The organism is Sphingorhabdus sp. EL138 (assembly GCF_945862485.1).
GTDB lineage: Bacteria > Pseudomonadota > Alphaproteobacteria > Sphingomonadales > Sphingomonadaceae > Sphingorhabdus_B.
In genome coordinates this window covers 1-40915 of record NZ_CAMAYF010000019.1, presented here as the reverse complement: position 1 = coordinate 40915, position 40915 = coordinate 1, and the positions used below count along the sequence as shown (strand labels likewise).

27 protein-coding genes are annotated in these 40915 nt (G+C 54.2%); 11 read left to right on the top strand and 16 right to left on the bottom strand.

From position 1 onward, the window contains the following. Nucleotides 1-154 (bottom strand): NAD(P)-binding protein (locus tag Q0O33_RS08270; protein WP_295498166.1); only part of this gene is annotated, 154 nt, incomplete at its 3' end. Nucleotides 155-620: 466 nt separating this feature from the next. Between Q0O33_RS08270 and ccmC the strand changes: the two genes are divergently transcribed. The 7 genes from ccmC to Q0O33_RS08240 are packed head-to-tail and all read left to right on the top strand — an operon-like array spanning nucleotide 621 to nucleotide 5442. Then, a complete protein-coding gene (gene ccmC, locus Q0O33_RS08265; RefSeq protein ID WP_295498159.1) occupies nucleotides 621-1337 on the top strand; it encodes a heme ABC transporter permease CcmC in 717 nt (238 codons plus the stop codon). Continuing rightward, complete coding sequence (gene ccmD / locus Q0O33_RS10725; RefSeq protein WP_333567840.1) at nucleotides 1337-1468, top strand: heme exporter protein CcmD; 132 nt, start codon at nucleotides 1337-1339, stop codon at nucleotides 1466-1468. The genes ccmC and ccmD overlap by 1 nt, the downstream gene beginning before the upstream one ends. After that, nucleotides 1465-1914: a cytochrome c maturation protein CcmE gene (gene ccmE, locus Q0O33_RS08260; RefSeq protein WP_295498155.1), complete on the top strand. Its 450-nt coding sequence runs from the start codon at nucleotides 1465-1467 to the stop codon at nucleotides 1912-1914. Before ccmD ends, ccmE begins: the two co-directional genes overlap by 4 nt. 27 nt (nucleotides 1915-1941) lie before the next feature. Continuing rightward, on the top strand, nucleotides 1942-3873 hold the full coding sequence (locus Q0O33_RS08255; RefSeq protein WP_295498152.1) for a heme lyase CcmF/NrfE family subunit: 1932 nt from the start codon (nucleotides 1942-1944) through the stop codon (nucleotides 3871-3873). Further along, entirely contained in the window at nucleotides 3870-4400 is a 531-nt protein-coding gene (locus Q0O33_RS08250) for a redoxin family protein (RefSeq protein WP_295498149.1), read from the top strand. The genes Q0O33_RS08255 and Q0O33_RS08250 overlap by 4 nt, the downstream gene beginning before the upstream one ends. Continuing rightward, entirely contained in the window at nucleotides 4397-4798 is a 402-nt protein-coding gene (locus Q0O33_RS08245) for a cytochrome c-type biogenesis protein (protein ID WP_295498146.1), read from the top strand. Before Q0O33_RS08250 ends, Q0O33_RS08245 begins: the two co-directional genes overlap by 4 nt. After that, the gene (locus Q0O33_RS08240; RefSeq protein WP_295498143.1) at nucleotides 4795-5442 is read left to right on the top strand and encodes a tetratricopeptide repeat protein; all 648 of its coding nucleotides are present in this window, start codon (nucleotides 4795-4797) and stop codon (nucleotides 5440-5442) included. Before Q0O33_RS08245 ends, Q0O33_RS08240 begins: the two co-directional genes overlap by 4 nt. 345 nt (nucleotides 5443-5787) lie before the next feature. On the opposite strand, the gene Q0O33_RS08235 is transcribed toward Q0O33_RS08240, so the two are convergent. From Q0O33_RS08235 to Q0O33_RS08210, 6 genes are all read right to left on the bottom strand, one after another. Continuing rightward, entirely contained in the window at nucleotides 5788-10821 is a 5034-nt protein-coding gene (locus Q0O33_RS08235) for an MBG domain-containing protein (RefSeq protein WP_295498140.1), read from the bottom strand. 11 nt (nucleotides 10822-10832) lie between these two features. Next, nucleotides 10833-12539, bottom strand: coding sequence for a ShlB/FhaC/HecB family hemolysin secretion/activation protein (locus tag Q0O33_RS08230; protein WP_295498137.1), 1707 nt, complete (start codon nucleotides 12537-12539; stop codon nucleotides 10833-10835). Next, nucleotides 12529-14493: an adenylate/guanylate cyclase domain-containing protein gene (locus Q0O33_RS08225; protein ID WP_295498133.1), complete on the bottom strand. Its 1965-nt coding sequence runs from the start codon at nucleotides 14491-14493 to the stop codon at nucleotides 12529-12531. The genes Q0O33_RS08230 and Q0O33_RS08225 overlap by 11 nt, the downstream gene beginning before the upstream one ends. Continuing rightward, nucleotides 14490-15251, bottom strand: a complete 762-nt coding sequence (locus Q0O33_RS08220; protein ID WP_295498131.1) for a hypothetical protein — start codon at nucleotides 15249-15251, stop codon at nucleotides 14490-14492. Before Q0O33_RS08220 ends, Q0O33_RS08225 begins: the two co-directional genes overlap by 4 nt. Further along, on the bottom strand, nucleotides 15248-18154 hold the full coding sequence (locus Q0O33_RS08215) for a CHAT domain-containing tetratricopeptide repeat protein (RefSeq protein ID WP_295498128.1): 2907 nt from the start codon (nucleotides 18152-18154) through the stop codon (nucleotides 15248-15250). Before Q0O33_RS08215 ends, Q0O33_RS08220 begins: the two co-directional genes overlap by 4 nt. A gap of 376 nt (nucleotides 18155-18530) precedes the next feature. Continuing rightward, nucleotides 18531-19313, bottom strand: a complete 783-nt coding sequence (locus Q0O33_RS08210) for a tetratricopeptide repeat protein (RefSeq protein WP_295498125.1) — start codon at nucleotides 19311-19313, stop codon at nucleotides 18531-18533. Nucleotides 19314-19656: 343 nt separating this feature from the next. Here Q0O33_RS08210 and Q0O33_RS08205 point away from each other — a divergent pair, with 343 nt between their 5' ends. Genes Q0O33_RS08205 through Q0O33_RS08190 form a run of 4 tightly spaced genes read left to right on the top strand, consistent with a single transcriptional unit; the run spans nucleotide 19657 to nucleotide 25656 of the window. Continuing rightward, nucleotides 19657-22107: a cyclic nucleotide-binding domain-containing protein gene (locus Q0O33_RS08205; RefSeq protein ID WP_295498122.1), complete on the top strand. Its 2451-nt coding sequence runs from the start codon at nucleotides 19657-19659 to the stop codon at nucleotides 22105-22107. Then, a complete protein-coding gene (locus Q0O33_RS08200; RefSeq protein ID WP_295498119.1) occupies nucleotides 22107-22982 on the top strand; it encodes a hypothetical protein in 876 nt (291 codons plus the stop codon). The genes Q0O33_RS08205 and Q0O33_RS08200 overlap by 1 nt, the downstream gene beginning before the upstream one ends. A gap of 7 nt (nucleotides 22983-22989) precedes the next feature. Beyond that, complete coding sequence (locus tag Q0O33_RS08195; protein ID WP_295498116.1) at nucleotides 22990-24789, top strand: cytochrome c3 family protein; 1800 nt, start codon at nucleotides 22990-22992, stop codon at nucleotides 24787-24789. Between the two features lie 18 nt (nucleotides 24790-24807). Then, nucleotides 24808-25656 carry a phosphodiesterase gene (locus tag Q0O33_RS08190; protein ID WP_295498114.1) on the top strand — a complete coding sequence of 283 codons (849 nt, stop codon included), beginning with the start codon at nucleotides 24808-24810 and terminating at the stop codon, nucleotides 25654-25656. Here the strand turns inward: Q0O33_RS08190 and Q0O33_RS08185 are convergent. The 9 genes from Q0O33_RS08185 to Q0O33_RS08145 all read right to left on the bottom strand — a co-directional run. Further along, a complete protein-coding gene (locus Q0O33_RS08185; RefSeq protein WP_295498163.1) occupies nucleotides 25649-29701 on the bottom strand; it encodes a multiheme c-type cytochrome in 4053 nt (1350 codons plus the stop codon). The two genes, Q0O33_RS08190 and Q0O33_RS08185, sit on opposite strands and share 8 nt — an antisense overlap. Next, nucleotides 29701-31608 (bottom strand): hypothetical protein, encoded by a 1908-nt coding sequence (locus Q0O33_RS08180; protein ID WP_295498111.1) that lies wholly within the window; start codon nucleotides 31606-31608, stop codon nucleotides 29701-29703. The genes Q0O33_RS08185 and Q0O33_RS08180 overlap by 1 nt, the downstream gene beginning before the upstream one ends. Beyond that, on the bottom strand, nucleotides 31605-33587 hold the full coding sequence (locus Q0O33_RS08175; protein WP_295498108.1) for a heme-binding protein: 1983 nt from the start codon (nucleotides 33585-33587) through the stop codon (nucleotides 31605-31607). Before Q0O33_RS08175 ends, Q0O33_RS08180 begins: the two co-directional genes overlap by 4 nt. A gap of 2 nt (nucleotides 33588-33589) precedes the next feature. Next, a complete protein-coding gene (locus tag Q0O33_RS08170; protein ID WP_295498161.1) occupies nucleotides 33590-34903 on the bottom strand; it encodes a multiheme c-type cytochrome in 1314 nt (437 codons plus the stop codon). 210 nt (nucleotides 34904-35113) lie between these two features. After that, on the bottom strand, nucleotides 35114-36469 hold the full coding sequence (gdhA, locus tag Q0O33_RS08165; protein ID WP_295498106.1) for an NADP-specific glutamate dehydrogenase: 1356 nt from the start codon (nucleotides 36467-36469) through the stop codon (nucleotides 35114-35116). Between the two features lie 83 nt (nucleotides 36470-36552). Next, entirely contained in the window at nucleotides 36553-37989 is a 1437-nt protein-coding gene (locus tag Q0O33_RS08160) for an aldehyde dehydrogenase family protein (protein ID WP_295498104.1), read from the bottom strand. Further along, nucleotides 37986-39635: an acetolactate synthase large subunit gene (locus Q0O33_RS08155; RefSeq protein ID WP_295498101.1), complete on the bottom strand. Its 1650-nt coding sequence runs from the start codon at nucleotides 39633-39635 to the stop codon at nucleotides 37986-37988. Before Q0O33_RS08155 ends, Q0O33_RS08160 begins: the two co-directional genes overlap by 4 nt. A gap of 461 nt (nucleotides 39636-40096) precedes the next feature. Continuing rightward, the gene (locus Q0O33_RS08150) at nucleotides 40097-40612 is read right to left on the bottom strand and encodes a Pycsar system effector family protein (RefSeq protein ID WP_295498100.1); all 516 of its coding nucleotides are present in this window, start codon (nucleotides 40610-40612) and stop codon (nucleotides 40097-40099) included. 111 nt (nucleotides 40613-40723) lie between these two features. Beyond that, a partial coding sequence (locus Q0O33_RS08145) for a tetratricopeptide repeat protein (protein WP_295498097.1) occupies nucleotides 40724-40915 on the bottom strand: 192 nt, incomplete at its 5' end.

The following is a 40915-nucleotide window of genomic DNA, read 5'->3' as shown; positions in this document are numbered from 1 at the left end:
ACACAAATCCATCGACCTTGCGCACATATGCGCGACCGCCGGGTGCATCCAACGCCTCAACTATTTCCGTATCAAAGCCGAGGCTTTGTAATCGTATGGCGCATGATATGCCGCCGATACCCGCACCAATAACAACTGCTTTACGTCGCGACATTTTTTAGACCATCCTTAGTTGCTTTATAGCTAGTGTCTAAAGCTGCTTGGAACAACCTAGATGTTATCCTAGGTGCTAACATACTAATGATGAAAGCCGCGCATAGTCTCGGGCAGCATGCGCCGCCGGGTTGCACGCCGAATGTCCTCCACGACACGCTCGGCAGAGGCCTTCAGTTGGCCAGCGTGTTTTGGTCTCATCTTAGTTCCTTCGTCACTACGATGAAACCAAAACACTCCTTAAATCACAACATCAAATCTGTGCCGTTGGTGCTGACGAGGAACAACAGACATAAACCGCCGCATTAATGCCATGGCTAAGCGGTTGGCAGCTATGTGGGTTGGAGGCGAATCGGTCGGCAAAAAACCGGCGAAAGTTGCAGACAATATGGCACAAAAACTTATTGGCAGATGGCACCGAATTCGTTGGCTTAACGCTTTTGTAATGCTAGAGGCTTTGCTTAATCATGCATCGCTTCGCCAATCCTGCCCGATTCCTGCGCATTGCCAAGCCGCTTACGCCCGCATTGTTCTGGCCGGGGCTTTTGCTCACACTCATGGCTTGCATATGGGGTTTGTTTTTTATCCCGACCGAACGGTTGATGGGTGATACCGTCAAAATCCTCTTTGTACATGTTCCCGCCGCGTGGCTTGGTATGGGCGGATGGACGGGCATCGCGATTGCCAGCATCGTGCAATTGGTATGGCGGCACCCGTTGGCGGGCGTTGCGGCTCGCGCTATCGCCGTTCCCGGTGCGACCTTCGCGGCAATCTGCCTTATTACAGGTTCTATCTGGGGGCGGCCAACATGGGGCACTTGGTGGGTCTGGGATGGTCGATTGACGTCCATGCTGGTGCTCTTTTTCCTATATCTGGGATATATCGCGCTTTCTAATGCTTCAAGCGAGAAGGGTGACACGAGCCGCGTGGCGGCTGTCTTTGGCGTTATTGGGGCGGTCAACATTCCGATCATCAACCGTTCGGTTATCTGGTGGGAAAGCCAACATCAAAGGGCGAGTATTACGCTGGGCGGATCGTCGATCGATTCGGCTTATCTGGCGCCCTTGTTTGTCGCCGTCGCGGGCTTTAGTCTGCTGTTTGGCGCACTCGTATTGATGCGGATGCGCGCGGCACTGGCGGCGATGCGTATTGAGGCGCGGATGCGTCGGATGGCGCAAGGCTAATGTCGCACGCGCCTTTCATCATTGCGTCATTCGCGGTCACGGGCGTCGGGATGATTTGGCTCGTCGTTTCCAGCTATCTTTCCATGCGCCGGGCCGAAGCTTCGGCAGACGCACTTAGGGAACGGTCATGAAGCCCAAACATCAACGTTTGTTTTTGGCCCTGATTGCTGTTGTTGCGTTGGGTGGCGCTGGCCTAATCGCCGCGTCAGCCTTGCGCGAAGAGGCCTCCTATTTCTACACGCCCACAACCTTGGCCGCCGCTAATGTCGAGCCCGGAAAGGCGATCCGCTTAGGCGGCATGGTGCAAAAGGGGTCTATCGTGCGTGGCGGCGACGGCGTATCAATAACGTTCATTGTGCAGGACCAAGAACGCAGTCAGAAGGTCGCTTATCGCGGGATTACCCCTGACCTGTTTGTCGAAGGCTCTGGCGTCGTTGCCGATGGCCACCTTCGGCCTGACCGCGTGTTTGTCGCCGAAAGTTTGCTGGCGAAGCATGACGAAAACTACGTGCCCAAGGAATTGGCGGACATTGATATTAACGCGGCCGCCTATACGAAGGACACGCTTGCACCATGACGACATTGGCAAAATGAGGGCTTTTACATGATTGCAGAAGCCGGATTAGCGGCGCTTTGGCTTGCGGCGTCGATGGCGCTTATTCAGTTCATTGCTGGGTTAACGTTGTTGCGCGCGGGCACTGGGCTGCTGGTGCCACTTATAAAGCCTGCTGCGTATGTGCAGGGTGCCTTGTGTACCTTTGCGTTTTTCGCACTTATGTGGTTGTTTTATGTTACTGATTTGTCCGTGCTTTTGGTCGCAAACAACAGCCATATTGATAAGCCGCTCATTTTCAAACTCGCTGGCACTTGGGGTAATCATGAAGGCTCAATGCTTTTATGGGTAACGATATTGTCTGTTTCCGGCTCTGCGATTGCATTTCTGGAAAAACGTATTGAGGCAAAGACGCTTTCCGCCACCTTGGCCGTGCAAGGTTTTCTTGCACTTGGTTTTTTTGCGTTTTTGCTGTTTTCCTCAAACCCCTTTGAACGTCTTGTTCCTGCGCCGATAGCGGGTGCTGGCCTCAACCCGTTACTTCAGGACGTGGGCCTCGCGTTCCACCCGCCAACATTATATTTCGGCTATGTGGGCCTTTCGATCGCATTCTCTTTCGCAGTTGGCGCATTGCTGACCAATCAGGTCGGGCCAGCCTTCGCCCGCGCTATGCGGCCATGGGTGTTGGGCGCATGGATTTTCCTGACTATTGGTATCGCTGCAGGAAGCTACTGGGCTTATTATGAGTTGGGCTGGGGTGGCTGGTGGTTTTGGGATCCAGTTGAAAACGCGTCGTTGATGCCTTGGCTCGCGGCGACTGCTCTGCTACATTCGGTCAGTGTTCTTGCCTCGCGTAATGCGTTGCGTGCTTGGACTATCATGCTTGCCTTGGTGGCCTTTGCGATGTCGATGGCAGGCACGTTCCTTGTGCGCTCTGGCATATTAACAAGCGTTCATGCCTTTGCCGTCGACCCGGAACGTGGCTCGTTCATTCTTGCGCTGATGCTTCTTTACACGGGCCTTGCATTTGTCATTTTTGCGTTGCGTATCGGGACAGTCAAGCAGGGTGAACCTTTCCAACTGCTCAGCCGTGAAGGTGGAATTGTCGCAAATAATATATTCCTCAGTGTCATTTTGGCGGTTGTGTTGATTGGAACGCTCTACCCACTTGCGGCAGAGGCAGTGGGCGACAAGATATCCGTTGGTCCGCCATATTTTAACAAGGCGACGGTTCCGGTTGCAGTCCTTTTGATGCTCGCTTTGTTGGTGGGACCCCTTTTGCGGTGGCGTCGCGATGATCTGGGCCGTCTCAAATATTGGTTTATTGGTGCGGCGGCCATTCTGTTGTTGAGTTGTCTTGCGATATGGAAATTTGCCTCAGAAATCGGGATATTCCCGCTTTTGGGTATCGCATTGTCCATCGCCCTCGCAGTAGCGGCATGGATGCCCCTTAGGGGTCGCAAGCTGCTGCGAACGCCTGGACCGGTATTTGGCATGGTCATCGCGCATTTTGGTTTAGCTGTCAGTGTATTTGGCATGGCAGCGGAATCAGGCTTTTCGTCTGAAACCCTCACTGCGCTCGCACCTGGCGAAAGCGCGAAGGTCGCTGGTTGGGAAGTTAAGCTTAACGACGTCAACCCCGTCGCCGGTGACAATTGGGTTGCGGTAGAAGGCGATATGGTAGCTGCAAAAAATGGCAATGAATTCGTGCTTCATCCGCAATCACGCCACTTCTTCACGCCTCCAATGCAGACGAGCGAGGCGGCGTTGCTGACCCGATGGAATGGCCAATTATATGCCGTTATTGCCCAGCCCGACCAAGAGGGTGATGGCCGCTGGCAGGTGCGTTTATGGTGGAAACCGTTCGTGATGTTCATTTGGTTCGGTGCATTATTGATTGCGCTCGGCGGCGCTATTGCGCTTCTGGGTCGCATGTTCCGTCGGACCAAAAAACCAGCTAGAAACGCGTGGCAAGCCGAATGAACCGGTCATGGCTTTTATGGGCACCGCTTGCAGTCACGGCATGCATTGGCGGGCTAGCGGCTTACGGTCTGGTCGTGCCGAAAGACGAGCAAGTCCGTTCGGCGATGATTGGACAAAAGCTTCCTGAATTTGCTTTGCCCCCCGCGACACAGGGCGTGTTGCCATTATCAAACACAGATATGGGTGATGGGAAGCCACGGCTGCTCAACATTTTTGCCAGCTGGTGCATCCCTTGCAAAGCCGAAGCGCCGCAGCTTGAGGCGTTAGAAGCCTCTGGGGTCGAGATTGACGGGATCGCTATTCGCGATCGTCCAGAAGATGTCGCTGCTTTTTTGGACGAATTTGGCAATCCCTATCGCCGCATTGGGGGCGATAGCGAAATGTCGGTCCAGCTTACACTGGGGTCGTCGGGTGTACCTGAAACTTATGTAATCGCCGCCGATGGCACGATATTGTTCCAGCATATCGGAGACATCCGCACAGAGCATGTTCCGATGCTCATCGAAAAATTGAAGGCGACTAGATGAAAATATTCGTCCCTATTTTGCTGATGTTAGCGGCACCCGCTTTTGCCCAAGGCAGCGGGCCAACGCCTGCCTTGGCAAACCGTCAGCTTCCCGATCCCGCGAAAGAGGCGGAGGCCATGCGCCTGATGCATAGTTTGCGCTGTATCCAGTGCCAAGGCCAGTCCATCGCCGACAGCGACGCATCGATGGCTGCAACGATGCGTGCCGAAGTGCGCCAACAAATTGTCGCCGGACGAAAGCCCGAGGCTATCCGTGTCTGGATGATCGAACGTTATGGCGAGTGGGTTAGCTTTGAACCCGATTTCAAGGGCGCTGGGCTATTGCTCTGGCTTACACCACTTATCTTGCTCTTTGTGTCGTTTTGGCTAGCGCGCGGGCTGTTTCGGAGGCGGACATGAACGGTTGGATTGTACTTGGCCTCTTGTCCGTCCTCAGCCTGTCAGTGCTGACCTGGTTTGTGCGTTCGTCAAAGGGGCTTTGGCAAATTGCCGCTGCCGCCGTGTTATTGGGCATGACGGGCTATGCTCTGCAGGGGCGCCCATCAGCACCATCTTCACCCGCCAAGTCCCTAGCGGCTAGTGAGGTCGGTGCAACGCAGCTTATCGATATCCGCGCTGACATGGACCAAAGTTTCGGTGGCGCAAAACGCTGGTTAGTCACTGCCGATTCATTTGCCAAGCAAGGGGATTATGCATCAGCCGCATCCTATATTCAGTCGGGACTTCGCAGTGACCCGAAAAATCCGGATCTTTGGTCTGCGCTTGGACTACAGCTGATGCTGGCGAGTGAAGGGCAGATGTCCCCTCCGGCGCAGTTGGCCTTCGACAAAGCGCGCGCCATCCAGCCTAAGCACCCCGCGCCATATTATTTCGCAGGCCTTGCCCGCATGATTAGCGGTGACCTAAATGGTGGTGTTCTCTTGTGGGAAAAAACCCTTACGCTCGCGACACCAGATGCGAAATGGAAAGTTAACATTGAGACGCAATTAAAAGCTGCAAAAGCGTTGCAGGTAGAATCCGCGCAAACGCAGCAAAAATCTTAATAACTAACTGAAAAAATTATATTTTATAAACCTTCGATGTAACTCTGCTTTGTTGTGAAGGGGGCGGGAGGTCAATCCCGTTGACTAGACCAGACCTCTTTTAATGTTGCAGTTGGGGTTAAGGCCGGGGAACCAAGATAGTTGGGCTGCAAGTAAACGATTTTGGCGATAGTAACCAAAATTGTAATGACAGCCATGCGGCAAAGGCCGGCTGAGCCTTGTTTTTTGGTCGACGATGATGGCTGACAACAGCAGGAAAGCCGAAGCCTTACTTTACTTCCTTTGATCAACCTCCAAACCGCTGGAGCAGAGTGGACTGCGCCTTTTTATCGCCGTGGGCGAACCCTACATCGCAAGTCCGAGCATCGAATAACGAGGGGTGCCTGCGCTCTTAAGAGCGGGGGGCGGTGTCACGCGCGTTGTGAGGAAAATTTCGGGACTTAGCTGTTGAAGGGCGCCTTTCGCTTGCGAGACGGCTGCAGTGATTTCAGTCGGCCCAGACGCCAACTGCAAGATAGGATCGCTTTTATCCACGGGGTCGGCCGGCGTGGGATCTGGTTGGGTGGCAACCGGGGAAGGCGGGCTGCTCTCGACCCGTTGGGCTGCAACCGCCACGACGACCACTGGAGGGGGGGCGCTGGCAATTGCGACGGGCGCTTCTACTGTTGGAGGGGCAGGCTGACTGGGGGCAGGAGGTGAAGCGGCGGCGGGGGCTGGCGCGGGGGTCGCGGCTGGCGCTGGAGCTGGCGCTGGTGCGTCGGCGGCTGGCGCTGGAGCTGGTGCGTCGGCGGCTGGAGCTGGAGCTGGTGCGTCGGCGGCTGGCGCTGGTGCCGGCCCGGCAGTTGGTGCCGGCGCGGCAGTTGGAGCTGGCGCGGCAGTTGGTGCTGGTGCTGGTGCTGCAGCCGGTGCTGGCGCTGCAACCGGCGTCGGAGCAGCAACTGGTGTTGGCGCCTTTGGCGCTGCGACTGGCGTTGGAGCGGCAACTGGTGTTGGCGCCTTTGGCACGGTAATGCTGCTGGTCACTGCGGCTACAACCGAGGCGACCGACTGGGTGATGACGAGATCGGCGCCGGTGTAATTGATGACATAGTTGTTGCCGGCTGACAGCGTTCCGAGACCTATGCCATAGCGCCCCACATCGAGACCTGAGGCACGGTTGAGACTGCCTGTGAGCAGGCTGGCACTGTCGGTGCCGACAAAGCCCCGGCTGGTGAATGTCAGCGCCGGAACTGCTGTGCCATACACAATGCTCAACGCATCGGCGATGACCGCCAGCGTCGCCGGCGTGATGCTGCCGATGTTGCCAGTTGCTGTTGTTGGCAGGACATAGTTGGAGAGGCGTGTCGCGCCGCTGGCGCTAAAATCGCTCGGCTGCAGCGAGAAAGTGACCGTTTTGGCAGTGCCTACATCCTTGCTGTCATAGACGCCTTGCGTGCGGGTGATGCTGGCACCTTCGCCGCTGGTAAAGCCGGTTAGGGCATAGCTGTTCGCGGCCAGCGTGGCGGTAGTAGTGCCGTCATAGGTGCGCGTGATATTGCCGGTGAGCGCCACCGAAAGCGGGCGCGGAGTGATGACGAGATCGGCGCCGGTGTAATTGATGACATAGTTGTTGCCGGCTGACAGCGTTCCGAGACCTATGCCATAGCGCGTCGCATCGAGACCTGAGGCACGGTTGAGACTGCCTGTGAGCAGGCTGGCGCTGTCGGTGCCGACAAAGCCCCGGCTGGTGAAGGTCAACGCCGGAACTGCGTCGCCATACACAATGCTCAACGCATCGGCGGTGACCGCCAGCGTCGCCGGCGTGATGCTGCCCGTCATTAACTGGCTCGCGTCGATCCGGTAGCCGAACACGGGCTTGCCGCTGCTGTCTGTCGTGTTGATGATGAGGTCGGGGAGTAAGATTGCATGGGTGCCGGCATTGGCACTGGCGAAGCTTCCGGTAACGTTGCTGACCGTGAACCGATCGTTGTGAAGAAGTCCATTGCCAACAAAAGCAATAGGGCCGGTCGGAATTGCGGTCGAGCCGTCATAGGTTTTTGTAATGCCACCGGTGACCGACAACGACAGAGAAGGCTGCAGACTATAAGCGAGGCCATTGCCGCTTGGCAGCACCGGCAGCGGCACACTTCCAAGCGCCTGCTCCTGACTTAGGCCATACACACGAAAATCGTGCAGCAACCCGCCGATGACATCCGGGGTGTCACCGCCGAAGGGATTGGTATTGCCACTCCCGATCAACCAGCGTGTTCCCGGTTTTAGCGGCGCAACATCGGTGGCAGTGTTAACGAAACGTCTCGCGCCGCCAATCTTTATGTCGCCGACGGTTGCGATTGTGGCGAGGGGGCCGAGTGTCAAAGTTTTGGCCGAATAGCTTTTAAATGTCGCCAGCGGCGAGGAAACCCCGATCGCGGCGTTAAGGGTTATGTCGCTATCGCCTGTTATGGTGAGGCCGTGGTTGCCATTGATCGCCCCACGCATCGTCAGTCGGCCTACTGCTTCGATCTGAGAATTTCCAGCCAGCGAAATTGACTGTACAATCTCGATGTCTTGTGGCGCGGCCAAGCGCAAGATCGTTTCACCATTGCTGTTGCTATCGCCCAACGTCAGGAGGCCGTTTCCGAGGTTGCCGGTTGGTGCGACCATCAATGTCCCATCCCTGAAGGTGATTGCGCCCAGGCCAACATTATCGCCAAACAGGCCAAGCTGACCAATGCCTGACTTGGTCAGCGATGCCGCCACTATTGCGCCGTTGATTTTGCTTTCCCTACCGAGTGTTCCGGCCAGCTTTAGATCAAGTTGTCCCGTTTGGCCAAGATCGACGGATCCGGCGTTCAGATCTGCAGCGTCGACCGTTAGATTGACGGGGGTAGATCCGCCCGCATCGCGGCTGATGCCGCCTGTTATGACAACGGAGCCCTTCGAAATGAGCGCACTATTACCACCAAGTTTGACGTTGCCGTTGATAAGGATGGATGCAGCATTTCCAGCCTGAGCCGTTTCGCCGGTGTCGATCGTCCCTGCAAGTTTGACGCTGCCAGAGCCATTCTGATTGCTGTCGGATTGCAGCGCGACGGACAGGCCCGATTGCGCCGTGATGTTAACTCCGCTTGCGATTACCACATCGCCGGTGGCGCCAAGCGACAATTTTGTAAGAGGGCCGGCACTTTTGTTGTTGAACGCATAGATCGTCACATTTCCATCAGCAGCCGCGGTTGCACCGGCTGATGCGGTTCCACCGGTTGTTGCAGTTCCACCAGTAGTTGCGGACGTTTGACTTTGCGCGCGTAGCGTCACATTTGTTCCGCTATTGAGCCATGTTTCGACCTGAGATGCCAATATTATATTATGGCCCTTCGGAACCATCGGAACCGAACTCAGCGACCGAAATGCGCCATTATTATATTCGAATGACTTGTTGGCAAAACCTGCGAGCAGGCTTGCATCGAGCAGGCCTGTGGTGGCGTCTTGCGTGCCACGAAACAGCTCCGTGAACTCCGTGGGTCCTGTCCTAGTGACGCCTGCCGTTACAGAGTGATTTAGAATTTTGATATCACCGTAGTTAAACTGAATTCGACCATTTTGATCGAGAACAATTTCGAAACTATTATTGCTACCATCATAATATTCTCTCGTACCATAATATCCGAGAATAAAGCGTTTACTGCCGTCGGGGAGGACTGTGGTCGTGTAATAGGGGTTGGTCAGATCGATCAGGTCATTCCATAACGCAAATACCGAGTTACGCGGCGTTCTGGCATTATCAAGTGGAAGACCGTTGCAGCAATAGCTGTCACCATTCAGGCTACCAAATGTCAGGAAACCGTTCGATGAAACATCGACACTGTTATAAACTCCACCATTATAGTTAAAACTGAAGCCAAGGGGTACGTTAGCCTTAACTGTATCGTCGCCGAGAGACAGTGGTGTCATGCCGAGGACATCGATCGATGCCGAGGTTATGTTGATGTTACCGGCCAGACCGCTGGCGGCTTTAGCGCGGGCAGATGCCTCCATTCTTTGCTCGAGCCTGTAAGCCTGAATATCGATAGTTCCGCCGTCGCCGCCACTTGTCCCGCCATCGGCCTGCAAAATTCCCGAAATTCGCATAAGGGATTGCGAGTCGGCTAGGTCACTGCGCAGATTTATATTGCCTCCGGTGCCATTGGTTCCGGCATTCGCCAGCAACTGCGCGCCTGATGCAATGTTAAGCTCCGTCCTGGCATTTTGGTTGGGTGGCACGCTGTTAGTGGCTGACACGCTTTTAACCGGTAACACCAGATTTATAGTGCCGCCGCTTTCGCCGCTAACATCTATCTTGCTCGCTGCGCTAATATCGATAGCGGCAGCGGTAAGGCTAATATTACCGCCATTCACACCGCCAGCACCGGTGGCATCGATAACACCGCCGACGGAAGTGTTGCCGGAGGAAAAGTTGTCGACAGATATCTGTCCTCTAGGGCCTGCATCGAGGGTTATCACGCCACCATTGTTGTTGACGGTCTGAGCCTGCACGATGCCCTTGTTATTGATGACGTTGCCGATAATGTCGACAGCGCTGCGAATCGTCATAAGGATCGTGCCGCCATCGGCTAAAATTCTGCCGCCATTTGAGACACTGTTTGAGAAATTGCTACCTGTGGCACTCGCCGGGTCCGGGTCGGCCACCAGGAATGACACCAGCCCATTACCTGCAAAGTCAATGGTAAAGTCTCGGCCTGCACCTAAGGCGACCTTGCCCAAACGTGCGCTTATGAGCGCTTCGTTGGTGGCAGTGGAACTGATGTTCGCGACATTCCTGCCAGCAAGCACGGCATATCCCGATGGCACGTTGATCTGGCCATAATTGATGATGGCCGCGTTGGTTGCGCCAGAAAATACAAAACGCCCGGAGCTGTTGTTCATGAAGGAAACAGGATCGATGCTGGCCGTGGTGGCAAGGAACCCGGCGGCATTGACGCGGCCTGTGGCGCCTATGACCGTGCCATTGGGGTTGAGAAGCCAGACTTGGCCATTCGCATTAATAGTGCCGTCGATTTGGAACTCTGCGGACCCGCTGCTTCGGTTAAGCGTGATCGAATGACTATCAGGCTGGACAAAGTTTAAGGTCTCGCCCGCTTGCAAAAGGATGCGTGACCAGTCGAGCACCGCTCGGCGGGTAGTCTGTGTAACCGTGAAAGTCCCATTGTTTCCGCTGCTAGCGGAGCCGCTAGCAAATGTGGCACTTCCTTGTGCTACCGTGAACGGCACCTCCTCAGCATTGGCGGCGGCCAGTGCAGGCAGGCCGACCGCTAACGCCAGTGTTGCCCGATACGACAGCCGGCGAATAGCCGGACGGCATGTTCGACAATTATTGGCGGATCGAATTTTTGCGCTGGTCATGACATCGTCTTTCAAAACTGCAAAATTGCGCTGATCGTGAAGCGGCCGTCGCCTTTGACGCTGTCCGGCAGCGCGCGGCGCGCCGAAGAGAACTGCGTGTCGACCGACAACTGACGTAGCAGCGTGAACCGCGCTCCAACTCCGAGCGAGGAAATGGCCGCGCTTTGTTTGGGCGTTTCCTCATAGGCGAGCGCCGTGGTTCGCGCCCAGTCGGCAAAAGCATAGACTTGGACCCCCTCAATGAGGTTGGGCACCTGCACGCCCGGAAGTGATGCATGCAGTTCACCAATTACCCCAATGCCGCGCTCGCCGGTCACTGATGATGGATCATAGCCGCGCCCGATGCTGCTCCCGCCAAAGGAGATTTGCTCCCCCGAGAGCAGGCGGTTGGCTGTATATTGGCCTTGCAATGCCATGCTCGCGCCGATCGGGCCACGGATTTGCTGATTGCGCTGGAATTGATAGGTCGCCCGCAGAAAGTGGGGATTAAACCCAAGGACCGACGGCAAAGGCGCATTGGCATTGTTTGCACCGAACAGGTCAAGGCCATGTAGCAGGTTAACGCCAAATGTCATGTCGCCAGCCAGCCAGCCGATCTGTCGCCACTGTAGGCCAAGGCTGGCAACCGTACTCCTGTCGTCGTTAATCTCTGTGCCCAACGCCTTGACAAAGCTGCGGTTCAGCGTCATCCCAGCATCAAGATAGATGGAATTGGCCCGGGATCGAAGCAACGGCACGCGCAAACTTGCGCTCAACGAACCCGATTTACTTTGCACATCAAGATCACGAATCGGTCCGCCCGGCGCGGCGTGCGCGACAAGCGCGCCGATGCTGCCCACCGCTCCATTATTGCCAAGCGGTGTTGCATATCGTCCGCTTACTGCCTGCAGCTCTCTAAAACCTTCTCCGGACATTGCCAGCGATAGGTCAAGCGCTCCGGGCCTGCCAAAGGGCTGAAAGATCGTTGTGCCAAGCGAATAATTGATGGGGCCCACGACGTCGGAACCCGAATTGTCGACAGCGGCAAAGGCAGTTCTTGGCGGCTTTACGGCTGTCAGCAAAATGTCGCTACTGCCCAGCACGCCCCCTGGACGCAGCACGCTTGTCACGGCCATGCCTGGTGTATCATTTAGCAGGAGCAGCCTTTGTTCAAGATCAAGGAAGCGCACTGGGCGCTGGCTTAACACCGGGGTAATTAGTGTCTGCGTAAGCTTTCGGCTGGGATCGTTAGGTGCCTGGACAAAAGCGTTGGCTAAGAACCCTTCAACTACCTGTACTTCAAGTGTGCCGTCGCGCACCTCTTGCGGAGCGATGAAAACCCGGGTCAGAAAAAAGCCATCGGCACGATAGAGATTTTCAAGTTTATCGGCGGCCTCACGCAGGTCGCTCAAAACGATTTTCTGGCCTTCAAGCGAGGCAAAAATCGTGCGCCAGCGCGCTTCCGGGAAATGCGTCGCACCGGTTACTTTGATACGGTTAATCGAAAATACAATCTCATCGACGGCTCTTGGAACGCTCGCCTTTTCAGGGTTCTGAATGCGTAGTTGCAATGGCGTGTCTGGGAGGGGCAGCGGTTGGATCCGCTGGCGCGAAATTTCGGCCTGTGGCGGTGGCCGGGTTATTTGGGCGAAGACAGGCGTGGCGTGCATCGCCATCAAGATCGGTGCAACGTAAAATATAGGGACAGCATAGGCCCAAGCTTGGCGTTTATTTGTCATCCATCACCACACGCGAGGAAAGCAGCCCGTCTGCAATCCGATCCTGATGGAAACGGATAACGGGATCTTCCGGATAATCCTTGGAAAGGCTCGCCATACATTCGACAGCGTCGGGATTGCTGGCTTCAAGCAAGGCGTAGGCTCGGCGATAACCTGCAATCAGTTCAGGCCCATCGGAAGCGGCCACAGGGGTATAAAGGCACGTTGCCTGCACCTTGCCTTTAAGCACAATGTCGCCAATCGGTCGAAATTCGAGATCTGGGCATTGGTCGACGACCTGTTGCGTGCAACAGATACGTGTGCCGAAATATTTGTTGACGCCCTCCGTCCGCGCGGCGGTGTTTACTGTGTCGCCAAGCGCGGTGAAATCCATACGCGATTGAGAACCAAAGTTACCGATGATGGATAGACCGCTATGAATGCCTATGCGGGTGACACCAAGAGGAATATCTCGGGCGTTGCAGTCCTTTCGGAAAGCCTCGGCATAAGCATCGAGTTCAAGCGCGCAACGAATTCCACGCGCAGCATGATCGGGCTGCGGTATCGGAGCATTGAAGATCGCCATAATGGCATCGCCAATGAATTTGTCGATTGTGCCGGCATGTTTCAGGATGATTTCGCACGCGCCGTCGAGATATTGGTTTAAAACTTCAGAGAGTTCCTCAGCCTCCAATTTTTCAGACAATGTGGTGAAGCCAGCGATATCGGTGAAGATGAACGTCGCGTCCCGCTTAGAACCCGACACTTGCACCGCGCTCGGATCGGCGATCAACTGGTCGACCACTGCTGGCGAGACATACCGCGAAAACGTGCTTTGAATAAATTCGCGCTGCTTGCGTTCCCCACGCCCAATGATCAGGTCCATCATCCATAACGCAAGGAACAGCGCCAGTGTCGGCCCAAAAAGCGGCAGCATTGGCAGCCCTTTGCCGAAACCCAGTATCGCACCGACCCAATATCCAATCGTAATTGCGAGGCTGATACCAACATTGAAAACAATGCCCATTCGTAACAGGCTTAATCCTGTGCCTATTATGGCGAAAAGGGTCAACAGGCCGATGGTCCATTCTAAAGGCACCGTAGGCGGACGCCGTCCTTCCAGCATCTGCGTAATGCCGTGGGCCTGGATCATCACACCCGGCATATTGCCCCGGTCGCCATCGTCAATAATGGATAATGGAGTGCGATGGCGGTCTGTGATCGACAAAACTGCCCCGATTAAAACGATCTTGCCCTTGATAAGCTCGGCCGGCAAGTACGGCAGATAAGTAGCGGAAAAAGTCGGAAAGGGTGTATTTTCGGCATCTGGCTGCGCGCGCCAGGCGATGTCGACGGGAACCATCGGCGCCTTTGTGCCGCGCATTCCGGAAAGCTTCCGCACAAAGCCTGCGGGATTCTTAGGGGTGTCAACGCGCTGTCCATCAACGACAGTGCCGCCGGGGTTGATGCGGCGAACCAACCCGTCAAACGGGTCGGTCAGCAGATTTGCTTCTGCGCGCTTATCCTCCGGAATAAACGCCTCCATATAGGCAAGCTGCTCGGCATTAACGACGTTCGGGGCCGAACTGAAGCTGAAGGCCAGTGGCGTTTTGGTCGATTGGATAACCTTGCGAAGCCGTTCATCCTTTGCGGCTTCCGTCGGTTGATCGACAATAACGTCGACCCCGATGGCGGCGGCACCCTTGGCTTCGAGTTGTTCGATCAAATCCGCAACAAGTCCGCGATCAACGGGCGAGCGATATGGAAATGCGGCCAGCGTTGCCTCGTCGATGGCGACGACGACAACATCCGAAGATGGCGGCATCGCCGGCTGCATCGCTGCGACACGGATATCAGCAAGCTTTGTTTCCAGATTTGCCAGCGGCGCAATGAAGTGGACGCTGCTACCGCTGAGAAACGCAGCGGCGAATGCAATCGCGACTGCGGCCAAGACCTGCCGGGTTGTAGGTTTCATCTTTGTAGCGCCCCTGCCTGCGTTTCGATATTGCCTTGCGACGGTGCGCGCTCGTCAAGATTTTTGCCGATCGCCCTTAGATATGCGTCGGCTTGCTGAACGCATGCCTTTTCCAGCATCCAGGCGCTGACCACCAGAGGGTCGTCTATATCACGCGGTATAATGCTGATACGCAGGGGATATTCCTGACCATCTGCACGGATTATGAAAGTTTTTAAATCGTCAAGCCCGACAACATCGGGAGGTGTCATGCGATCTGTAGCCTGCTTCCATATATAATCTGCGCGCCACGAGCGATCAATGGGAAATACTGAAAAGGCCTGTTCGGGAAGGCTCTCAGGACGCCACCAGACTGGCTTTTCGCCTTCTTTTAGGCAACGGTCTCCGCCGCGCGAGATGTCGATAAGCCAAGGCTCGGGCAATGGCGCGGCACTTGCTCCGGACCGAACTGCCCCGACGGAGCTAGCACGATCGTTACGGGTGGCTATGAGCGCTGCCAAAGCTGTGCGTGGATTTTGAACTGATCCAGCGTTGCGGACTGCCGGACCAGAATAGGGGCCACGCAATGTGGACATCCGGCCATCCGGCGCGACGAGAACTATTTTTTCGCCCTCTACGAGCTTAACCGTGCGCGCGCTGTCGATTCGCATCCCTGGCTTTAGGCCACCACCACGCGCTTCAACGACGATCATCGGCGTTGCAAGGGTGGGCCAGGCAATGACGAGCGCAAGCCCCAAACCGAGCGACTTCCAATTCATGTCGCAGATCTCTCGTTAAGCGGAGACGATGCACCGTCGCCGATTAACACAAATGCCCCCCAGAAGAAGGGGTGAGACGAGGCCGGGTTTGCTATTGCCTTAAGTTGCGCTTGGGCAAGGGCTTTATCTATCGACAAGTCAGGGTCGGCGCCGACGGCCTTAAACACATCGATCATTAAACGCGCGGTTGCCGCGGACGGCACCTGCCAGTGACTGACCAGCAGACTGCGGGCGCCGGCATAGAAAAAGGCTTCGGCTAACCCCGAGAGGGTCTCGCCGCCCAGTTTTCCGTTGCCGTCCGAGGCGGTATTACACGCTGACAGCACGACGAGGTCGGCGCGCAGTTCCAGCGCAGCGATCTCGCTGGCGTCAAGCAATCCGTCGGTTGAGCGCGTTGCCGCAATTGTGGCAGGGGGTGTGAGCACGAGCCCCGGTTCAGATTCGCATTTCAGTTCGCCAGGTAAGACGCCATGGGTGGCGAAATACAATATGCGATAGTCCGACAGAGACTTGCTGCGCAGATTGGCCTCAGTTGCATTCTCGGCGAGCATGATTTCTGCGTCAGGTGCTTTGAGTGCTGCCGCGACTGCAGCAACCTCGCTAGCGGTTTCGGGCAATGATGTCAGCATGCGAAGTGTTTCGGGTGATGCAGGGGCATCCTTGCGGCAGCTGCTTAACAGGCCGGCAAACCCTGCACGTGTCGCTTTCGCACCTGTGGGCCCCTTACTCGGTATGGGCGCGAGCACCGGGTTGGCGACGGCCAGCAGAAGTTGGCGCGGCTTGCCTACAAGTCGCGTTGAGCGAAGCGCGATGAAACTGGCGATTGACGGGCTGTTGGTGATAGCAAATTGGCGGGAAAGCCAAGCGGCACTGCTGTAGGTTTTGTTCTCTACCGGCTCAGTGACCAGTAGACCAAATGGCAGGCTCGCCAAAGCCCCCGATGGCACGATAATCAGACGCTTTATTCCGCCGAGTCTTGAGACGACCGGGCCAAGCAATTGGGAAAACAGTTGATGCGCAGTTTGGAGATCGAAATCAGCAACCGAGCGACCCTCGATTTCAAGTCCGCGTCGCAAGTTTTTTACACTTGCGGCGATGTCGTCCGCGCCAGCTGGGACTTCCGCAACGATCGTTCCATCACGCCTTATGAGCTGAACAAATGACTTGTCGCGGCCAAGCAGGAAGGTAACCAGGGCCTCATCGTCCTCCAGCCGCGAACGCACATCGTCGATCTGCGGCAATTTTCCTTCTGTCAGAGCTTGATAGTCAGGAAATCGCGTGGCAACTTCTGCACGAGATGCAACGATACGAGGCGCTTGCGCTGCGATCTGAGCAATGAGCGCATCTTCTGCTTCAGGGTTGCGGTCATCGGCAGCAAGCGCTTGCTGTTGCGCCAATTCACTTTGCATACGGGCCATCTCACGGCTCTCGTCGTCAATGCGCCGCAATAGGGCCGACAATTCGACAGATGCTGACGAAAGCCGCATGGCCGTTAAGGCAACTGTACGGTCGCGGCCGGGCTTGCGGGCAAATTGAAAGGCGTCAAAAACTTCGGTAAACAAACCCTGACGTTGCTTCTCGTCGGTAACACCTGCGCTAAAATTTACAACTGCCGCTGCCAGCGGCATTAAGTCTTCATCGGTGAACGGCAAACTGTCGCGCGGCAGTCCGCGGGCGAGGGTAAGTGCTTCCCGATAAGCAATGATGGCGTTTGTATTCATGTCCTCTGCTTGGTAGGCGCGCGCCAGCGCCGTGCGTAATCTTAGGGTACCTGCGCCTTCACCAAACGCATCTTTGCGGATCTTGATGGCGGTCTTGAAGTAAGTTTCGGCAGCAGCGAGCCGACCATCGGACAGGCTGGTTTCGCCGAGCACACCCATTATATCCGCGCGCCACCAAACCGGCGTTGCAGGCGCGGCCGCCAGCGCCAGTAACGCTTGGCTTGCAAGCACATTGGCGCTGGTTGTGTCACCGCTGCGCATCAGCACAAACGCCTCAAGGTTCAAGGCCATGGCCATTTCCCCTCGAGCCAAAGCTGTGTCGTCGGTAACAGGGCGCGCGTCGGTTATTGCGCGCCATTGCGCGACCGCATCGCTGGCTTCTGAACGGGCCGCTACATAATCGCCGCGCAATGCTGATATAGAGGCCCTATACGTTGCAAGACGGGCTCGCTCGGCGGGACTTGGCGATCGGTCTATGATTGGGGCTGCGCGACGTAGCAGGCCATCGGACTCGTCAAATCGACCAAGATTTGCAACTACCATAGCCATATCGAGAAAAAGCGCATTGGTTACAACGTCATCTTCGCCAAAAATGCGAATTTGAACTTCGAGCGCCCTGCGCAAGGCTTGTTCGGCTTCGGCATAAGCAAAGCGGCTGTTTGCAAGCCTAGCATCCGACCAGAGTTCACGGACCAATGCCTGGTCGACCTCGCTTCCGATGACGATGGGGGCCGACCACAGAGCGCGGACTTCTGCGGCTAAAAGGGTTCGGTTTGCATCGTACTGCAGACCGAGCGCCGCCAATAGGGCTGGATAAGCTGACGCAGGACCTTGAACGATGTTCAGCGTTCCACCGCTGATCTGCGCGAGCAATAAAATTGGCCAACCATCAGTCGAACTTCTGCACGGCAGGGCGAGAACAAATTTGCCATCACGCGGCAAATATCGCTCTGGCTCGCAATTCAATCGGGTACTGCGCAGCAGTTCTTCCTTTGCTGCGCCAAAAGCGCGCTCAAGCAGAGGCTTGCCGGAATCTTTGCCGTTCTCGGTAAACAGCAGGCGTGCAGATCGGCCCACCACCTCATCACCGCACAGCAATTGCTGGTCATCGACAAAAACACTACCCGGCGCTTGATTGGCTACTGCCCTCAGTTCGCAATTTTCTCCCGAAAGAGTTGCCATCCCCGCCGTTGTATTCGAGGCGAGTGCGGCAGAATTTGCCCACACAATCAAAAATGCCGAAAAGAATACTCGAAATAGAATAAATATTTCACTCTCAGGCAATCGTTAGAACATTCGCCGAAACGCGTTGTCACTCGGTAGCGCTGTATTACTAGATTGTATACTAACTGTAAAGTGTTGTAAAATAGAGACCAAGAGGTGGCAAAAATAGCTCGACTGGCGCGCGCCTATGCGGTTAAGGTCCACATTCTCGGGTCTCAAGACTTCCTTAGGTCCATCACACATGGCGGGCGGCTTGGAGTCCAGCCAGCCTTTTGTTGCGATCAAAACTATGGCTGAGTGCCGTAAAAAGGAATTGTCGATGGTTCCGCGGAACTTAAGTTCCTGGGACACCAAGTATTTGAGCTTCCTTCAATAGCCTGCTTTGCGCTTCCGGATTTGCCGCGACCGACTTTGTCAGTGCCGCCTTTGCCTTTGCCGTTTCGCCCAATGTCATGCGGCTACGCATCAGCATAATCCATCCATCTATATTTTTTGGATTTTTAGCAAGCTTGGTCTCCAGTCCCTCTACCATTGAGGTTACCATTTCCTGTTGTTGGCCAGGTGGCAGCTTGGCCGCTTGCTCCATGTCCGATCTGCTGGGTCCAGGTATCGGGGCTGCCGCAATGCTTTTTAGGGTTGCGGATAGGTCAACAGTCCGATTTTCTTGGGCGCTTGCTAAGCTTTTTGTAACATCAATTTTGTTTATTTTCCCAACTTGTTCGATGGTCCGGATAAGGTCAGCCTCCCAAGGTGCGTCCTTCGGAGTGTCCTTCAATAACTCCAGCCAATCATTAATTGCGCCTGTATGGTCGCCATTTAAATCCTTACTGACGGCAAGAAAATAGCGGGATCGCGGATCTTTTGGGTCAAGTATTATCGCTTTATCAAATGCGGCTTTGGCTGCTTTTGGCATCGGGTTGCTTTCGTCGGCCATCACCAAAGCCTCGCCAAGCGATGACCAATATACTGCGCGAGCCGGTTCAAGTTTTGTTGCCTTACCGTAAGCATTGGCCGAATCCAGATATCTACCATTTTCGAAGTAAGACCATCCGAGCAACTGCCATGCTTCCACATCTGCCGGATCTTTGCGCGTTCTTTCTTCAAGCGCCGCTATCACAGCGTCTGGTCCAGCGGCGTTAGCGTTAATGTCCTTAAGCGCCGTGGCGGTAGTGGGGCTGTCTTCACTGCCCAAGTTGCGTGATACCCCAATTATAATAGCAATCACAAACACGGCAAGCGCGCCGAAAAGGAGCAATCTTGGAATTTTTGATACTTCAGCTGTGTCAGTCATGGGGATCTCGATTAAAAGGGATCTCGATTAAAATAACAAAAAAGAGTGTAGCACAATCTGTAAGAGTTGGTAAAGAGTGGTAACATTTCGGGGGGCAAAAGTAAGGTTGGTCATTCTTGCCATCTTGCGCCCGGATTTTTCGGTTTGATCGCAATGTGGGAATGAGGGCATGTCAACAAAGTATCGCATTGCAATCATTGGGTCGGGCCCCGCTGGACTGAGTGCTGCATCGCGCGCGGCGGTCTTAGGTCTGACCCATGTGTTGCTTGAAAAAACCGATCACCTGTCCGACACGATATATAAGTATCAAAAGGGCAAGCATGTCATGGCGACACCCAGCCAACTGATCCTGCGGTCCGATGTTGATTTTGGTGCTGGAAAGCGTGAATTTATATTAGATACTTGGGACAGCCAAACCGGCGACCATAAGGTAAACGTCCGGTACCATTCAGAGGTCAAAGCAATCGAAGGAGAGCGGGGCAGCTTCAATTTGCAGTTGACCGATGGTGCCGTCATCGAAGCGGAAACTGTCATCCTTGCCATTGGGACGCAGGGGAACCCAAACCTAATGCGTTGCGATGGCGGCGGTTTACCTCATATTCAATACACACTTGATGATCCCGGCGCGTACATAGACGAACATATCGCCGTGATCGGCGCGGGTGACGCCGGTATAGAGAATGCCTTGGGTCTTGCGGCGGATCCTGAGCAGCGCAACACGGTTACGATTGTAAACCGGAATGCAGAATTCACCACCGCCAAAGATGCCAATATCAAAGCCTTGCTCGCTGCGCGCGATTCCGGTCGGGTGATTGTGCGGACGGGCACAACGCCCACGCTGGTTGAGCCTGGGTTTATAACATATGATACGCCAGACGGCGAAGCAAAGGTCAAATGCGACCGAGTTATTGCGCGTATGGGGTCAGCGCCGCCGCGTAAATTTATCGAGAGCTGCGGCGTAGAGTTTACCAGCGAAGATCGCGTTGCATTTCCAAAATTGTCGCCTTCCTTTGAATCAACAAAGCAGGGCATCTACGTCATCGGCGCGCTGGCAGGTTATCCGCTGATTAAGCATTGCATGAATCAAGGCTATGATGTTGTTGAATTCATCAATGGCAATAATGCATTGAAGCCAGCAGATGAACCAATCCTCGAGGCCAAGTTCAAAGATTTGCCGGGTCGCAAAAGTGTCGAGGAATGGCTTGAATTTCTGCGGTCCAACATAACGATATTGAACGGTCTCACGCCCTTGCAAATGCGCGAGTTTATGCTCGATTCCGAAGCGCGTTTTTACCGGAGCGGAGAAACGATTTTTGAACGTAATGATCCCGGGTCATCATTGTTTTCGATCGCCAGCGGTTCGGTCGAGGTATTGATTGACGCACATGACGCGACCAAAATTGTTCCTATCAACACGGGTTCAATCTTTGGCGAAGTAGGATTGATTTCGGGTCGGCGGCGCGGGGCTACGATCCGCGCTGGCGAGGATTCTATCTGCGTCGAAATCTCGCGCACTGCCGCGCTGAAGCTGCAGAGCTCGGTGCCTGCCGCAAAGCGTGCAATTGAACGCATCGCAACCGAACGCCAATTGCTTCAGCTTTTCGGCTCTGGACTTGTTTCGTCAGATTTGACCGAAGTCCTGGACAATAGCGAAATCCAGACCGTGAGTGCGGGTAAGCCGGTAATTACCGAAGGCGATGAAGGGGATGACATGTTCATCATCCGCCAAGGATCTATGATCGTTGAAAGGAAGATCGCTGGAAAACAGGTGTTTCTGTCCTATCTTCCGGCGGGATCTTATGTCGGAGAAATGGCGCTTATCGGAAACACCCGCCGAACCGCCACTGTTAAAGCAGCAGTCAAATCCGAAGTCATTAAACTCGACGGCACGGCATTCAAAGCGTTGCTGGAGATGAAGCCAGAACTGCTGGCACGAATCAAATCTGACATGGCATCGCGCCAGGACCTCAACGCATTTATCGAAGCGAAGAAAGATAGCTTTTCCAGCGTCGTTGATATGTATTCCAACGTTGCCAACTTCCTCGTTGAGAACGGAATGGGTGAAGCGACCGACGTGCTGTTGATAGACGAAAGTCTCTGCGTTGGTTGCGACAACTGCGAAAAGGCCTGCGCCGACAGTCATGAGGGTTTGTCGCGCTTAGATCGCGAGGCAGGCCGGACATATGCGCATCTTCATGTGCCCACATCATGTCGCCACTGCGAACATCCGCATTGTATGGCAGATTGCCCCCCCAATGCCATTCACCGCGGTCCTGATGGCGAGGTGTTCATTGACGACACCTGTATTGGTTGTGGTAATTGCCAGCGCAACTGCCCTTACGGCGTTATCCGCATGGAGGCTGAGCCACCGAAAAAGCCTGGACTTCTGAGTTGGATGCTGTTGGGTATGGGGCCGGGTCCAGGCGAGCCCAGTAAGAAATGGTCGTATAAAAATGCTGACCCCAATGTTGAAAAGCCCAAGAAGGCAATTAAGTGCGATATGTGCTCTGGCATTGATGGTGGCCCGGCCTGTGTGAGAGCCTGCCCCACTGGCGCGGCGATACGGGTATCCCCTGAGAAGTTCCTCACGGTCGCCAAACTTGAAGGTGAGGGCGGCTGATGGATCGGCAGGCAGCACAGTCCGGACGGGTGCAGAGCGACGGGACGCATGAGGGGTTTTTACGCCATGCAAACTTTCGCTGGTTGAAGATTGCGACAATGATTTCGCTGTTGGCGATAGTCAGCTATCTCATCATCGACGTCCAGCCCCGGCATAATGGCGGTAGTTGGTACGGCTACACTTTGGGAAGCATTGGCGTCTTGATGATCTTGTGGCTCAGCTTACTAGGTATCCGCAAGCGCAGGATGTCGCGAGGCCACTGGTCGCTAAAGGCATGGACATCGGCGCATGCCTATCTTGGGCTTAGCCTGATTGTTATTGGGACGCTGCACACCGGGTTCCAACTTGGCTGGAACGTGCACACGCTGGCTTATGTGTTGATGATGATTGTAATCCTGTCCGGCATCTGGGGCATTTCCGTCTACGCAACCGTGCCAAAGATTATGAGCGCCAATCGCGACCAAACGACCGAGGCGCAAATGCTGGCTTCTCTTCGCTCCATTGACCGCCAACTGCATGACGCGGCGCAACCGCTTGACCAGAACCATGCCGAACTTGTACGCGGCTCGCTCGATCAAGATCCGTTTGGTGGCGGCATTATTCGCAGGATGACCAATCGCTACCCGGCCTGCAAAACAATAGCGGCGCATGAAAAAATCATGCTCGTTACCGAAAGTGCGCCGCGAACGCGTGACGATCCGTTAGAAAAAGTGGCTTCGCTATTGGGTCGCAAACGAGCAATTCTTGCGCGGACGCGAAAGCATTTGCAGTTAAAAGCCATGCTTGAAATATGGCTCCATTTTCATGTACCGCTGACATTCGCGCTCATCGCAGCGCTTATAGCCCATATTGTCAGCGTGTTTTTCTACTGGTGACCGCAGCATGAATTTTCTTGTACGTCAAATATCGCGCACCTCGGATGGTCGGGAAATCATCCGTGCCTATCCGCATGACGTACGCGAGATTATTGTTGGTCGAGAGGCATCGTGCGAGATCCACCTCACCGATTTGGCAGTTGAAATGCGCCATGCCCGGCTGACGCTGCAGGCGAATGGAAAGCTTGAGATAGCCGCACTCGCAGGGCTCGGTTTTGAGGTAGATGGCCGCTACACGTCGCAGGCGATTATCGACCCGGCCGGTGGCGCCGAGATGCGCTTTGGTGGCCATTTATTGGTCATTTCGGAAGAAGATTCCGTAGTCGTAATTACCGTAGAACGCATCGAAGTGTTGTCGGATTCGACCAAAGAAAGAGACGAAATCGGTCTGTTCACGCTACGGGGTGTATTGCCCAGCAGGCGGATTATGGCCTGGACATTGTCTGTGATCGTTCTGCTTGCTCTCCTGGTTTTGCCTATTTACACATTCTATAACTATCAAAACTCCGAGAAGCGGCCTGCGGCTTTTCATGCCGACAGTCTTTGGAGCAGCGGGTCGCTATCGTCGCCGCATGCGGGATTGGGCATGAATTGCCAATCTTGCCATACCGAGGCATTTGTTGCGGTGCGCGACAGTTCATGCGTCTCTTGCCATGATGACGCCCACGAGCATGCCGACCCCAAAAGGCTTAAACTTGCCAAAGCTCCGCTTGATTGGGATGGAAAAATATCGCGTAAAATTGCCGATAGCTTTAACCGTCCAGAAGGCCGCTGCGTAGAATGCCATAACGAGCATGAAGGTGCTGGGCCTATGGAAGATACCAAGCAGCAATTTTGCAGCAGTTGTCATACCGATATGAACAAGCGGTTGACCGACACCAAGATTGCTAACGCGGGTGACTTTGGCACCGCGCATCCCCAATTCAAGCCAACGGTTATAACGGCGAACGGCTCTCCCCCGAAAAGGGAGCGGATATCGCTCGATCAAAAGCCAGTGGAAAATAGCGGATTAAAATTCCCGCACAATCTTCATCTATCGCAGACGAATGGCGTCGCACGTATGGCTGGGCGGCTGGGCAAGCAATTCGATTTTGGTGAGGCACTTGAGTGTAAGGATTGCCATGTAAAGACGCCTGACGGCGTTGGGTTTAAGCCGATCGATATGGAGCAGAATTGCTCGCAGTGTCATAATCTTGGTCTTGAAAAGATCGGCAACACAGTTCGCACATTGCGCCATGGCGACCCTAAAATGGTTGTTGCTGACCTACGCGCATTTTACCGCTCAGGCGGTCCCTACAGTGTACGCACGCAGCAATCCATGGAAGGGCGCAGGCGTCCTGGCGATTATGCCCGAAGCCAGCCATATTATGCCTATTTCGGCAGCGTCAATTACAGCCGCGCCGATAGCGCCATCCGCGCGGTCTTTTCAAAAGGTGGGGCATGCTATGACTGTCATACCGTAATCGCGCCACCTGCCGGTTCGGACAATTGGCAAGTGCAAAAGGTCTATCAAACCTCGCGCTATATGACGAAAGGTTGGTTCGACCATGATGCGCATGACACTGAAACCTGTTCATCCTGTCACGCAGCAAAACAATCAGGTAGTGCCAGCGAGTTATTGTTACCAGGGATAAAGACATGTCGAACATGTCACGGCGGTGAGGCCTCTAACGCAGATGTTCCATCGAGTTGCGCAATGTGCCACAGCTTTCACGCGGATGAAGGTGCGCCATGGGTTCCGAAGTATAATATGGCACGGAAAAGGGATATTAGTAAAACCGGGGTAGAGAATGGCAAGGCACCTTAACAGAAGGACGTATTTGCTTTGCTTATTGCTCAGGTTACCGACATCCATTTGGGCTTTGACCCGGATAATCCAGCCGAGTTCAACCGAAAGCGCCTTGACCAGGTGTTGCGGTATTTGAACGATGGCCCCAATCGCCCCGACCTGCTCATAGCCACAGGTGATCTGACTGAACATGGCGATGCTGCAAGCTACAGGCAGTTGGCCGATGCGTTTAGCATCTGTAGTTTTCCCGTATATATGTGCCTTGGCAATCATGATATCCGACGTAATTTCAGCGCGCAATTTCCTGAACGCCCTACTGTAGATGGTTTCGTGCAATATGCGGTGGAAGTTCGCGGTGTTCGGATATTAATGCTCGATACGATGGAAGAGGGGCGTCACGGCGGCGCATTTTGTGACATGCGCGCCGAATGGCTTCGGTCGACGCTTGCCCAGGATCGCGATACGCCAACCATCATCGCCATGCACCATCCCCCTGTCGAAATAGGTATCGTGTGGATGAATACTCATCCGGAAGAACAATGGGTTCGCAACTTCACCCAAGCCATTCAGGATGCTCCCAATATAAAGGGAATAATGTGCGGCCATGTCCACAGATCCATTGCTGTGCCGTGGCAGGGGACCGCCGTTGCGATATGTTCCTCAACGGCGGCGCAAGTGACGTTGGACTTGAACCCGATTGATCCGGAAACGCCAGACAACCGGGCCATGATTATCGCCGATGAGCCCGGTTATGCGCTGCACCTATGGAACGGACGTCAGCTCGTGTCGCATTTCGATAGTGTAGGCGACCGTGCCGTATTGGCCAAATATGATGACCGTCTGCAAGCGCTCATCCAACAGTTGATTGCCGAGCGCGCTAATTAGGTAGCTTCAAAGGCGGATGCCAGTTGGTGACCTTCGCTTCGTCGGTTACCAAATAAGGTTTGCCGAGGCTGTTGAGGAAAAGCTTCTCCATCTCCGTCCGCGTAAAAGGCCGCGAACCCAAGCGGCCAAATACTGCAATCTGCTTTCCGCTTTCGTCGACCGCACGGTCACGGTCGATGCCCTTGGAAATGGCATAAGCAGGCCAAGGCGTTTTTGCCCACGCAATCAGTTCCGGCTTTGGCGCAGGGGAGAAGCCATAATAATTGGGCTGGGTCGACGGCGACGTGAGTTGAATAACCTTCATCCCGTTTTTGCCGTCAGCAACATATGCGAAAGCCGAGGCGTTGGTAGATCCCACGACAACATCTTCGGCATCCGACAATTGCCCGCCAAATGTTTCTTTGAGATATATCGACGGCGCTGTCGGTTTTGTGACATTAACGATCACCAAGCCATCTTGCTTGCCGGCAACATATAGATATGTGCGCGCCACATAGAGCTTACGGGCATTGGCGAGCGGGATTGTACCTTCCGCAACCGCTACTGGTTCGGCCAATTTAGTCACGTCAAATAACTTCACACCCTCGGCATCACTAACCCACAGATAGCGGAATTGAATCGCAGACGCGCGCGCATCATTCAACTTAATCACGGCGGTTGTTTTCGGCCGCATTGGATCATCAAGATCGACAACGACAAGCCCGACATCCGCGGTGATGTACGCATAATGCCCGGCCAGCGTGATGTGCCGCGCGCCTTTCAGCACGCCTTGATCGTTCCACGTCACTGCACGTTTCAGGAAGTTATTGCGGAATTCACCATCAGCCATTGTGTTAATGTCGACCAGGATAAGCCCTTCGACGCTATCGGTAATTACTGCAAAATTATAGATCGGGTGGAAAGCCTGTTCCTGATTGGCTTCGCGCATTTCGGGCGTGTTGCGCAATGGACTGATTGGCTGGTTGGTTGCCAGCGCCATGCAGGTGGCGTTCTTCGATTTGATCTGTGTATTGTGGCCAAGCTTGGAGAATGGACCAGATATAATCCGTTCCGAGAAGCCTTTATTAGCTATCGACGCGACGTCATAAACTTGAAAGCCGCGATTGCCCTGGGCGACAAACATATATTCGCCCCGCAGTTGCAGACAGCCAACTTTGTCGCCGGTGCCCTGCACAATATTGGCGAATTCTTCTGTTGCTTCGGTTTCACCCGAAAAGTTTTTGTCGAGCGTCTTGCCGCGCACCCAGTTTTTAAGCTCGCGGCCATTTTGGTCCACGTGAAGCTTGTAGTAATCCGGATAAGCATAGCGCTGGAGATACGAGCCTATTACTGCCTGTGGCTCATCCCATTCGGTAACACGTACGGCTTCAAAGCCGCCGCCCAATCCGACCCACGCATTCAATCCGACAAAGTTAACATAATTGGTTCCCAACAGCATCAGCTGCGACATGATCGCGTTATTGTCGCCGGATGCAGACAAATGGCAGTCGGTGCATTGTTTTGTTTCGGTTTTACGTACGGTGTGGGGAAAATGCGGTGCAAATGCCTGGCTAGAAAAACCGATCGAACTGATCGGTGGTTGCTGAATGTATATCCGCTCGCGGTTAACGTTTGTGGAAGATAGCACCAACGCTGAAGTGGATCTAACAGGCGCGATAATATTACCTTTGGTCGTTTGATGCCGACCAAGTTGGAACATATCTTCGCGCGCGACCTGCGGGTTATAGGTCGCAAAATTGCGTGTCTCATCTTCCTCATATTTGTGCGTTTTGGTTTTCCAGTTGGCCTCAATTGGCAAATGGCATCCGCCGCAACTGGTGGTCCACGACAGATGGCACGTGAAACAGGTCATTTTGTCATCACCGTGGGCGCGTTCGCCTACGGGGACATCAAGTCCATATTCATAGTCGCCAGTTTCTTTGCCCACGCGACCCATAAGTTTTGCACGCGCCGCTTTAGCGTTGAATTGTCCGCTGCCTGGATTCATGCTATCTTTCACCAAGCTGACTTCCCATTCCAGCTTGGGATCAACGATGGATCGCTGTATCAGCTTGCGGCTGCCATCAGGTTCAAACAGCCATTCGAAACGGCGGCGCCCATCGGCGTTGCGAAGCAACGCGAGATTGTTCCCCTGCGGACGCGCCGCCGGGCCAGATGTCAGCAGTGTGGGGTAAGCGTCGGCGGTGCCGTGGCAATCCTTACAACCTATCTCAACCGCATTGGCGACCTCTGCATAGATCAGACCGTTGCCATGGCTGTCCTGCGCGAAATGGCAGTCGGCGCATTGCAGCCCTTTCTCGGCATGAATATCCATCATATGCACGGTCTTACCGGGGTTCACGCCGGGTTCGACAAATTTGCCTTCACCCTTTTTACGCCATTTTTCAGGATCGTCGGGCGCAACTATTTTGCCATCGGCATCAAGCAGATTGCCCTCTCGGTCACGCTTGAAGATTCCACGGAAATTCCAGCCGTGGCCGTGATAGTCTGCGAACTGTGTATCCTTCAGGCCAGAATTGAGGTCATACACATTACGCAAGAAATCAAGATCAGACCATTTGCCTTTCGGCGCAGCTGCCTCAGGATTGCGGTCGAGAACTTTGAACTTTTCTGCAGCTGTTGGGTATTTCTGCTTCTGCGGCCACATCGAAGGCGCATCGGATTCGTAATCCCACATCGTGTAACCGAGGTAGCTGTTCAGGAAGATATTGGGCTGATGCATGTGACAATTCATGCACTGCGATGTTGGAATCGCGCGCGTGAATATGTGACGTAAGGGGTGGCCCTTTTCCTTTATCGGCCCCTCGCCATGGCCAGGCTCTTTCACAGCGCCATGTCCAGGCTCTTTCACAGCGCCATGGCCGGGCTCTTTCACAGCGCCATGGCCTTTGTCATCATGATCAGCCGGCTCCATCTTATTGGCAATGGTCGGATCAATAGTCTGCGTCTGTCCGTCGCGACCATATTGTGAATAGCCTAGGCTGTGTCGAGGTTCGCGATCGTTAGCGTAGATGACGTGACAGGCGGCACAACCCGAATGGCGATAATCACCCGGCTGGTCATTTGTACCCATAAACCACATGAACGGGTCGTTGAGCCGCGTTTTGTGGATGTTGAGGATCGGGATGGCGACGCGCAACCCAGTAGCTGGCCCGCGATTGGATTGCTTGAGGTCCGGACGGCCCGGTTCTTCCAGCCTTTGTATGCTGCCCGTCGGATTGGGTAGGCCAACTTCGGCAAACTGCGTATTCACGTTGCGCCCGCCGCGTTCAAAGACGCGGAAGACATCGCCGGGAGGTACAACTGTCCACATCGGCAGGGGATAAAGCTCGGCCAACGCCCCACGCTTTTTCTGCTCCTCGGTAACTGTGCCGACAGGGTTTCCGGGCGACATGATTTTCGCCGCTTCGCCGTGTTTAGTATATGCCTCGCCAGTGACGTAATTTTTGTAGGGCAAAATGCCATTGTTATATGCAGCCCCACCCCAGAGCATCGCGCCAGATGCCATAAGTGAACGCTCGCCCGCTTCGATCACTTCCATGTGGCAGGCACCGCAAGATTCGCGGACGACGCGGTAATCAGTCGGATTGTTGAACCGAATGAATTCGGGGCTTTCTTGGTTCAACAAGGTGTAGCTGCGTTTGGGATTGGCAGACGATGGGAAATGCCAGCTTTTTGGATATTTGGGCAGGACGTGCGCCTTGTCACGCGCTGCGACATAGGCAGGGTCGTCATGTTTCAGATTGGAATTACCCATAACTTTTGGATCGCCGCCATGACAATCAACGCAACCAAGTTGCACGGCTGGCGAGCTGTGCATGGTCGGTGCATCGGTTTGGGTGTGACATGAATAGCAGCCGGATGATTTTGCCAGCACGTCTGACGCTTCTTGCGTGCGCGGGGCAGGCGGAAACACGGGGTAAATGCGCTCGACTGGCTTTTCTTTGTCGGCAGCATAAGCCAACGAAGCCGCAAAAACGCAGCATAGGATCAGTAAGATGACTGTCCAAATCCGGTTGCGGTTCAAGGCAAAATCGGCGCGCATCAATAGGATAATATCACGTTGGCGAGCAGCGAGTAATATTGTTTGTCACGCGGTCGGTTGGTAAACAAGTCTTTAAATCCTTTGCCGGGTAACAATGTTGCCGCCGACAACCGAAAAATGATATTTTGCGTAGCTTTGGGCCTCCATATCGCTGCGGCTGATAGGTCGCAACCGATATCTTTTGGAATGCTACCCTCAGAACGGAGCGCTCTCAGATTTGATGTATTTTCGAACCACAGATAGTTGGCGTTTGCTGACAAACGCATCGTCGGGGTAAGATCAAAATCGGCTCCCGCCCCAAGCAATATCGTGCCAGGATTGTTGAAATTCGACTGACCTTGTTCTTTGGACGAGCGCAGCGAATTTAATATGCCGTTGCGGCCGTTTATGCTGATGGCACGACCGCCGCCGGCAAAGGGAATTGTTTGGCGTATCCAGTAACTGGTGTCGGCTCCTGCAAAAATAGGATTTTCAAAAATAGCATCAAAGCCGGTTTCTTTTTTATCAAACGGGTCGCGGTCACCAGTTGCATAAAGACCAGACAAACGGAAACGAATCCAGTCGAGGTCGTAGCTAGCCTCAGCAGCCGCAAAACCTGCGCGAATTTTACCCTTTTGGCCTGTGAAGAAATTTTGACTATCGGTACCGAGCGCGCCATAAATGGATGCCGTTAGATTAACTCGTCCAATCCGGCCATCCGCATTATAGCCAAGATAGACAACGTCGTAATTCCGGCCCCGCAAATTGCCAAGCAACGCGGGTCGCACCGGAAAGCCATTATCGTCAATCTCGATCCGATTTTTCTCACGATTCATATTATAGACGGCGGTAATTTGGCTGGTCAGGCCAGGAATAGGTAGATCCTGCCGATATAAGTTTCCGATGAAAACCCAGTCATTGCGTGGTCTCTGCACGACACTGTTCAAGCCCGAATTGGTGTCCTTTTCCAGTCGCCAGAACGCGCCCAAATTATACTGCCAGCGGTTGTTATCGCGGCTGCCGAAATAGCGGATACCTAATTGCTGGTCGTTGAACAGGAAGCCTCGGAAATCACTTTGGAAAGGCTGTATGCCGACGCGGATTGATTCAAAGTCATAACGATCCGACGTATTGCGGACGTGATAGTCAACGAACAATTCCTGCAGGCCTAGAAATTGGTCAAGCCGGTGCGAAGGCTTTGACGGCAGGACCGACAGCACCCGCTTTTCCGGGACGTTCACATAATTGACATTGAGCGCAAGCGCGACGCGATATTCTATGTCAGGCGGTTTAAAAGCGGTCAGGCCTTTGATAAGTGCTGCACCAACGACAAACGTCTGTGAATACACCTCGCTGCCATCTCTACCAAAAATATCCAGATTGCCGGGACGCTCGGTCGTTTGCACGCCGACTGGTATCGGGAATGTCCGCGCTTCAACAACAGTATCGCTGACTGCGCTTGCAATGAAAAACCAATCATTGGCCTTGATAGGCAGCCACGGCACTTTCGCGCGATTGATGGGGCGGTCGCCTTTGTAGGTGTTCTGGTTGTACGGATCGAACCAGCGCTCTTTCACTAGTCCTAAGGACTGGATCAATCGCCATCTATCAGGGATGGGGAACTGGTCTATCGGAAATGCCTCAGGCGGAGGAGGGCGCACCGCGCCAATATTATCTTGCGTGACTTTGTCAGGGAGGCGCGGCTGATATCCAGGCCGTTTGCGACCTTCGATGATGCCATTATCGGGGTCCGCCAGTGGGTCAACTGCGGATTTTTGCGGCAATGTGGACTCGGCTTCGACTGGCGCCGCATCGATTACTTGCGCGGCCGTAGCAGCCGGTTCCAGCATTGCCCCGAGGGCGGTGAGCGGGCTGTAAACCTGGGTTACAGCGGTTGCCGGCATCGGGGGCAGATCGGCAAACATCATAACCCCTGACACACATTCTGTAGGTTGGAACCCAAAAAGGGCGCGAACGGACAGCCGATGTAACGCAGCCTTATTTTGGCGCCGCTCGTGGTGACTTCGATCTGATCGGTGCGCATTGCAGGAGGGGCATTCCCAATGCCGCCAATGCGCAGACCCGTGGTATTCGCGCCTAGGAAGCCAGCCATATCGTCCTGATCTATACCATCTCCCGAAACGCCAATCGCGCCGACCAATGTCGATCCGCGATAAACCGGCACGGATCCGGGGAAAATTTGGATGCCGTTTTGCAATCGGTTTTGCCCTGTCGCAACATCTGGCATTGTGGTGCAGCGCGCTGGGGTGTCTGGATTTCCACCAAGTAAAAAGCCAACATGGGCAGTAACATTACCGACAATTAGGGCTGACTGAAGTCCGGTAGAAAAAGGATTGAAGCCGTTAATGTCGCGCGAAAATGGTCCGGGGGCTCGCCCGACTTCGCCATCAGGAAAATAGGGCCGTGAAATATTGCTGATCGCGCGGGTAGTCCATGCATGCTGGCCAGTGAAAATGTTACTGCTGCCGAAAAATGTCCGCGCGCTGGCAAGAAACATGCCCACACTCGGACTATTGGTTGCAGCCAAATCAGATGCTGCGCGCGGGTTGGAGAAAAACGCGGCGGTTCGCGCTTTTTGCAATGAGACATCTGTACCAAAAACCGGTGCATCAGGGCCGCGCACAATACCAAGGACAGCGCCATGCGTGTCGACCAGACTGATCGTCATTTGTGCGCGGCTGTCGCTAGGGCGGCGTATTTGCCCGCGAGATCGGCTCATTACTGCGAAAGATTCTTCCAGCAAAGACCGGGCTTCGTCGGTACTGAGCGGTGTTGCCACCGATGCAGCATCAGTTCCAGCACGTATCGGGAAGCGATTGGTTCCTGATCCATCTGATAAAATATAGGCATCGCGGTTGGCAAACTCGGCGGCTGTGGCAGCACGAACGCCCGATGCTTCGCTGCCAAAAACCGAACCGGCGACAATGCTGCCGTCCGAATAACCCGGCACATTTATTAAATTGCCTACCCTACCGTTCAACGCCGTAAAACTTTGCACCGCACCACCGCGCAAGCCCGCCACTGTCGCGTCCGAATAGCGCAATAATGTCCCGTCGACACTGATCCGCTCGGCCTTGATATCCTCGTTCGGCGCAAACCCTTGGGTGGCTGCGAACGCAATAAATTCTTCAGTGTCATTGTCGACATCCAAGATGTTCGGGTCGAAGCCATAAAGGCCGTCGCCCATTACGCCGATGCCGCCAACAACTACGCCGTTTTTGTATAGCGGAAATCCGCCCGAATCTGCCGAAAGTCCCAACGGCGACCGCTTGGGGCCAATCAATGCCCTCGCACCAAAACTGCCAAAGCGTTGCATTAGGTCTGAACATGGGAGCTGGCTGAATTGCACGCCATATAATGGGCCGCTCTCGAGCCCAACGGTTGTCGGTGCCGGTGGAAAATGTTGTTGGACGATCTGGCTCGCCGTGCGCGTGGAAAAGGCGTTGCCGCTGCTCGAGAGATAAGCCCCAGTTATTGCCTTAGAGATTGCGCCTGCAACCGCGGCCGGTGCGGGCAGATTGATACCTTGCAGATCGGTGTTGGACGAGGGCCCGCCCGGCGCATCAGGAATTCTCAGGCTCAAATTCGCGCCGTTCATAACGAACACGCCGAGTACATTGCCAACCCGGTCCACCACCGCGATAGTGGAAGGCAAGTTGCGCGCCTGGGCCTCTGCCACTGCCAGTGATATCACACGTTCGACATCTGTGACGGTGAGCGATTCCGCTGAAGGATCGGAATATAATCTTGCCGTACCCGCTGGTGGTGACGGAGAAGGTGTTTGCGCGCCGTTGTCACCTCCGTTTGCGCCACTGCTGCTACCGCCGCCACAGGACGACAATATGAGCGAACAGCTTGTAATGATCGCCGTCAGTTGTTTACGCATATCTACCGCAACGCTCGTACTGCGCTGGCAGCGGCGCCAATTGACCTGCGAAAATCAGACGGGCGATAGGCGTTCGGATCACGCACCGCGTCGTACGCGCGGTTTACATTGGCACGGATGCCCGCTGCTGCACCTTGTGTGAGGTTACCCGACCGGACGAGTGCACTCAGCAACGTATCGACCGCCATAACGGCTTGCACGGATCCCTCATAATCTGTGAGGCGCGCGGCAATGGCATCGCTTGCAATGGTATCGATGATTGCAAAAGCTTGGCTGCTGCCAAAACTGCCCGATGCAAAGTCGTCAGCCAGATTATTGGCCGCGATTGACAAGCGCCGCGCCGCTGCGATGGCCATGTTCCGGTCAAGCGCCAAAGCAGCATGGAATTCTCTGCTGGCCTTATCGAATTGCCCTGCGGAGGCTGGCGCCGTTACCCGTGCAGCCGCCGACAACATGATCATGTTTTCATCATTATATGGCGGCATGCCCTCGGGAATTGGCCGCCCGGGATTGTTAACCCCAGTCCTCAGTGCGTCCCCTTGATCATAAATCCGACGGTGACAGCTATGGCAATCAAAGAAATAGAATTCCGGAAATGCACCTTCGGTGCCACGACTGGCGCTCGCATAAAGATCAAGCGAGCGTTTGAGCGCAAGCGCCTGTCCAACGGCCCATAGCTGCACATGGTCGGTGCGCCCCTTGCGCGCCGCATAATCGGCATCCTCATTATGATGTTGCTGCAGAGACGAAAACAGGTCGAGTTCGAACGAAATACGCGGATGCCCTGCCGCCATGATCCGATGGTTTACAAACTGCCCTTGGGCGGCGCTTCCAAAGTGGCAGTCAAGACATACGGCTGCGTGCACTTTGGGATTTTCCAGCGGCGTCATGCCGCGCGCAACATTATTGGCATGGCTTGCGCCAACAGCGTAGTGGCTGGCAATCCAATTTGAAGCACCACCATGACATGACTCACATCCTACACCGTCGGCCAACTGGAAGCTGTTGCCCCGCGATGCGGCCGGGTCGGCGTGACAACCAAGGCACATCGGCGCAGATGACGCTTTGCCGATACCCAAATTGCGGGCTATTTGCGCACTGCGTTTGCCCAATAAGGCGGAATAGGCTTGGCTGTGTTTTCCGGCAGGCGATGATGGTTCCTGCCAACGCAAAACCTCATCCTGCCGCACCACTGCGCCATCGGCTTCCAACCGGCCATGGCAGGTTGAGCCAGCGCATGAGGCAACGCCCAAATGTGTATTATCCGAAGCCCCTGTGGCTCGCACAGGCGACAAAACTGGAAATACAACGGCCATAATCAGAAAAAGGATGCACAACGTAAGAAGCACACCCGGCATAGCCTTCAAGAAGGCACGGCTTTTCCCAAACTCGGCCATTGATACTGAAATCCCCCCAAAAACCGGTAAGGCCACGCCCCCCCCGGCAGTCGATACCACTTTCCGATTCTGGTATCAAATATTCAAGCAGATTGGCAGCAAATTCTGTTTGCTGCCAATCTGCTGCAATTATACTACACCATAAGCCAGCATGGCGTCGGCTACCTTTTTGAAGCCCGCGATGTTTGCGCCCCGCACATAGTCGCAATAGCCACCCTTGGTCTGACCATATTCGACACAGCTGCCATGAATGCCGTCCATGATATCGACCAGCGATTGCTGGAGCTGCTCGGCCTTCCAAGAGATGCGGCCTGAATTCTGGCTCATCTCGAGGCCAGAAACCGCAACGCCACCCGCATTGGCTGCCTTGCCCGGCGCAAACAATATTTTTGCGTCCTTGAAGACGTGGACACCTTCGAGGTTGGTCGGCATATTAGCACCTTCGCTGACCGCAATGCAGCCGTTCTTAATCAATTCCCTGGCGTCATCGCCGAGCAATTCATTCTGCGTGGCGCAAGGTAGAGCCACGTCACAAGGGACGCCCCAAGGGCTTTTACCTTCATGAAATGTTGCCCCTTTGAACTCATCTACATATTCACTAATTCGACCGCGACGCACATTTTTAAGTTGTTTGACCCAGTCTATTTTTTCCTGCGTCATACCATCAGGATCATGGATGAAACCGGCACTGTCGGACATGGTGACCACTTTGCCGCCCAGCATCGCAACCTTCTCGGCCGCATGGGTTGCAACATTACCTGATCCTGAAATTACAGCAACTTTGCCGACCAGATCGTCATTCTTGGTCTTCAGCATATTGGCAAGGAAATATACCGCGCCATAGCCGGTTGCCTCAGTACGGATCAACGAGCCACCATATTCCAGACCCTTGCCGGTCAACACGCCGGTAAACTGGTTGGTGATCCGCTTATACTGCCCAAACATATAGCCAATCTCGCGGGAACCAACACCGATATCCCCGGCAGGCACATCGACATCGGCCCCCACATGGCGGTAGAGCTCGGTCATGAAGGACTGGCAAAAGCGCATCACTTCATGATCGCTTTTACCCTTGGGGTTGAAGTTTGATCCACCCTTGCCTCCGCCCATCGGCAGGCCAGTTAGCGCATTCTTGAAGGTCTGTTCAAATGCCAGAAACTTGAGCACGCTTTCCGTAACCGAAGGGTGAAAGCGGATACCGCCTTTGTATGGGCCAATTGCATTGTTGTTCTGCACACGCCAGCCGCGCTGCACGCGCACGTTGCCGTTATCATCCTCCCAGCAAACGCGGAATGAAATAACCCGGTCGGGTTCGGCGATGCGCCGCAATATCTGTTCCTTGTGATAACGCTCTTTGTCTTCCATAAAGTCAAAGATATCTATCGCGACCTCCTGCACCGCTTGGATAAATTCAGTCTGCCCTGCATTGCGCTTGCTAACGCCCTGCATGAATGTGGGCAGGTCGACATGATCATTAAACGCCATAACATTTGTCCTCTTCCGTTAGAATTTGAGCGGTAAATTTCTATCAAGCGACAGCGAGACAGATTAAATATAAAACATGCTTCTTATTTGCGCCGACGGATCACCAAATTGCGGATTTCAGTCATGTCTTCCATTGCGAAACGAATTCCTTCGCGGCCCAAACCCGAATCTTTGACGCCGCCATAAGGCATATTGTCGACTCGGTAGCTAGGCACATCGTTGATCACAACGCCGCCGACATCCAACTTGTCCCAAGCGTCTAGCGATTTGAAAAGATCGCGCGTGAAGATGCCTGCTTGTAAACCGAATTTGCTATCGTTCACTTCGTCGAGCGCCGCATCAAAGTCGGTAAAGCGCGACAAGATGGCGAGCGGTCCGAAAGCTTCTTCGCGATTTGCCTTGGCCGTGCGTGGAACGTTTTCGAGCAAAGTAGCCTCAAGCATTGCCCCAACCCGGTTTCCACCGCAGAGCAGTTTCGCTCCGTCTGCGATCGCTTCTTGGATCCAGCTATCAAGGCGTGCCGCTTCCTTAACGTCGATCATTGGACCAATAAAAGTCTCCCGATCATGCGGGTTTCCAGACACCAGCTTGCCCGCGCGCGCGACCAGCATGTCACGGAACTTGTTGTAGATGCTGTCATGGATAATGATCCGCTGCACCCCGATGCAGCTTTGCCCAGATTGATAAAATGCACCGAAAATTACACGTTCCAGGGCATCGTCGAGGTCGGCATCTTCGTCGATTATAACGGCAGCATTGCCGCCCAATTCGAGCACAACCTTTTTCTTGCCCGCCTTGGCCTTCAAGGCCCAACCAACATCGGGAGATCCGGTGAACGACAGCAGTTTTAGCCGGTCATCTTCCGTGAACAAATCTGCGCCGTCACGGCTGGCCGGAAGTATCGAAAACGCGCCCTCCGGCAAATCGGTCTCTGCAAGTATTTCGCCCATGATGATGGCGCCCAGTGGTGTCCGGCTCGCCGGCTTCATCACAAACGGACACCCAACGGCGATGGCCGGTGCGATCTTGTGTGCCGCTAGGTTTAGTGGAAAGTTAAACGGTGAAATGAAGCTGCATGGGCCGATAGGCACCCGCTTCCACATGCCCTGATAACCCTTAGCGCGCGGGGATATGTCGAGCGACTGAACCTCGCCGGTCATCCGGACCGATTCTTCGGCGGCAATCCGGAAGGTATCAATCAGCCGAGTGACTTCACCTTCGCTGTCTTTGATCGGCTTCCCTGCTTCGACGCATAGCGCATAAGCGAGTTCGTCGAAGCGTTCCTTGAACCGAGAGACACAGTGCATCAGGACATTCTGGCGTTCGTAACTGGCCATCTGCGCCATCGGCTCAGCCGCTTTTACGGCTCCAGCAATTCCTGCATCAATTGTCTCGCTGTCGGCCAAGGCCACTCGGAAAGCAACTTCGCCGGTATACTTGTGTGTGACCGCAAGGTCGGTGTTCGACTGCACGGCCTTGTTATTCAGATATAACGGATAAGCGTCTTTCAAAATGCTCATAATGCAGCGCTTAGTTCTTTGATCTGCACGTTGAGGATACGATCATTCTCAGTGTAATCGACAGGGCAGTCAATGAGATGTACACCTGGCGTATCACGGCAGTGCTTCAGCAATTCGGTCAGATGCGCCGAACTTTCGACACGATGTCCCTTGGCGCCATAGCTTTCTGCATATTTGACGAAATCAGGGTTGCCGTAGGTCAGCCCCCAATCAGCAAAGCCCATATTCGCCTGCTTCCAGCGGATCATACCATAGCTGTCATCGCGCAGGATCAAGACGGTGAAGTTGAGGCCCAGCCGGACAGCGGTTTCCATCTCCTGACTGTTCATCATAAAGCCGCCATCACCGCAAATCGCCATAACCTTACGATCGGGATAGACCATCGCTGACATCATAGCCGATGGCAGGCCGGCACCCATCGTGGCAAGCGCGTTGTCGAGCAGCACAGTGTTTGGTCGGTGCGCTGTATAACCCCGCGCAAACCAGATTTTATAGACGCCATTATCGAGGCAAATGATGCCGTCGTCTGGCATCACGTCGCGGACTTGCTGCACCAAATGCGGGGGAAAAATAGGAAACCGTGCGTCGCCAGACAGGCTGCCGGTATGTTCAATCTCGGCTTTGCGATAATCCAGCATATGGTCGCAATTCCAACTCCCGCTTGGAACGATGTCTTCCTTCATTTGCCAGATTGCATTGGCGATATCGCCGATGACTTCGATGCCGGGGAAATAGACAGGGTCAACCTCGGCGGTTTTGCTGGAGATGTGAATGACTTGGGCGCCGCCTGGTTTCATGAAAAAAGGCGGCTTTTCGATGACGTCATGCCCGACATTGACGATGCAATCCGACGCTTCGACCGCGCGGTGGACAAAATCACCAGCTGACAAAGCGGCACAGCCCAGAAATTTCGGATGACGCTCATCAATCACGCCCTTGCCCAACTGGGTCGTCAGAAACGGGATGTCGGTCTTCTCGATAAATTGCAGCAGCATCCTGCCAGTTATCGTCCGGTTGGCGCCAGCGCCAATAACAAGCACCGGCGATTTGGCATTTTCCAGCGCTTCGACCGCGGCGCGGACCGCTTTAGGGTCGGCGCTGGGTCGGCGCGATACGCTGCGTTTGATAGGCAGAGCGTCGGTATGTTCGTCAGCAATATCTTCGGGCAGTTCGATATGGACCGCGCCGGGCTTTTCTTCCTCGGCCAAACGGAATGCCTCACGTACGCGGCTCGGGATATTGTCAGAGGCAGCTATTTGATGGGTATATTTCGTAATCGGACCCATCATGGCAACGACATCCAAAATCTGAAAACGCCCCTGCTTTGATTTCTTGATCGGCTTTTGACCGGTAATCATCATCATGGGCATGCCGCCTAGCGTGGCATAAGCCCCGGCAGTTACGAGATTGGTTGCACCCGGCCCAAGCGTTGCCAAACATACGCCGGTTTTGCCGGTGTGTCGTCCGTAAGTGGCGGCCATAAAGCCTGCACCTTGCTCGTGCCGCGTAAGGATAAGCTTGATTTTCTTCGAGCGTGACAGGCTATCTAGAAAATCGAGATTTTCTTCTCCTGGAACACCAAAAATATATTCAACACCTTCTTCTTCGAGGCAAGAAATGAACAAGTCGGAGGCTTTTTGGGTCATGAAATGCCTATTCTATTAAGAGAAAGAAATTGGTGAGGTCGTCAATGAATGTCTATAAATAGTCTCGCGCGAGGTAATGAAGCTTTTATGACAAACATCATAAAATCAGAAGGCTGGATAGCAAAAAGACGTCAGTAAATGTGAACAAAAGTAAACTCTATCTGCCTCGGTTTTATCAGGCCAGCATCCAATAGACAGAATGTCCGATACAAGTTGTCGCCAAGTATTACTTTATGCTTATAAAAATTAGCATAACGCGTTGTTTGGTGGGGATTGGGCAAGGCTTGTATTCAGTCTTGCAGCCCCTCTGAGTGCAGCTACATTAAATTCTATCTCGGGCACCTGTCTGAGATCGGCTAAGGCGAAACCCCCAATCTTCAGGCCGCGCTCAACTGGTATCGCTTTGCCGCCAGTGAGGCAAGCGCCGCCGCACCGTGGCGGCCTAGAACATCAGCAGCGCGCTATAACAGCCGCCCTGCAATTTGTTCATATACGAAGGTTACAAATGCTATTATTAACCCAAAGAGAAAAGCCCGATATGCCAACGCTAGATAGCGATATTTTTCAGACTGGAGTATGCAGCCCAGCTGGTAGATATCGTGCAGCATAGTTTTAAACATATCTTCAGGCTCTTTCAGCAGGGTCAATACTTTTTCTTGAAAGACCGTTTCTTCAACCTGCGCGAACGTCCCAAAGAACAGCCAGTTGTTTCCTTTCGCAGGTTTTGGAGCCGTGGAAGGCATCACCGCTAATATAGCCAGCCCAGCTGAAATAAGCGCAGACAGCGCCAATATCGCTAAGGGAAGTGAGAAGGCGTTGTTCTGACTTTGTCCGATCGAAAGTGTAAGAACCAAAAACGCGGCGCCGATTAACATGTTGGCTTTCTGATCCGCCATGCTGCTCAGCTGCACGTGATGTTGCTGCATCGTTCGTATCAAATGAATACCTTCGCTGGGCCATTCTTGCTTCTCGTTCATACTTCATCCCAACATTGTTCATGAGCTTTGCTAACATCTAAAAATCGATTTCGGCATGGTTTCCTGAAATGCCATATCTCGCGGCAATAAAAGCAGCCGAATGGCCGCGCTCTATTTTTCGTTCATTACCCACACCGAGTCCCAATTGGCGGGTGGCGGATTAGCGCGTAAAACGTTGCATCGTTCGACGTAAGTGCGCGACAATTTGTCTTCTGGGTTCAACGAAAGACAGCGCTCAAATCGCTCGATTGCCTTTTCAAAATTGCATGATCGATATTGCATAATGCCATCGTTGAACTGGTT

Excerpts from the sequence above, each read along its gene's own strand:
- ccmC (WP_295498159.1), top strand. The coding sequence starts at position 621 with ATGCATCGCTTCGCCAATCCTGCCCGATTCCTGCGCATTGCCAAGCCG.
- ccmD (WP_333567840.1), top strand. The coding sequence starts at position 1,337 with ATGTCGCACGCGCCTTTCATCATTGCGTCATTCGCGGTCACGGGCGTC.
- ccmE (WP_295498155.1), top strand. The coding sequence starts at position 1,465 with ATGAAGCCCAAACATCAACGTTTGTTTTTGGCCCTGATTGCTGTTGTT.
- Q0O33_RS08255 (WP_295498152.1), top strand. The coding sequence starts at position 1,942 with ATGATTGCAGAAGCCGGATTAGCGGCGCTTTGGCTTGCGGCGTCGATG.
- Q0O33_RS08250 (WP_295498149.1), top strand. The coding sequence starts at position 3,870 with ATGAACCGGTCATGGCTTTTATGGGCACCGCTTGCAGTCACGGCATGC.
- Q0O33_RS08245 (WP_295498146.1), top strand. The coding sequence starts at position 4,397 with ATGAAAATATTCGTCCCTATTTTGCTGATGTTAGCGGCACCCGCTTTT.
- Q0O33_RS08240 (WP_295498143.1), top strand. The coding sequence starts at position 4,795 with ATGAACGGTTGGATTGTACTTGGCCTCTTGTCCGTCCTCAGCCTGTCA.
- Q0O33_RS08235 (WP_295498140.1), bottom strand. The coding sequence starts at position 10,821 with ATGACCAGCGCAAAAATTCGATCCGCCAATAATTGTCGAACATGCCGT.
- Q0O33_RS08230 (WP_295498137.1), bottom strand. The coding sequence starts at position 12,539 with ATGACAAATAAACGCCAAGCTTGGGCCTATGCTGTCCCTATATTTTAC.
- Q0O33_RS08225 (WP_295498133.1), bottom strand. The coding sequence starts at position 14,493 with ATGAAACCTACAACCCGGCAGGTCTTGGCCGCAGTCGCGATTGCATTC.
- Q0O33_RS08220 (WP_295498131.1), bottom strand. The coding sequence starts at position 15,251 with ATGAATTGGAAGTCGCTCGGTTTGGGGCTTGCGCTCGTCATTGCCTGG.
- Q0O33_RS08215 (WP_295498128.1), bottom strand. The coding sequence starts at position 18,154 with ATGGCAACTCTTTCGGGAGAAAATTGCGAACTGAGGGCAGTAGCCAAT.
- Q0O33_RS08205 (WP_295498122.1), top strand. The coding sequence starts at position 19,657 with ATGTCAACAAAGTATCGCATTGCAATCATTGGGTCGGGCCCCGCTGGA.
- Q0O33_RS08200 (WP_295498119.1), top strand. The coding sequence starts at position 22,107 with ATGGATCGGCAGGCAGCACAGTCCGGACGGGTGCAGAGCGACGGGACG.
- Q0O33_RS08195 (WP_295498116.1), top strand. The coding sequence starts at position 22,990 with ATGAATTTTCTTGTACGTCAAATATCGCGCACCTCGGATGGTCGGGAA.
- Q0O33_RS08185 (WP_295498163.1), bottom strand. The coding sequence starts at position 29,701 with ATGCGCGCCGATTTTGCCTTGAACCGCAACCGGATTTGGACAGTCATC.
- Q0O33_RS08180 (WP_295498111.1), bottom strand. The coding sequence starts at position 31,608 with ATGATGTTTGCCGATCTGCCCCCGATGCCGGCAACCGCTGTAACCCAG.
- Q0O33_RS08175 (WP_295498108.1), bottom strand. The coding sequence starts at position 33,587 with ATGCGTAAACAACTGACGGCGATCATTACAAGCTGTTCGCTCATATTG.
- Q0O33_RS08170 (WP_295498161.1), bottom strand. The coding sequence starts at position 34,903 with ATGGCCGTTGTATTTCCAGTTTTGTCGCCTGTGCGAGCCACAGGGGCT.
- gdhA (WP_295498106.1), bottom strand. The coding sequence starts at position 36,469 with ATGGCGTTTAATGATCATGTCGACCTGCCCACATTCATGCAGGGCGTT.
- Q0O33_RS08160 (WP_295498104.1), bottom strand. The coding sequence starts at position 37,989 with ATGAGCATTTTGAAAGACGCTTATCCGTTATATCTGAATAACAAGGCC.
- Q0O33_RS08155 (WP_295498101.1), bottom strand. The coding sequence starts at position 39,635 with ATGACCCAAAAAGCCTCCGACTTGTTCATTTCTTGCCTCGAAGAAGAA.
- Q0O33_RS08150 (WP_295498100.1), bottom strand. The coding sequence starts at position 40,612 with ATGAACGAGAAGCAAGAATGGCCCAGCGAAGGTATTCATTTGATACGA.